Origin of the sequence: Pararhodobacter sp. SW119 (assembly GCF_017811755.1) — a bacterium.
In the GTDB taxonomy this organism is placed as follows: domain Bacteria; phylum Pseudomonadota; class Alphaproteobacteria; order Rhodobacterales; family Rhodobacteraceae; genus Pararhodobacter.
In genome coordinates this window covers 1-52,557 of record NZ_JADDJF010000024.1, presented here as the reverse complement: position 1 = coordinate 52,557, position 52,557 = coordinate 1, and the positions used below count along the sequence as shown (strand labels likewise).

The following is a 52,557-nucleotide window of genomic DNA, read 5'->3' as shown; positions in this document are numbered from 1 at the left end:
AAGGGGTTTTCGCCGAAATCGCGCCAGGCGCTGCCAGACCCCGCAAGACTTTTTTAACCCGCCCTTGCAAGACTCCGTTAACCCGCCTCAGCGCGCCAGCAAACGCATCCCCCGGCCCAGCCCGTCCAGCGTCATCGGGACCATCCGATCCTCAAGAATCTCGCGAATCATGGCGATCGACTGGGTGTGCGGCCAGTACCCCTCGGGCGTCGGATTGATCCACAGATGGTCCGGCCACTGCGCCCGCGCCCGCGCCAGCCAGGTCGCGCCGGACTCTTCGTTCCAGTGCTCGTTGGCGCCGCCCACATAGGCGATCTCGTAGGGCGACATCGACGCATCGCCCACGAAAATGCACTTGTAATCAGACCCATAGGTGCGCAGCACCTCCCAAGTCGGGGTCCGCTCGGACCAGCGCCGCGCGTTGTTCTTCCACACGAATTCATAAAGGCAGTTGTGGAAGTAATAGTGCTCCAGATGCTTGAACTCGATCCGCGCGGCGCTGAACAATTCCTCCACCACCCGCACATGCGCATCCATCGACCCGCCGATGTCCAGCAGCAGCAGCACCTTCACCGCGTTGCGCCGCTCCGGCCGCGTCTTGACGTCCAGATACCCATGCTCCGCCGTTGCCCGGATCGTCCCGTCCAGGTCCAGCTCCTCCGCCGCCCCCTCCCGCGCCCACCGCCGCAGCCGCTTCAACGCCACCTTGATGTTGCGCGTCCCCAGCTCCACGCTGTCGTCAAGGTCACGAAACTCCCTTTTGTCCCAGACCTTTACCGCGCGCCCGTGCCGCCCCTCCTTCTGCCCGATGCGCACACCCTCGGGGTTGTAGCCATAGGCGCCGAAGGGCGAGGTGCCCCCCGTCCCGATCCATTTGCTGCCGCCCTGATGCCGGCCCTTCTGTTCCTCCAGCCGCTTCTTCAGCGTCTCCATCAGCTTCTCGAACCCACCCAGCGCCTCGATCTTCGCGCGCTCCTCCGGGCTCAGGTTCTTTTCCATCATCTTTTCCAGCCACTCTGCCGGCAGGTCCAGCACCTCGACGACCGCGGCCGGATCGATGGCATCCAACCCCTTGAAACTGGCCGCGAACGCCCGGTCGAAGCGGTCGATGTGGCGCTCGTCCTTCACCATCGTCGTCCGCGCGAGATAGTAGAATCCCTCGGCATCGAACTGCGCCAACCCCGCCTGCAGCGCCTCCAGAAAGCCCAGGTATTCGCGCAGGCTGACCGGCACGGCGTGCTTGCGAAGGTTGTCGTAGAAGGGCAGGAACATCAGATCATCCGTTCGATCGCGATCGTGGCGACAACCCCGGCCAACGCCCCGACGATACCGCCGACCGCGGCGTATTGCAGCATGTCCAGCCGATTGCCCTTGCGTCGCCGCGCGCTCAACGCGCCCCAGATCGCGCCCCCGACAAGGCCAGCGATGATGATCATGCCTGACTACCCTTTGCGTTCTGCCCGGATCACTCGACCGCCGCCAACCTGCGCGAGAAGGCGCCCAGCCGCACCACCTCGTCCAGCCGCGCCTGCACCGCGGCCGGCGAGCCGAACCCATACCGCGCCGCGGGCAGGGAGTCGATGCGCAGGCGGGCCGCGCGCGTCGCCTCGCCGCGCTGCTCCAGCGCCTCGGCCTGAAGAAACGCAAGCGACGCCTGAAAGGCGGCGTTCTCGGTCCGGTTCGCGTAGGGCCGGGCCCGTTCGGTCAGCGTGACGACAAGGTCGTACTGACCCGCCGCCAGCGCCTGCACGGCCATGTGCATGTCGACATGGGCGGCATGAACCTCGCCGCCCGGCAATCTACGATAGATTTCCCCGGCCGCCAGAAGCGCCGAGAACGCGGCGTTGCCCTCATCGCGCGTGGCTAGACGCGCCGCCAGAAACAGGCTGAGCGCCAGGCGAGGTCCGCGCCAGCCCTCGCCTCCGGCAATCTGCACCGCCCGCTGTGACGCGGCGCGGCGCTGCGCCGTGCTGGCGCCCGCGCCCAGCGTTGTCTCGATCGCCTCGATCCAGTCGCGGGGGGTGGGTCCGGGGTCGGGTGCTCCGGGCCGTCGTCCCGCCGGGTTCAATCGGTCAAGGATCGCCGGCAGGCGCGCGGCAACTGCTTCGGGCGCCATGCCGGGGGCCAGTTCCGGCGCGTGCCACGCCCTCAGGATCAGCATGTCGAACCCGGTCAGGGTGGTCTGGAAATTGTCGTCGTTGAAGACGCTGTCGGGCAGACGATAAAGGTCATTGAGCGGCCCCAGCGCCTGTGCGACCTCCTCGTGCAGGCAGTCGCGGATCTCCTGCGGCGTCGTGTCGATCGGAATGAAGACAGCCGTCTGACGGCGTTGCGCGACGCGCGTCCAGTCGATGCTCGGGCTGCGCCGGTTGGCGGTGAACTCGGACCATGACGTGACGTTGGGGACCACGAAACAGGCCGCGTTCGGCACGGCCCGGCGCATCTCGTTCTGGGTCAGAAATTCGATCGCGAGGGTGTTCTGCCCCGGCTCGGTTCGATTGCCCGGTGCGCGCGCGATGTCGATGCCCGCTTCGTTGCGCAGACGGGCGATCAGGCGGTCGAGGTCGATCTGCGCGCGCGCCGGTACGCTTCCGTTCAGAACAACCAGAACCGGCCCCTCATAGCGCGAGAATTGCGGGATCGGGCGCCCGCTTTCCATCCGGAACCCGAGTTCCATGAAATCACGCACCATGTCCCTGTTCGCTCGCGCCGCCGGCAGTGCGCGCGGTGCGCCCGGATCGAAGATCTGCGCCACTGGCAGCGGCGAGACGGCGTCGTTGAGCCGGGCAGCGTCCTGCGGAACGGCACAGGCGCTCATCAGAAGCGCGGCAAGGGCCAGCGCGCGCGCTCTCATGCGGCCGCTCGATGAACAAGCGATTGGAGCGCGTTGTCGTACTCGGCCAACCCGCCGTTCGGGGCTTCCGACAGCGCCCGTCGCCAGGCGCGCGCGCCCGGACGGCCGGAAAAAAGCCCCAGCATATGGCGTGTGACAGCACCCAGCCGCCCCCCCTGGGAAAGGTGACGGGCGATATAGGGCCGCATTGCCAGCGCCGCGTCGGTGGGCGTGATATCCCTGTCCGCCAAGCCATGGATGCGCCGGTCCGCGCCTAGCAGGATCGCGGCCGGATGATGGTACGCGGCGCGCCCGACCATCACGCCGTCCAATCCCTCACGCAGGAAATCCATTGCCTGATCAAGCGTCTCGATGCCGCCGTTGATGCAGATCGAAAGGTCGGGGAAAGCACGCTTCATTGCCAGAACCAGCCCATGGTCCAGCGGCGGAACCTCGCGGTTTTCCTTCGGCGAAAGGCCCTGCAGCCAGGCCTTGCGGGCATGGATGATCACGCGCCTGACCCCGGCGGATCGCAGCATGTCTAGGAATCGCGGCAGCACTTCCTCGGGGATCTGGTCATCGACGCCGATGCGGCATTTGACCGTGATTTCGGCGTGGCTGGCGGCGGACATCTCGCTTACGCAGTCCACGACGCGCTCAGGCTCGCGCATCAGCATCGCCCCGAAACAGCCCGATTGCACCCGGTCGGACGGGCAGCCGACATTCAGGTTCACCTCGGCATACCCTTCTTCGGCACCGATCCGGGCCGCCTGCGCCAGTTCCGCCGCGTCGGATCCGCCGAGTTGCAGCGCCAGCGGCTGCTCGGCCGGATCGTACGCCAGAAGATGCCGGGCCCCGCCGCGGATCAGTGCCGCCGATGTGACCATTTCGGTATAGAGCAGCGTCCGCCCGCTCAGTTGCCGGTGAAAATAGCGGCAATGCCGGTCGGTCCAGTCCATCATCGGGGCCACGGAAAGCCGTGATGCGAGTTCTACATTTGATTTCATAAACTTAGATAGCCATTCAAGTTGTAAGCCACTGAGCGGATTTCCTGTGATTCTCCCCGATTTCCGGCGATTTCCGGTGGTTTTCAGAGTTCACTTGCTACCGAGTAGCAGACCCCGCCGCGTCTTCCACCCACCAGCACGAGCCCTGCCAGCGTCACGCTCAGACACCGAATCCGAACCCCTCGACCCTAATCGATCGAGCGATTTCCTGCCAGATCGGAACGACACAAGCTTCTGGGTGATGATCACGTCTGGAAATACCGTGACTAGGGTCAGGACCTGTTGTTTCGCTTGAGGCCGCTGGGCGTGCGTGATTCAATCTCCCCGAGCGGACGGAGGTGATGATGAGCAATCTTTTCTGGCTGACCGAGGAGCAGATGGCGCGGCTGAAACCGTCTACCTGAAAGTGCATCGCACGGCCTCGAGCCTGCGGGCGAAATAGCGGGGCCTGACGGTCAACGCGGGCGTCTGATCGGGTGGACGAAGGGCGGGCTGAACACGAAGCCACACGCCGTCACGGATGCGAAAGGTCGGCCGTTGCGGTTCTTCATGACGTCGGGCCAGGTCAGCGACGACACCGGCGCGGCAGCCCTGTTGAGCAGCCTGCCTGCCACTGAATGGCTGCTCGCGGACCGTGGATCTGATGCCGACTGGTTCCGAGACGCGTTGAAGGTCAAGCGGATACGATCCCTGCCAATTCCCTACCGCACCGTTCGGAACTGCCATACGTTTGCCATATGCTTGCCAGCCCCTTGCCATACGCCCGCCAGCACCCTGCCGGTGGGTAATTTGGGCCCTACTGCACGTCCGAAAACGCCGCCTGCAGCCGCTCCACCGCTTCCTTCACCCGCGCCCGCGGCGTCGCGATGTTGAAGCGCTGGAACCCAGCGCCGCCCTTTCCGAAGGTCTCGCCGTGGTTCGCCGCGATCCGCGCCGCGCCCTCGATCCGGCGGCGGATTTCGGCCTCCTCCATGCCCAGGGCGCGGAAATCCACCCATTCCAGATAGGTCGCCTGCAGGGGCGTGACCTTCACGCCGGGGATCGCGCGCAACCCCTCCTCGAAGATCCGCCGGTTGCCGTCCAGATAGGCACAAAGCGCGTCGACCCAGGCGGCGCCTTCGAGGCTGTAGGCGGCGCGCGCCATCTCGATGCCGAAGGAGTTCGCCGAAATACCCAGCGCGGCCAATGTGTTGGCGAACCGCTTGCGCAGCACCTCGTCGGCGATGATGACATTGCCGGTATGCCCGCCGGCCAGATTGAAGGTTTTCGTCGTGGCCGACATCATCACCAGCCGGTCCATGATCTCGGGCGCCGCATTGGCCATGACGGTGTGCCGGTGGCCCGGCATCACCAGGTCGTGGTGGATCTCGTCCGAGACCAGGATCAGGTCGTGCCGGCGCGCGAAATCGGCCAGGCCGCGCAACTCCTTCGCCGCCCACACCTGCCCGCCGGGGTTGTGCGGCGAGCAGAGGATCACCATCTTCTCGCGCCCGGTCATCTGCGCGTCATAGGCGTCGAAATCCATGGTCATCCGCCCGTCGCGTTCGACCAGCGGGCATTCCACCACCTCCCGCCCCGCCGCCCGGATCACCCGGAAGAAGGCGTGATAGACCGGCGTGAACATCACGATCCCGTCGCCGGGCTCTGTAAATGCCTGCAATGTCAGGCCGGTACCGTTGACCAGCCCGTGCGTGGTAAAGACCCAATCGGGCTGGATCTGCCAGTCGTGGCGGGTCTGCATCCACCAGCCGATCGCGTCGAGATAGGCGCGGTCGTCGCCGTAGTAGCCGAAGATCCCGTTCCCGATCATCCGCTCCAGCGCGTGGCGCACGGCCTGGGGCGGGCGGAAATCCATGTCGGCCACCCACATCGGGATGCCGTCGCGCGCGCTCACGCCATAGCGGGCCTCCATCTGGTCCCACTTGCCCGAATGGGTGCCCCTGCGCTCGATCACCTCGTCGAAACTCGTGCTCATGTCGTCGAAACTCATCGGTGCCCCCGTTCGCATCATGGCTGCACATTTGCCGCTCCGCGCCGCCGGCGCAACCCCCGCCACCCGTTGCGCAACCCCGGGCCATCGCCTAAATGCCTGCCATGACCCTTCGCCCGATCCTGATCCATCCCGACCCGCGCCTGAAGACCGTCACCAAGCCGGTCGAGCGCATCACGCCCGAAATCGGCCGCCTGGCCGATGACATGCTGGCGACGATGTACGACGCGCCGGGCATCGGGCTGGCCGCGCCGCAGGTCGGTGTGCTGACCCGCCTTTTCGTGATGGATTGCGTGAAGGAAGAGGACGCGAAGCCACGCCCGATGGTCCTGATCAACCCCGAGATCACCTGGAAATCGGAGGACACCGCGACCTACGAGGAAGGCTGCCTCTCCATCCCCGAACACTACGCCGAGGTGACCCGACCGGAAAAGGTGCGGATGCGCTGGACCGCGCTGGACGGTACAGTGCAGGAGGAGGAGTTCGAGGGGCTGTGGGCCACCTGCGCGCAACATGAACTGGATCATCTGAACGGCCGGCTCTTCATCGACTACCTCGGCCCGATCAAGCGCCAGATCATCACCCGCCGGATGCAAAAGCTCAAGCGCGAAAAGGCGCGAGCCTGAGGCATGGCGATCCTGCCCATCCTGCGTTTTCCCGACCCACGCCTGCGCCGCGTTGCGATTCCAATTGCGGCGATCACGGACGAAACGCGCACCCTTGCCAACGACATGCTGGAGACGATGTACGCCGCGCCGGGCCGCGGCTTGGCCGGGCCGCAGGTGGGCGTGATGCTGCGGCTGTTCGTCATCGACGTGACCTGGAAGGAAGGCACGCGCAGCCCCCGCGTCTTCCTCAACCCCGAGATCATCGAGGCCTCCGAAGTCGAGTGGACCGGGATCGAAGGCTGCCTTTCCATCCCCGGCGTGCCGGCCAGCGTCGCCCGGCCGGCCGAGGTCACGCTGCGCTGGAGCGATCTGGACGGGCTGCACCGCACCGAACGCCTGTCCGGCGCCGAGGCGATCTGCGCGCAGCATGAACTGGACCATCTGAACGGCCGGCTGATCATCGACCTGATGGATGAGGACGCACGCGCCGCCGCCGCCACGACGCTGCGCGAGATGGCGCTGGCATGAAGGTCGTCTTCATGGGCACGCCCGATTTCGCCGTCCCGGCGCTGGAGGCGCTCGCCGCCGCGCATGAGGTTCTGGCCGTCTATTGCCAGCCGCCGCGCCCCGCAGGACGGGGCAAGAAGGCCCGCCCCACCCCCGTGCAGGCGCGGGCCGAGGTGCTGGGGCTGGCGGTGCGCCACCCGGCGCGCCTGAAGGGCGCCGACGAACAGGCCGCCTTCGCCGCGCTCGGCGCCGATGTCGCGGTGGTCGCGGCCTATGGACTGATCCTGCCGCAGCCCGTGCTGGACGCGCCAAGCTATGGCTGCCTCAACATTCACGCCTCGCTTCTGCCGCGCTGGCGGGGTGCTGCGCCGATTCATCGCGCGATCATGGCGGGCGATGCCGAGACGGGCATCTCGATCATGCAGATGGAGGCCGGGCTCGACACGGGCCCGGTCCTGCTGTCCGAGGCAACGCCAATCGGGCCCGATGACACCACCGGCACCCTCCACGACCGTCTGGCGGTGATCGGCGCGACGCTGATCCTCGCGGCGCTCGCCCGGCTGCCCGACCTGACCCCGCAACCCCAGCCCGAGGCAGGCGTGACCTACGCCGCCAAGATCGACAAGTCCGAGGCGCACATCGACTGGACCCGGCCCGCCGAGGCTGTCGCCCGCCAGATCCGCGGCCTATCGCCCTATCCGGGCGCATGGTGCGACACGCCCGCTGGCCGGCTGAAGCTTCTGAACGCCCGCGCCGTCGCCGGGCAGGGGCGTCCGGGCGAGGTCCTTTCCGGCCTCACCATCGCCTGCGGGACCGGTGCCGTCGCCATCACCGAGGCGCAGCGCGCCGGCGGTCGTCCGATGCAGGCGGCCGAGTTGTTGCGCGGCCTCGACCTGCCGCCCGGAACACGCCTCGCCTGAGCCCGCCGCCGACCGGCAACCGGGGCCCGGTACGCTTCGGCGCGGTGCGTCTGGCCCGTTTACACAGGTTGAAATCCGGTTAAGATTTTTTCTCTTTTCTAGGTGTTTCAATGACTTGCTGCCTCTGCGCAATTTGCGCAGCGGCGCGATTCAACCCCTTGCTCACCCTTCCGGTGCATCCAGAAAGACCCGCACCGCCTCGGCAAATTCCTTCGACTTCTCGGCATGCAGCCAGTGTCCCGCGCCGGGGATGCGCGCGAAACGGGCGCTCGGAAACAGCGCCCGGATGACGCCGCGATGCTCGGCCCGCACGTAGTCCGACTCGGCCCCCGCCAGAAACAGGGTCGGGCCGTCGAACGGGGGCAGGTCACCGGCTTCCGGCCAGCCGATGATCCGGTCCATCTCGGCCGCCAGCACGTCAAGGTTCAGGCGCCAGCGCGGCGGGTCGGCCTTCAGGTCGAGCGATTGCAGGAAGAAGGCGCGCAGGCCCGGGTCATCGACCGTCTCGGCCAGCCGCCTGTCGGCCTCGGCGCGGCTTGTCAGGCCTTCCAGCCGCAGGCCCCGCATCGCCGCGATATGCTGGCTCTGGCTGTGCCCGTAGCCCACCGGCGCGATATCCGCGATGACCAGCCTCCGCACCAGCTCCGGCCGCTCCAACGCCAGCCGCATCGCCGCCTTGCCGCCCATCGAATGGCCCAGCACATCCACCGGCCCGCCTTCGGCCTCGATCACCTCGGCCAGATCGCCCGCCATGTAGGGATAGTCATGGCTGTCGGCGTGCGGGCTCTCGCCATGATTTCGCATGTCGACCGCCAGAACCGGACCACGCGCCGACAGCCGCTTCGCCACCGCCCCCCAGTTCCGGGCGGAGCCGAACAGCCCGTGGACGATAAGCAACGCGGGCGCGCCCCCATCGCTTTCCTGTCGCAGGATATTCAACATGGGTTCTCCGGCTCAGCTCTGGGCGACGATGCCATGAACCGCAAACGGCCCCGGGCGACGCAATGGACGAGGACCCGCAGGCCTAAAGCGCCGCACTCAAAGCCTAGGGTACACCGGAAACCGGTCGCAGAGCGCCTGCACTTTCGTGCGTACACCCGCTTCGACCTCCGCATTGCCGTCCTCGCCATTGGCCGCCAACCCATCGACAACCTCGACGATCCAGTCGGCGATCTGCCGAAACTCAGCTTCGCCAAAACCGCGAGTTGTGCCCGCCGGGGTGCCCAATCGCACGCCCGAGGTCACCATGGGCTTCTCCGGGTCGAAGGGAATGCCGTTCTTGTTGCAGGTGATATGCGCGCGCCCCAGCGCCTTCTCGGTGGCATTGCCCTTCACGCCTTTGGGACGCAGGTCGACCAGCATCACATGCGTGTCAGTGCCGCCGGTGACGATGTCGAGCCCCCCACGCGCCAACTGTTCGGCCAGCGCCTGCGCGTTCTTCACCACCTGCGCCTGGTAGGTCTTGAACTCCGGGCGCAGCGCCTCGCCGAATGCGACGGCCTTGGCGGCGATGACATGCATCAGCGGTCCGCCCTGGATGCCCGGAAAGATCGCCGAGTTGAATTTCTTCGCCAGCGCCTCGTCATCGGTCAGGATCATCCCGCCACGTGGCCCGCGCAGGGTCTTGTGGGTCGTCGTCGTCGCCACATGCGCGTGCGGAAAGGGCGAGGGATGCACGCCCGCCGCCACCAGCCCGGCGAAATGCGCCATGTCGACCATCAGCCACGCGCCCACCGAATCGGCGATCTCGCGGAAACGCGCGAAGTCGATCACCCGCGGGATGGCCGATCCCCCGGCAATGATCAGCTTGGGCTTATGCTCTTCCGCCAACGCCGCAACCTGATCGTAGTCTATCCTGCAATCCTGTTGCCGGACGCCGTAGTGAACCGCGTGGAACCATTTTCCCGACTGGTTTGGCGCCGCCCCGTGCGTCAGGTGGCCGCCCGAAGCCAGGTCCATGGCCAGAAACGTATCGCCCGGTTTCAGAAGCGCTGTGAACACCCCCTGGTTCGCCTGACTGCCCGAGTTTGGCTGCACGTTGGCGAAACCGACGCCGAAAAGCTGGCAGGCCCTTTCGATCGCCAGGTTCTCGGCGATATCCACATACTGGCAGCCGCCGTAATAGCGACGGCCCGGGTAGCCCTCGGCATACTTGTTGGTCATCACCGAGCCTTGCGCTTCCAGCACGGCGCGGCTGACCATATTTTCGGAGGCGATCAGTTCGATTTCGTCCCGCTGGCGGCCCAATTCCTTGCGGATCGCGTCGAATAGTTCTGCATCGCGCGTCTCCAGAGGCTCCGAGAAGAAGCCGGAATCGCGTGCGGTATCCTGGATGTTCATGTCGCTCTCCCGCGCCGGGTTGGGGTTGGCAGATATCTAGCGCAACCGGCAGGTGTCTGAAAGCGCCGAAAGCGCCGCATTCTTGGCCGCAAGCGAAGTCAGGTCCAATACGGTCCTTGCCAATAGCCCCTCCACCACCATGATGTCACCCCCAAGGCAGGAGGCAGAGTTGGCATCGACGGACGCGGACAAACCGAAGGCGATCGCATTTCTGGCAGGCAGCAGCGACGAAGCGCAGGAGGCACGAACGACGCTGGCCGCCCGGTATGGCGAGGTGCCCCTCGAGAAGGCGCAGGTAATCGTGGCGCTCGGCGGGGACGGCTTCATGCTGGAAGCGTTGCACAAGACCCAGGCGCTGGGGGTCCCGGTTTACGGAATGAATCGCGGGACCGTCGGGTTTCTGATGAACGCGTATGCCACCGACAACCTGCCCGAGCGACTGGAAAACGCCGAGGAAGCGGTGCTCAACCCGCTCTTCATGCGCGCGACCACGGTTGAAGGTGCCGTGCATGAGGCGCTTGCAATCAACGAGGTTTCCCTGCTGCGCCAAGGTCCACAGGCGGCGCGCCTCAGGATCAGTGTCGACGGACGGGTGCGACTGGACGAACTGGTCTGCGACGGGGCCTTGCTGGCAACACCAGCCGGTTCGACAGCCTACAACTACTCTGCCCACGGGCCGATCCTGCCAATAGGGTCCGACGTGCTGGCGTTGACAGCGATGGCAGCCTTCCGCCCGAGGCGCTGGCGGGGGGCCTTGTTGCCCAAGACAGCCCGGGTTCGGATCGAGGTGATCAATCCCGCGAAACGGCCCGTGATGGCCGATGCCGATGCGCAATCGGTGCGCGATGTTGCGGTCGTCGATATCCGATCGGAACCAGAGGTTCGGCACCGTCTGCTTTTCGACCCTGGCCACGGGCTGGAAGAACGATTGATCCGAGAACAGTTTGTATGAGGTGCGTTAGTGACCTTGCGTCCACGGACGCCGTCCAGCTATCGCTTTTGCTTCCATCCAGACAAGACCTGCGGGGCTGTGATACGCGGCCAGTGCGCCTGTCCGGGAGAGCCTGCCGGGGTCGAGCAACCGACAGTCGCCGGGGGCATGCTTGGGCAATTCGACGTTCGCCACCACGTTGATCCCGTCAGCGCAGATCGCGTTCAGCGCGTCCGGAGAACGGGTTCCGGTCAGACTCACCCAGGTTTCCCCTCCGATCACGATGCGCCTGCCGCCCTCGACATCGTCGAAAGCGGGCCGGGCAGCCGCCTCGGACTGCTCGGCCGCGTCGCCGTCGGCTTCGAGCCAGTTTCGGGCGATGAAGCCGTCGCCACGCGGCCGGCTGAGTGCGCGCCCCGAGGGGGTCATCACGCCGATCAGCCCGCCGGATTCCGCGATCAGGACCGCGGGGCGCTCGGCCTGGGTCCAACCGCCCATCGCCGTCAACGCGACAAGCGCCCCCACCAGACGTGTTCGTCCGGGCCACAGGATAAGCCACAGCATCCCCAGCGCGACCGTGGGCAACACCCATCCCGGCGGCGCCTGTAGCGGACGCACCGCGCCCTCAAGCCCCCCGACCCAGTGCGCGACGGCCAGGATCCAGCGCGTGCCCATTTCCATCATCCACAAGCCCGGACCTTCAAGGCCTAAAGGCCAGAGCGCGGCGGCCAACACCGCGCCGGGCATGACCACAGTCCCCATCAGCGGCATCGACAGCAGGTTTGCGAGGAGTCCGTATTCCGCCATCCGGTGGAAATGCGCTGCCGCCACCGGCGCGGTCGCCATCCCCGCCACAAGGGAACAGAGCGCGATGGAACCGAGACCGAGCAGCCAGCGCGGTAATCGCCGCCGCTCTGCGCCTCGGGCCTGGGCAGCCAGCATCCGGGCGCGTTGCCTGCGGATTGTCTGAAAAACCGCGACCAGCGCGACCGTAGCCGCAAATGACATCTGGAAGCCCGGCGAGAGCAATGCTTCTGGTCGCCAGAGAAGGATCAGGATAGCGGCCAGAGCGACAGATCTGAGCGACAGCGCACGGCGATCCAGCAGCACCGCACCAAGCATGACCGCGGCCATCACGAAGGCGCGCTGCGTCGCCACGTTTCCCCCCGAGAGGACAAGATAGAAACTTGCCGCCGCCAGAGCGCCGACGGCGGCAATCTTGCGGATGGGGAGGCGGAGCGCGATGATCGGAAAAAGTGCCATCGCTCCGCGTAGCGCGCCGTAGACGACGCCGGTCAGTAGCCCCATGTGAAGCCCCGAAATTGCCAGCACATGAGCGAGGTTTGATCGGCGAAGCGCTTCGGTTGTCTCCAGCCCCACACCCGAACGGTCGCCGGTGAGAATGGCTGCAACGAAACCGCCCGACTCGCCGGCAATCCGGTCGCGCAGCCCCGCGCTCATGTGCATGCGCAGCCTGGTGATGGCGAGCGCCCAGTCGTCCGCGGGCGCCTCCAGCGCCAGGACAGGTGTGCGGGTGTATCCCACGCCGCCGAGACGATCGAACCAGGCCAGCCGCCGGAAATCGAAGCCGCCAGGTTCGACCGGGCCACCGGGCGGTGAAAGGTGCGCGGTCATGATGACGCGCATCCCCGGCATTGGGTCGATATCGAGCGGACCTTCAGCCGCGCGACCATGCAGGGACACGCGCACCCTTTCTGGGCTGCGATCCGGCTCCAGATTATCCAGGACAACCTGGTCCAGCGCCAAGCGCATCGCATCCGAACCTGAGCGGTCGATGGTCACAATGCGTCCCTCTACGGGGCCGTAGTAGCGCCACTCCAGAACAGGCGCGGTAACTGCATGCGACCGCCATCCCGCAACACAGGTACCGGCGCCAACCAAGGCCAGCGCCAAGGCGACCGGGCGCAGGGCCTCGGGGCCGCGCCAAGCGGAAAGGGACAGTCCGCCACACGTCGTTGCAAGCGCAAGCCATTGGTTGAACGAAGGTTCTGCCCTTAGCGCAAAATAGAGCCCGATTCCAAGTCCCAGGAAAACCGGTACGAAGGGGAAAAGTTGTCCGCGCGCGGCGGCCAACGCGATCAGGGGCGTCGCCGCAATGGCAGTAGCGGCCCGCGCGAGCCAGATGCCCGCCGCGGGCCACGAGGGAGGTGCCTTGCTCAGCACACTTGTTCTCGCCTGCGTGATTGCCTAGTGCTGAGGCAGCCTAGCCGCGTAATGGTTTCCAGAAAGTTAACGGTAACCGAAAGGTAAAGAAAATATGTCGGGGCCTGTCGTCACCCGTTTCGCGCCGTCACCCACTGGGTTCCTTCATATCGGCGGGGCCCGGACCGCGCTTTTCAACTGGCTTTACGCGCGCGGCAGGGGCGGCAAGTTTCTGCTGCGGATCGAGGATACCGACCGTGCGCGCTCCACCCCGGAGGCGACTGCGGCTATCCTGTCGGGATTGAAATGGCTGGGGCTTGACTGGGATGGCGAGGCGATCAGTCAGTTCGCCCGCGCCGACCGGCATGCCGAGGTCGCGCGCGCGATGCTGGCGGCGGGACATGCCTATCGCTGCTACGCCACGCAGGAGGAGATCGAGGCGTTCCGCGAGGCCGCGCGCGTCGAGGGCCGTTCGTCCCTTTATGTCAGTCCCTGGCGCGACGCCGACCCGTCGACAGCGCCCGACAGGCCCCATGTGATCCGGCTTAAGGCGCCGCGCGAGGGTGAGACGGTGATCGAGGATTCGGTGCAGGGGCGGGTGGTCTTTCGCAACGAGCAACTGGACGACATGGTGCTGTTACGCGCCGATGGGACACCGACCTACATGTTGGCCGTCGTCGTGGACGATCGCGACATGGGAATCACGCATGTCATCCGGGGAGACGATCACCTGAACAACGCCGCGCGACAGGCCCAGATCTACCGTGCGATGGGCTGGAAGGAGCCGCAGTGGGCGCATATCCCGCTGATCCACGGTCCCGATGGCAAGAAGCTGTCGAAGCGCCATGGCGCTTTGGGCATCGAGGAGTATCAGCGCATGGGCTACCCCGCCGCCGCGCTGCGCAACTATCTGGCGCGATTGGGCTGGAGCCATGGTGATGCCGAGTTCTTCACCGACGTCGAGGCGAGGGAATGGTTCGATCTGGGCGGCATCAACCGGGCACCGTCGCGGCTGGATCTGAAGAAGCTGGATCACCTGACGGGGCTGCATTTTTCCGCGATGGAGAATGCTGCGGTGCTGCAAGAACTGGAAGCGTACCTGGCTGCGACGGGGGCGCCGGCGCTGACCGAGGTCCAGCGTCCGGCGTTGTTGAAGGCCATCCCGGTGCTGAAAGACGGTGCGAAGAGTTACGGACAAATACTTGAAAGGGCGCACTTTATCCTGACGCAGCGCCCGCTTTCTCCGGATGCGAAAGCGGCTGCATCGCTGGATTCAGTATCCCATAGTATACTGTCAGAATTGACGCCGCATCTGCAAAATGCTAGCTGGGAACGCGACAGGCTCGAAGCACTCGTAACCGAATGCGCTGCTGCGCGCGGGATGGGCCTCGGCAAACTGGCCCAGCCATTGCGGGCTGCCCTTGCCGGGCGCATGGTTTCGCCAAGCGTTTTCGACATGATGCTGATTCTGGGACGCGACGAGACACTGGCGCGACTGGCCGATGCAAGGGCCGGAGGCGACAAGACGGAAGGGTCCGGCGCGCCGGACAGCTGAACAACACCGCAAGGCGAGGGAAAGCGATGGCGAAAACCACTGGAACTGCGAAGCTCTCTTTCGGCGACAAGACGCTGGAAATGCCAATGTATTCGCCTTCGGCAGGGCCGGACGTCATCGACATCCGCAAGCTCTATGCAGAAGGCGATGTCTTCACGTTCGATCCCGGCTTCACCTCAACCGCCGCCTGCGAAAGCTCGATCACCTACATAGACGGCGACAAGGGCGAATTGCTTTATCGCGGCTACCCGATCGAGCAACTGGCTGAGAAGTCGCATTTCCTGGAAGTCTGCTATCTGCTTCTCTACGGCGAATTGCCCGATGCTCAGCAGATTCATGACTTCGAGACTCGTGTGACCCGTCACACGATGGTGCATGAACAGATGCACAACTTCTTCCGCGGGTTTCGGCGTGACGCGCACCCGATGGCGACGATGGTCGGCGTGGTCGGCGCGATGTCGGCCTTCTATCACGACTCGACCGACATCAATGATCCCTGGCAGCGCGAGGTCGCCGCGATACGGCTTCTGGCGAAGGTGCCGACGATCGCGGCGATGGCCTACAAGTATTCCATCGGCCAGCCCTTCGTCTACCCGCGCAACTCGCTCGATTATGCCGGGAATTTTCTGAACATGTGCTTTTCGGTTCCGGCGGAAGACTATGTGGTCGATCCGATCCTGGCCAAGGCCATGGACCGGATCATGATGCTGCACGCCGATCACGAGCAGAACGCCTCGACATCCACCGTAAGGCTGGCGGGTTCATCCGGGGCCAATCCCTTCGCCTGCATAGCGGCCGGCATTGCCTGCCTCTGGGGGCCGGCGCATGGCGGGGCGAACCAGGCCTGCCTGGAAATGCTGCGCGAGATCGGCTCGGTCGACCGGATCCCAGAGTATATTAAACGCGCCAAGGACAAGGATGACTCCTTCCGCCTGATGGGTTTCGGCCACCGGGTTTACAAGAACTTCGACCCGCGCGCGAAGGTGATGAAGGAAAGCGCCGATGAGGTGCTGGGCCTGCTGGGAATCGAGAACAACGAGACGCTGGCCGTCGCCAAGGAACTGGAGCGGATCGCGCTGGAGGATGAGTATTTCGTTTCCAAGAAGCTTTATCCCAACGTCGACTTCTATTCGGGCATCATACTCGAGGCGATGGGATTCCCGACCTCGATGTTCACGCCGATCTTCGCGCTGAGCCGGACCGTTGGCTGGATTTCGCAGTGGAAGGAAATGATCGGCGATCCGCAGCAGAAGATCGGCCGGCCACGCCAGTTGTACGTCGGCGAGGCGCGGCGTGACTACGCTGAGGTCGAGGATCGCTGAACGCAGCACTCTGGGTTCCAAGAATTGAGGGGCGTGGCTGGGAAAGAGTACCCGCCGCGCCCCTTTCTGCTTTGCCTGACTGTAGGCTTGGATGCCGGCATGCTGTCCAGCGGTGGACTCGCGGCTGGCCATCGGCGATACCGGCGACGAGGGAAGCGCAGGGCGGGCCATGGCTGAGGATTCATCGATGCGTGATGCGGGGCAGGGGATGCGCCGGCTGGCCGAGATCATGCGCCGCCTGCGCGCGCCCGAGGGGGGGTGCCCCTGGGATCTGGAGCAGGATTTCCACACCATTGCGCCCTACACGATCGAGGAGGCCTACGAGGTCGCAGACGCGATTGCGCGGCGGGACTGGGCGGCGCTGAAGGGCGAGTTGGGCGATCTGCTGTTTCAGTCGGTCTATCACGCGCAAATGGCTGAGGAGGCGGGGCATTTCGATCTGGCAGAGGTTATTGAGGCGATTTCGGAGAAGATGATTGCGCGGCATCCGCATGTGTTTGGGGATGGGGAGATGCGCAGTGCGGCGGGGCAGACCGAGGCTTGGGAGGCGCAGAAGGCGGCGGAGCGGGCGGCGCGGGCGCAGGGGGGCGTGCTGGACGATGTGCCGCTGGCGCTGCCGGGTCTGACGCGCGCGGTCAAGCTGCAGAAACGCGCGGCGCGGGTGGGGTTCGACTGGCCTGACGCGGCGCAGGTGGTCGACAAGATTGCCGAGGAGGCGGGCGAACTGGTGGCTGCGCGCGATCAGCTTGGACCCGCGGAAGTCGCTGAAGAATATGGAGATTTGCTGTTCGTCATGGCCAATCTCGCGCGCCATCTCGGCGTCGATCCGGAGGCGGCGCTGCGGGGCGCGAACGAGAAGTTTGCGCGCCGGTTCCGGGCCATCGAGGCGGCGCTGGGGGCGCAGGGTCGGCGGCCGGAGGACAGCTCGCTGGAGGAGATGGACGGGCTTTGGGATGCCGCCAAGCGGGCCGAAAAGGGGGGGTGAAACCAACCGGATTTCGCCCCATGGGGCCCGCCAGCAGGGTGCTGGCAGGCGTATGGCAAGGGGCTGGCAAGCGTATGGCAAGCGTATGGCAGTAACGAACGGTCCGCTTATCATATGGAAAGGGGCTTCGGGCAGTCTGTCCCGATCCGTCGTGCGACGTGACCTGAAGCCCAGCTCTCAGCCGCCCGCCGCTGGCGCAAGGGTGCCGGTCAGGGCGGCGGGACGGGCGGCGGTCGCCGCATCCCCGCCGGTCCCGGCCAGCACCGGCCAGAGGGAGGCGACGAGAACCAGCGCCATCGCACGGTTGAAGACCCGCAGCCGCGCGGGCTGCGCCAGCAGGCGGCGGGCGCTGAGCCCGAGCACCGTCCAGACCGAGACGCAGGGCAGGTTGACCAGCCCGAACACCCCCGCCACCCAGAGGACGGCGACCACTTCCTGCCCCGGCGCATAGAGCGCGACCGCGCCCAGGGCCATCGTCCAGGCCTTGGGGTTGACCCATTGAAAGGCCGCGGCCTGCAGGAAAGTCAGCGGCGTGCCCCGCGCCTGGGGATCGGAGGCGGGCGGCGCGGCATGGGCGATCTTCCACGCCAGCCACAGCAGGTAGACCACCGACACCGTCTGCAATATCCAGCGCGCCGGCGGCCAGGCCACGAAGACCCCGGCGAGCCCGATGCCCACCAGCGCGACCATCACCGTGAAGCCGATCCCGATGCCCAGCATGTGCGGGAGGGTCCGGCGAAAGCCGAAGTTCACCCCCGAGGCGAGCAGCATCAGGTTGTTCGGCCCCGGCGTGATGGACGAGACGAAGGCAAACGCAACGAGCGCGAGAAAGAGGTCGGCGGACATGCGGCGGACTCCGGTTGGCGCGCAAAGATTAGGGCGAAGCGGGCGCAATCGGGTTGCAAAGGTTGTGGCTATAGATGATGAAATGCAATTCATGAGCGACATGGACCAGATAAGCGAGCGGATATTGCGCATCCTCGCGCGCGAGGGGCGGATCCCGAACCTGGAGCTGGCAGAGCGCGTAGGCCTGTCGCCCTCGGCCTGCCTACGGCGCGTGCAGGACCTGGAGCGTCGCGGCGTGATCGCCGGCTACCGCGCGGTGATCGACCGTGAGAAGCTGGGGATCGGGTTTGTCGCCTATGTCACCGTGGGCCTCTCGATCCATACCAAGACCGCGCAGGAGGATTTCGAACGCGCCATGCGCCTGGCGCCGCAGGTGCGCGAATGCCACAACATCACCGGCGCGGTCGAATACCTGCTGAGGGTCGAGGTCGCGGACCTTGTCGCCTACAAGCATTTCCACACCGAGGTGCTGGGCACGCTGGCGCAGGTTTCTGCGCTGACCAGCTACGTGGTGATGGGGTCGCCCAAGGACGAGCGCGCCTGAACGGGGTTCCGTTCGCCCCGCATTCCTGCGCATATGCTGCAACTGCAAAGAGGGCGTCATGGGCGGGTTTGAGCGGTATCTCTCGGTCTGGGTGGCGATCTGCATCGTTGCGGGCGTGGTGCTGGGCAACCTGATGCCCGGCGTCTTCGGGGTTCTGGCGGGGCTGGAATATGCCTCGGTCAACCTGATCGTCGCGGTGCTGATCTGGGCGATGGTCTATCCGATGATGGTGGCGGTGGATTTCACCGCGCTGCGCCGCGTGGGCGAGCGCCCGAAGGGGCTGGTGATCACCGTCGTCGTGAACTGGCTGATCAAGCCCTTCACCATGGCCGCGCTTGGGGTGCTTTTCTTTCACTACGTCTTTGCCGGCTGGATCGACCCGACCGATGCGGGCCAGTACATCGCCGGGCTGATCCTGCTGGGCGCGGCCCCCTGCACGGCGATGGTCTTCGTGTGGTCGAACCTGACGCGGGGCGATCCGAACTACACGCTCGTGCAGGTCTCGCTCAACGACGTGATCATGATCTTTGCCTTCGCGCCGATCGTTGCGCTGCTGCTGGGGCTGACCGATCTGTCGGTGCCGTGGGAGACGCTGGTGCTGTCGGTCGTCCTCTATGTCGTCATTCCGCTGATCGCCGGCGCGCTGACGCGCGCGGCGCTGACCCGGCGGGGCGGTGAGGCCGCGGTGTCGGCCTTTACCGCGCGGATCAAGCCCGTCTCGATCGCCGGGCTTCTGCTGACGGTGGTGCTGCTTTTCGGGTTTCAGGGGCATGTGATCCTGGAAAGCCCGCTTCTGATCCTGCTGCTGGCGACGCCGATCCTGATCCAGTCCTATGGGATCTTCGCGCTGGCCTATGGGTGGGCCTGGGCCTGGCGCGTGCCGCACAACGTCGCCGCCCCCTGCGCGCTGATCGGCACGTCGAACTTCTTCGAACTGGCGGTCGCGGTCGCCATCGGGCTTTTCGGCCTGAATTCGGGCGCGGCGCTGGTGACGGTGGTGGGTGTGCTGGTCGAGGTGCCGGTGATGCTGTCGCTGGTGGCCTTTGCCAACCGCACGCGCGGGCGCTTTCCGGCCAGCTGACGGCATGGACGCGCCGGGGGCGCTGCGCTATCAGGCGGACAAAGCAGCACCGAGGCGCGCATGTCCGCATCCGAGACCCCGATTCCAATGATTTCCGAAGCCTCGGGCCCGCTGTCGGGCGTGGCCGAGGTGCCGGGCGACAAGTCGATCAGCCACCGGGCGCTGATCCTGGGCGCACTGGCGGTGGGCGAGACGCGGATCACCGGGTTGCTGGAGGGACAGGACGTGCTGGACACGGCCGCGGCGATGCGGGCGTTCGGGGCCACCGTCACCCGCCATGGCCCCGGCGACTGGACGGTGGCCGGCGTCGGCGTCGGCGGCTTTGCCGAGCCGGACCGGGTGATCGACTGCGGCAATTCCGGCACCGGTGTGCGCCTGATCATGGGGGCGATGGCGACGACCCCGATCGCCGCGACCTTCACCGGCGACGCGAGCCTGAACCGCCGGCCGATGGGACGCGTGACCGATCCGCTGGCGCTGTTCGGCGCGCGGGCCTGGGGGCGGGCTGGGGGGCGGTTGCCGATGACCGTGGTCGGCGCGGCCGATCCGGTGCCGGTGCGTTATGCGCTACCGGTGCCCTCGGCGCAGGTGAAATCGGCGGTGCTGCTGGCGGGGCTGAACGCGCCGGGCCAGACCGTGGTGATCGAGCCCGAAGCGACGCGCGATCATACCGAGCGGATGCTGCGCGGCTTCGGCGCCGAGGTCACGGTCGCCGACGGGCCCGAGGGGCGGGTGATCACCCTGACCGGCCAGCCCGAGTTGCGCCCGCAGGCGGTGGCGGTGCCGCGCGATCCGTCCTCGGCCGCGTTTCCGGTCTGCGCGGCGCTGCTGGTCCCGGGGTCCGAGATCACCGTGCCCGGCGTCAGCCAGAACCCGACGCGCAACGGGTTGTTCACCACGCTGGTCGAGATGGGCGCCGACCTGGTCTTCGAGAACCCGCGCGAGGAAGGCGGCGAACCCGTGGCCGACCTGCGCGTGCGCCATAGCGGGGCGCTGCGCGGGATCGAGACGCCGGCGGCGCGCGCGGCGAGCATGATCGACGAGTTTCCGGTGCTGGCGGTGGTGGCCGCTTGTGCCGAAGGGTCGACGGTCATGCGCGGCGTCAAGGAATTGCGCGTCAAGGAAAGCGACCGGATCGACGCGATGGCGCGCGGGCTGGAAGCCTGCGGCGTGACGGTCGAGGAGGATGCCGACACGCTGATCGTCCACGGCAGGGGCGCGGGCGGCGTGCCGGGCGGCGCGACGGTCGAAAGCCGGCTCGACCACCGGATCGCCATGGCGTTTCTGGTCCTCGGGCTGGCGGCGAAGGCGGCGATCCGCGTCGATGACGGCGGCCCCATCGCCACCTCGTTTCCCGTCTTCGAGCCGCTGATGCAGGGGCTCGGCGCCGCGATCCGGCGCGAGGGATAGGGCGGTGCGGGGCGGCGTTCGGTCGGGCGTGGCGCAGGCACCGGGGCGCGGGGCGCACCGGTCCGCGGCAGTGTGGCGTCGATGAGGTTCACAGTCGCCATCGACGGGCCGGCGGCGGCGGGCAAGGGTACCATCGCCCGTGCGGTCGCCGCGCATTTCGGCTTCGCGCATCTCGATACCGGGCTGCTTTACCGGGCGGTCGGCATCAAGGGCGGCGATCCGGTTGCCGCCGCCCGCGCCCTGACGCTGAACGATCTGCAGCGGGACGACCTGCGCAGCCTTGCCGCGGGCGAGGCGGCGAGCCGCGTCGCGGCCCTGCCCGAGGTGCGGCGGGCGCTGGTCGCGTTCCAGCGCGAATTCGCGCGGCGGGAAGGCGGCGCGGTGCTGGATGGGCGGGATATCGGCACCGTCATCTGCCCGGCTGCCGAGGTGAAGCTGTTCGTCACCGCCAGTTCGGAAATCCGTGCCCGCCGGCGCTGGCTGGAGGCGGGTGGCGCCGCTGCGCCGGAGAGCCTGGAGGAGGTTCTGGAGCAGGTCAGGTCCCGCGATGCCCGCGACATGGGGCGTGCCGACGCCCCGTTGCGGCCGGCGACGGACGCGATCATCCTGGACACGTCAGAGCTGAGCATCGAGGCCGCGGTCAGGCGCGCCATCGAGCGGGTCGCCGCGCGCCTGTCCCGGCGCTGAAGCCTTCGCGCCGGGCCCTGCGCCATGTCTGGCCCTGCCGGGTGGTCCTGTCCGTCGCGGCAGGGCACAATCGGCGGCCGCGGGCCGCCGGCGGGCGAGGGTCCCTTGATGGGGCCCGAGCCCGCGCCGCCCGAACCGAGAACGGCGCGCGACGCCATGAGGCGCGGGTTTCAATCCGGTTAATAGAAAAACTCTTTGCCTTACTTATCAGGGTCTTGCACCGATGTGCACGCGTGCACACGCCCCTGGAATCGTAGGCCTGCGCGCCCTGGCGCCGATCAGCGGGCGGTGTCGGTCGGCCCTGGCGGGCGGTCGCGGCGATGCGCGTCAAGGTCGCGTGCGGCCTTGTCGGTGCGGGCCTGGCTCAGCGCTTTCTCGGCCTTGCTGCGGCCGTGCAGGGCGGCGTTCGCGTCGCCCGCGGCGCGGGCCTCGGCGCGCGCGGCCTGCTTGCGGCGCTGGCGCAGGTTGACGACCCGACCCGTCATCCGCCCCGGCGCATCCCTATCGCGCCCAGCCCGGCCAGCCCGGCCAGCAGGAGCCATGCCGCCGCCGGGAGCGGGATCGGCGCGACCAGCGTTCGCACTTCGTCGGCGAGCGCGGCGTGAACGCGGCCGGCGGGATGAATAAGGTCGAAGAAGGCGCGTTGCCCAGGGTCATCGCAGAGCATTGGGGTTGGGGTTGTGACGAAGCAGGGTTCGAGCGAGGTGATGCCGAACTCATCGGGTGATTCGAGCAGGGCGTCGAAGAGCCCGGCCAGGTCGAATCTGCGCAGGTTCAGCCCGTCGACACTGCCCGCCGCAAGCCGCGCGTTGAACGTGTCCGTGACGAGCGTCGCGAGGGGCGCGCCTGCGGTCCCGAGGTAGTTCGGCGTCCGGCCGAGATCGGGCAGGTTGAAAAGCACCAGATCGCGAATTCCCGCCGGGACAAGGAGCGAAAGCCGGGACAGAAGCTGTTCGGCGACGGCGTTGGCAGAGAGAACTGCGTTCGCAACCGCGATGGGGATCTCGGTCCCGTCCCCGATTTGCCTGCCCGCCTCCGATATGATGCGGAAAGCATCGTTCGATCCGAGCCAGGCCAGAGCCACCGAGCGCTCGGGGATGCCGCCCAGGGCCTCCAACTCGAAAAGGGCGAGCTGGTCATCGAGGTGGATGGGCAGCTGCGTGGTCAGATCGGTCGGGTCCACGGGCGGTCTGACCACCTGGGCGGTGGCAAAGGCGTAGTTTCGGAAGGGCAGGCCCCTCGCTGCGAAGTCGCTGGCCAGATATTCCGCCCAGACCGGACCGTCCGAGACACGCCCCTGAAAATAGGGAAAACCTGGCTGACCGGTGCCGGTCAGCGCTTCGGTCAGAGCGAAGAGGTTGCCTGGATCGCTCAGGCTGTCGCCGAAGACGAAGGCCGCCTCGTAACGAACCGGCTCGGCCGTGACCGGTTGTGCCTGGATTGACAGGACACCGAAACCCACGGCGGCGCTGACGACCATTCCAAGAAATTGAGACTTCATCTCACCCCCCCTTGGCTAACCGGCCTTTATCATACCTCTGGAAGGCGATCGGACCAAAGAAATTCTGGCCGACCGGCAGTTTTCCAGTCGCTCGGGTAGGGCGGTGAGGACAGGGGGCTCAGTCCCTGGGGCCGATCATGTCCTCGGGCCGAACGATGCGGTCGAAAGTCTCGCCGTCGACGAAGCCCAGGGCGATGGCTTCCTCGCGCAGCGTGGTGCCGTTCTTGTGCGCGGTCTTGGCGACCTTGGTGGCGTTGTCGTAGCCGATGGTGGGGGCCAGCGCCGTGACCAGCATCAGCGATTCCTTCATCAGCTTCTCGATCCGCGCGGTGTTTGCTTGCGTGCCGACGACCATGTTGTCGGTGAAGCTGGCGGCCGCATCGCCCAGAAGCTGCATGGATTGCAGGACGTTATAGCTCATCATCGGGTTGTAGACGTTGAGTTCGAAATGGCCCTGGCTGCCGGCAAAGCCGACGGCGGCGTCATTGCCCATGACATGCGCGCAGGCCATGGTCAGCGCCTCGGCCTGGGTCGGGTTGACCTTGCCGGGCATGATCGACGACCCGGGCTCGTTTTCCGGCAGGATCAGCTCGCCCAGGCCCGAGCGCGGGCCGGAGCCGAGAAGCCGCATGTCGTTGGCGATCTTGAAGAGGCTTGCGGCCACGGTCTTCAGCGCGCCCGAGAACATGACCATCGCGTCATGCGCGGCGAGTGCTTCGAACTTGTTGGGCGCGGTGACGAAGGGCAGGTCGGTGATGGCGGCGATCTCGGCCGCGACCTTCTCGGCGAAGCCCTTGCGGGTATTTAGGCCGGTGCCGACCGCGGTGCCGCCCTGGGCCAGTTCATGGATGTCGGGCAGGCAGGCCTTCACCCGCTCGATCCCCTTGGCGACCTGATGCGCGTAGCCGCCGAATTCCTGGCCCAGTGTCAGGGGTGTGGCGTCCTGCGTGTGGGTGCGGCCGATCTTGATGATGTCCTTGAATTCCTCGGACTTGGCGGCCAGCGCGGCGTGCAGCTTTTCCAGCCCCGGCAGCAGCACGTCGCGGGCCTGCATGGCGATGGCGACATGCATCGCGGTGGGGAAGGTGTCGTTCGACGACTGACCCATGTTGCAGTGGTCGTTCGGGTGCACGGGTTTCTTCGATCCCATCTGCCCGCCCATGATCTCGATCGCGCGGTTGGCGATGACCTCGTTGGCGTTCATGTTCGACTGCGTGCCCGAGCCGGTCTGCCAGACGACCAGCGGGAAGTTGTCGTCGAACTTGCCGTCGATCACCTCTTGTGCGGCGGCGGTGATCGCCTGTGCCAGGTCGCCGTCCAGGTCGCCGAAGGACTTGTTGACCTCGGCGCAGGCCTTCTTGATGACGCCGAGCGCGCGGATGATCGGCACCGGCTGACGCTCCCAGCCGATGGGGAAGTTCTGGATGGATCGCTGCGTTTGCGCGCCCCAGTACTTGTCGGCGGGAACCTCGAGCGGGCCGAAGCTGTCGGTCTCGGTGCGGGTGGCGGTCATCTGCGTCTCCTCGATGGTTCGGCTTCTCCTAGGGGGCTGGCGGGGGAAAATCAATCGCGCGCGGGGAGGAAGGGGCGTTCGGGGGCGGACGAAGCGGTTAGCGGAATATCAACCTTGCCGGGGTGGCATGGAAGGGGGCGCGGCGGCTCGGTCAGGGCGGGTGTTCACATTCTCGACGGTTGCCTGAATCGGTGGATTTCGGCAGGCTGGGGACAGTTTCAGGAGACGTTCAGACAATGCGCATTTCACGACCCGACCTGCGGCCCCTTCTGACGGCGGCGATGGTCGCCCTTCTTCCCGGCGTGTTGGCGGCCGGCGACTGGTACATGCCCGCCGGCGACCGCGCCGCGCAATTCGCCGCCTTCAACGAGCCCGTGCGCCGGTCGGTGGTGGATTTCCTGCCGTTCCGCGCCAGCCGCAGCGCGGTGCTGGAGGACGGCACGCCGGTTCGCCTGACGGTGCTGAACGCGCGCGTCCAGGACTGGTTCGTGCTGGAGACCGGGCGCGAGGCGCGGGTCTGGCATCTGGAAAACGCGGCACCCGAGATCTTCTCGGTCACGCTGGACACCGGCGCGCTGCCGGCGCTGATCGTCGCGTCGGAGGCCGGCGACGTGACCTGCCGGCCGTGGGAAGGCGCGCTGGACGAGGCCGCCGCCACCGGGCTGCCCTATGCGCCGATCTGCGACGGGCGGCTCTATCTGCGCAGTCCGGGGTCCGGTTCGCGCACCGGGCGCGAGGCGGTGGCGGAGTTCCTGCGCGGTTATGTCCCCTTCGGCGAGAACATCGTGACGCTGGTCAAGGATACGTTCTACCGCGACGCCTGGATGCAGACGAGCGCGACGCTCGACGGCACCGACGCGGGCGATGTGGTCGAGGCGCTGGGGCGCGCGCGGCTGGCATCGCATCCGGTGATGCGGGCCAATCTGGATGTGGAACTGGTCGGCGCCTCGGGCCGGCAGATGGAGGCAGGGGCGTGGTACGCCGTCGCCGATGCGCCGGGGGTCTACGCCAGCGTCGTGCAGCCGGGCATGATCGACCGCGAGATCCTGTCGCGCCGGGGCGAGGCGGCGGGTCTGGACGGGGTCGAGAACCGCGCCGATGTCTGGCTCTTCGGTTTCGACCTGGCGCATTTCGAACTGGGCTACGAGGTCGGCACCGACCATCCGGCGGTGAACTGGTCGCCCCGGCCTTCCGGCGCCGGGCGCAACGCCTCGCTGCCGGGTCCGGACGGGTTTTCCACCACCGCGCCGCTGGCACGGACCGGGATGCTGAGCCCGGCGCTGACCGACCGGGTCGCGGCGATCTTCGCCGGGGGCTTCAAGCGCGAGCATGCGGCCTGGCGGCGCGGGCCGATGGCGACCAGCAACCACGGGCATCACTACGGTTTCGTGGTCCATGGCACGGTGCTGAGCCGCCTGCAGCCGGGACTGGCCACGATCTATGCGCTGAACGACGGCACCATCGGCATGCGCGCTTGGCGCGAAACGGACGCACAACTGTTGCCGCGCGTGCGTTTCGCGCGCCAGAACGGCGTGCCGTTGATCGAGCCGCACCCCGAGACCGGCGAGCCGGTGCCCGGCCGTCTGGTGCGCGACTGGATGGGCGGCAACTGGTCGGGCTCGGCCGAGGCGCAGCTGCGCACGCTGCGCGCCGGCGCCTGCCTGCGCGAGGCCGAGGGGCGGTCCTTCCTGATCTACGCGGTGTTTTCGTCCGTCACGCCCTCGGGGATGGCGCGCACGTTTCAGGCCTATGGGTGCCAGCACGCGATGCTTCTGGACATGAACTCGCTCGATCTGACCTATGCCGCGATCTACACGCGAACGGATGCGACGGGCGCGTTGCAGATCCACCACCTGGACCGGCGCATGGCCGGATCGGACACGCGGGGGCGCGACGGGCGGCTGATGGCGCGCTTCGTCGAATACGCCGACAACCGCGATTTCATCTATCTGCTGCGGCGCTGAGGGGGTCACGATGAAGTATCCCGGACATGGAGTGATCGCGCAGGTTGCTGCGGTGGCCGTCGCGGCGGCACTGGCGCTGACGGCCCCGTTGGCGCCCCAGGCGGCGGCGCAGACCCTCGCCGAGAACAACGAGCGCATGCTGCGCGAGATGCAGGCCGAGCGCGGGCTGTCGAACGCGACGATGGCGCGGGTGCGCGAGATCTTCGCCGGGTCGCAATTCATCGGGCAGGGCAACCCGACGATCACCCGTCATCCGATGACGCCCGAACAGGCCGCCGCGCGCCTGGGCGGCACGGTCGAGAGCGTGCGCCGCAGCTACCGCGACCGCCAGTACGAGCGGATCTGCGGACGCCCCTGGGAAGTGCCGCTTTACGATCCGGCGACCCAGCGACCCGAGGACGCGACGGTCTGCGCGCAGATGTTCGAATATCCCAACGTGCCCTTGGCCTATCCGGTCGTCTGGGTCACCGCGCGCGAGGCGGCCCTGCTATGTGCCGCCGAGGGCGCGCGAATGGGCGACGCGCATGAATGGGAGGGCGCGGCGGCGGGTAGGCTGCTGGCGCCCGACTACCCGTTCGACCGGGTACGTGGAATGGGGGCAAGCCCGGCGGTGAACACCATGCGCCGCTGGCACAACGAGCGCCATGCCGGCACGCGCGGGCAGTATTCGATCGGTGACTGGCGCGCGGGCGTCTGCGCCACGGGCAGTTCCAAATCCTCGGGCTGCGACGGGGGCAACTGGCGCACCTGTGGGTCGAACACCTATCCGACCGGGGCTTTTCCGCAGTGTCGCAGCCCGCTGGGGGTCTACGACATCGACGGAAATGCCGCCGAGCACATGAACCTGCCGCTAGCCGAGGACCAGATGGCCAGTCGCGGGTCCCAGACCCTGGGCGTGACCGAGATGAAGGGATCGTGGTTCATCTGGGACCAGATCCGCGCGCATGAACACTGGGCGCGTTGGCGCGCACCGTTCTGGCATGGCAGTCGCGTGCTGGATTCGCGCAGTCACCGTAACTACCATCTGGGCTTCCGCTGTTTCCGCGACATCGGGTGACGTCTTTACAAAACCAGAAATATAGTTATATTGGCAGCATGAATCAGGATGCCGCTTTTTCCCCGACCGTCCGCGCGCTGGCCGCGCTGGGGCATGATGCCCGTCTCGCCATCTTCCGCTTGCTGGTTCAGGCGGGCGAGGATGGGATGCTGGTGGGCGAGATCGGCGCGCATCTGGGGCTCGCCCCTTCGACGCTGGCGCATCATTTGAACGCCTTGGTGGCGGCGGATCTCGTGATTCAGGAACGCCGGGGGCGCGAGGTCGTGAATCGCGCCAACTACGATGCCATGCGCCGGACACTGACCTACCTGACCGAAAACTGCTGCACCGGGGTAACCACGCGCACCGACGCGGCCTGAGTTTTTTTGACCTGAAAAAACTACATGACTGGAGATGTCGATATGACTGATGTCACTCCGATCCCCGCCGCGCCGGCCTGGCGGTGCGGTGCGTTCTGGCGCAAACAGCGCGTCTGGCTTGCCGCGGCCGCAATCCTGGCGGCGGTGACCGTTTTCGACCTTGGGCAGGCCGACGCGTCGGTTCGCTTCATTCTGGCGTCGCTGGTCAAGATCGCGCCGTTCCTGTTGCTGTCGGTCGTGATGGCCGGCTGGGCGGGGGCGACCGGCGCCGACGAGTTGATCGCGCGCGCCTTTACCGGGGCGCCGGCGACGATGATCGCGCTGGGGGCGCTGGCGGGGGCGCTGTCGCCCTTCTGCTCGTGCGGGGTAATCCCGCTGATTGCGGCGCTGCTGGCGATGGGGGTGCCGCTGGCGCCGGTCATGGCGTTCTGGCTGGCCTCGCCGCTGATGGACCCGTCGATGTTCGTGCTGACCGCGGGGGTGCTGGGGGTGGAGTTTGCGCTGGCCAAGACGCTTGCCGCCATTGCCCTCGGCGCGGCCGGCGGCGTGGTGGTACATGTGATGCTGGGCACCGGGGCGCTGACGACGCCGCTGCGCCCGGGGATCGGCGACGGCGGCTGTGGCGGCAACCGCGTCCGCGCGCCGCGACCGGTCCTGTGGCGTTTCTGGATCGAGCCGGCGCGTGTGCAGAAGTTTCGTAACGAGGCGCTGTCGATCACGCTTTTCCTGGCGAAATGGCTGACCCTGGCCTTCCTGCTGGAAAGCCTGATGCTGGCCTGGATCCCGGCAGAACTGGTCACCACGACGCTGGGCGGGCAGGGGCTTTCGCCGATCGTCACCGCGACGCTGGTCGGAGTGCCGGCCTATCTGAACGGCTACGCCGCGCTGCCGCTGATCGGCGGGCTGATCGGGCAGGGCATGACGCCGGGGGCGGGCATGGCCTTCCTGATCGCAGGTGGCGTGACCTCGATCCCCGCGGCCATCGCGGTCTGGGCGCTGGTCCGCCCGCCGGTCTTCGCGCTCTACTTGGCGCTGTCGCTGTCCGGCGCGTTTGCGGCGGGTCTGGCGTTCCAGTTCTGGGTGGCTTTGTAGGGAATAGGGGTGCGCAGCCTATGGTTGCGCGCCCCCCAAGTCTTGCGCCAAGGGCGGGTCGGTGGTCTACTGATGGGCCAATCAGAACAAACGACTCGAGCAGCCCATGTCCGACCTTCTTGCCGGCGCGACCGACAGCTACGATGCCCATTCCATCGAGGTCCTGGAAGGCCTGGAGCCGGTGCGCAAGCGGCCGGGGATGTATATCGGCGGCACGGATGAACGCGCGCTGCACCATCTGGTGGCCGAGATCCTGGACAACGCGATGGACGAGGCAGTGGCGGGACATGCTAGCCGCATCGAGATCGAATTGCACGCCGATCATGCGCTGACCATCCGCGACAACGGCCGGGGCATCCCCATCGACCCGCATCCGAAATTTCCCGACAAGTCGGCGCTGGAGGTGATCCTGTGCACACTGCATTCGGGGGGCAAGTTTTCGGGTAAGGCCTACCAAACCTCGGGCGGGTTGCACGGCGTGGGGGTGTCGGTCGTCAACGCGCTGAGCGATCACCTGCGCGTCGAGGTGGCGCGCAACCGGCAGCTCTATGTGCAGGAGTTTTCGCGCGGCAAGCCGCAGGGGCCGGTGCAGCAGGTCGGCCCGGCGCCGAACCGGCGCGGCACGACCGTGACCTTCCATGCCGACGAGGAGATCTTCGGCCATCACCGGTTCAAGCCGGCGCGGCTGTTTCGCATGGCGCGGTCGAAGGCCTATCTTTTTTCCGGGGTCGAGATCCGCTGGAAATCGGCGCTGCCGGACGGCGACACACCGATGGAGGCCACCTTTCGCTTTCCCGGAGGGCTGGCGGATTACCTGCAGGAGCAGTTGGGCGGCGATCAGACCTATGCCGACAAGCCCTTTGCCGGCCGCGTGAGTTTTGAGGAGAAGTTCGGCGTACCCGGCCAGGTCGAATGGGCGATCAACTGGACGCCGGCGCGCGACGGGTTCGTGCAGTCCTACTGCAACACCGTCCCCACGCCCGAAGGCGGCACGCACGAGGCAGGCTTCTGGGCGGCGGTGTTGAAGGGCATCCGCGCGCATGGCGAACGCGCCGGCAACCGCAAGGCCGCGCAGATCACTCGCGAGGACATGGCGGCGGGCGGCTGCGCGCTGGTGTCGTGCTTCATCCGCGAGCCAGAATTCGTGGGCCAGACCAAGGACCGGCTGGCCACGGCCGAGGCCGCGCGTCTGGTCGAGGGGGCGGTGCGCGATCACTTCGACAATTGGCTCGCGTCGGATCCGAAATCGGCGGGCGCGATCCTCGACTATCTGGTGCTCCGGTCCGAGGAACGCCTGCGCCGCCGCGCCGAGAAGGAGACCCAGCGCAAGACCGCGACGAAGAAGCTGCGCCTGCCCGGCAAGCTGGTCGATTGCTCGGCCGCTGGGCGCGAGGGGACGGAGCTGTTCATCGTCGAGGGGGACTCGGCGGGCGGGTCGGCGAAGATGGCGCGCGAAAGAAAGACGCAGGCGCTGTTGCCGCTGAGGGGCAAGATCCTGAACGTGCTCGGCGCGGCCTCGGGCAAGATGGGGCAAAACGCCGAGATCAGCGATCTGTGCCAGGCGCTGGGGGTGGGGCTGGGCACGAAGTTCCGGCTGGATGATCTGCGCTACGAGAAGATCATCATCATGACCGATGCCGATGTCGACGGGGCGCATATCGCGGCGCTGTTGATGACGTTCTTCTTCACGCAGATGCGGCCGCTGATCGATCACGGGCACCTCTACCTGGCTTGCCCGCCACTGTTCCGGCTGACGCAAGGGGCGAAGCGGATCTATGCGCTGGACGAGGCGGAGAAGGCGGCCTGGCTGGAGAAGGGGCTGGGTGGCAAGGGCAAGATCGACGTGAGCCGCTTCAAGGGCCTCGGCGAGATGGATGCCAAGGACCTGAAGGACACGACGATGAACCCGGCGACCCGCAAGCTGATCCGGGTGTCCATCGACGAGGACGAGCCTGGCGAGACCGGTGATCTGGTCGAGCGGCTGATGGGCAAACGGCCGGAACTGCGCTTCCAGTACATCACCGAGAACGCCCGTTTCGTCGAGGAACTGGACGTTTGAACCGGTCCGAAACTGCGGCCCCGTTCCAGCGGAACGAACCGCTGCGCTGACCTTGGAGCGTGCCGAATCCGGGTGAAAACGGGTGTGTTCGCATGCGAACAATCATTCAAGATACTGATAAAAAAAGAAAATAGTTGTTACCGCAACCTTTTGTTTACCTGCTCCTGAGGCTGCGACGATGCTGCGGCCAAAGGCACCTGCCGACCGTCAGGCGCCATTCGAACCGGAGTTAGCGCGGCGTGTCTGCCGCGCGAAAGGCCGGCCCGCGAGGCGACCGAAGCAAGTGCCGAAGCGGCCGGGTCGATCGGGGGCGGGTTCGCAAGGAACGGCTGGCGGAAGGTCGAGCGCCGGGAGTGTGAAGGCTCTCAGGGCTTGGCCGCTACGTTCAATCCGTCGGGACCTCGGCGCCATCGAATTCGAAGACCGCGATGGAGATGTCGTCGGGAAAATCCTCGGTGCCCGACCAGCGCGAGAGATGGTCGAGTAGACCTTCGAGCAGGTCTTCGCCGCGCAGATCGGCCAGATGCGTCAGGATACGCGTCAGGCCCTCATGGCCCAGTTCTTCACCCCCGGGATCGGGGCATTCGGTGATCCCGTCCGACAGCAGGATCAGCCGTTCGCCCGCGCGCAGGCGCGTCTCAAATCCCGTGTAGCTTGCCCCGTCGATCAGGCCGATCGGTAACCCGCCGTCGCCCAGGAAGCTGAGCCCGCCGTCGAGGTGCTGGACCACAGGATGCGGATGACCCGCCTGCACCATGCGCACGCGACCGGTGCGCTGGTCGATCTCGGCATAGGCGAGGGTCAGGTAGCGTTCGGTCTCGATCTCGGACAGCACAAGGGTGTTCATGTCGGTGGCGATCCCTGCCGGACTGCGCCCCACCGGGCCATCGGGACCGGGTCCGATGGCGATGTTGTGCTCGGCCGACGCCCCGGACAGAAGCCCCGCGACGCGCGCGGTCATCAGCGCCGAGGCGACCCCGTGGCCGGAGACATCGAAGGAATAGAGGCCGATCAGGTCCGCGTTGATGCCGAAACAGCCCACCATGTCGCCGCCGACATGGCCGCTGGGGCGCAGCAACATGCTTGCCAGACCGCGATCGAAGCGCTGCTGGCGATCGCGCAGAAGCGAGAGTTGCAGCGCGCGCGCTTCGGTCAGGTCGCGGTCGAGCGAGTCGTAGAGGGTGCGAAGCTGCATCAGCGCGTCGGTCAGCAACTGGTTGCTGGCGCGCAGTTCGCGCTCCATCGCCAGCACGCGCTCGCCGGCGCTGATCCGGGCGCGCAACTCGCCTGCGTCGACCGGTTTCGAAAGGAAATCGTCAGAGCCGACTTCCAGCCCCTCGGCCACCGCCGCCTTGTCCGATTTCGAGGTGAGCAGGATGAAATAGATGTAGCGGTCCGAATCGAGGTTGCGCAGCGCGCGGCAGAAATCGATCCCGTTCATGCCCGGCATCATCCAGTCGGACAGGACCAGATCGATCTCCATCCGCTGGCAGAGCGCCAGGGCCTCCAGCCCCGAGGCGGCCTGCAGCACGTTGAAACCCCAGCAGCGGATGCTGGTCGCCAGCAGATGCCGCTGGGCACGCGAGTCGTCGACGACCAACACGTTGCGGATCGCGCGGGTCGAGGTGTCGAACTCGGGCAGTTCGATCTTGGGGAGCGGTGCAGTCACCGATATCACCTGGCGCATGAGTTCGGATTTTTCTGCTGGCTCGATGTTAACAACCGCTAAACCAGCCAATTGTATTTGTTTTCATTGTTCTGGTTTTTCTCGCTCGGGAGTTGTATCGTTCCGCGCGGGAGCGTTCGGAGAGCCGCGATGATCAACTGGCCGCATGTGGAAGAGCTCAAGGCGGAAATGGACGAGGCGTTCGACGAGGTCGTCGCGATGTTCCTCGAGGAAGCCGGCGAGGTCATCGCCCGCTTGCGGAAGTCGCCCGAGCCCGCGCGATATCAGGCCGATCTGCACTTTCTGAAGGGCGCCGCGCTCAACCTCGGGTTCGACCGTTTCGCGGAGCATTGCGCCGAAGGCGAGGCCCAGGCCGCCGCCGGCGCTCCCGAGGATGTCGAATTGTCAAAGATCATATCAAGCTATGATGATTCGGTCGCCGAACTGAAGAAGGGCCTGGCCACCCGCGCCGCGTGATCAAAGCAGGCGTCAGACCAGAAATCCAGCGAGGGTCTCGTCCAGGGTGATGTCGCGCCAGGTGAAGCCCGCCTCATCCATGCGGGCGAAGAGGCGGGCGAAATTCGCGGCATCCGACGTTTCGATCCCGATCAGCACGGTGCCGAAGTTGCGCGCCGATTTCTTCAGGTATTCGAAGCGGGCGATGTCGTCGTCCGGGCCCAGAATCTCGAGGAAATCGCGCAGGGCGCCGGGGCGCTGCGGCAACCGGAGGATGAAATACTTCTTCACGCCGGAAAAGCGCATCGCGCGTTCCTTGACCTCGGGCAGCCGCTCGAAGTCGAAGTTGCCGCCGGAGGTGACGCAGACCACGGACTTGCCGCGAATCAGATCGGCCAGGTCGGGCAGCGCGTCGACGGCAAGGGCGCCAGCCGGTTCCAGCACGATCCCCTCGACATTCAGCATGTCCAGCATGGTGACGCAGATCCGGTCCTCGGGCGCCTGAAGGACGTCAACGGGGTCGATATCGGCAAGCTGCGCGTAGGTCTGCGTCCCGATCCGGGCGACCGCGGCGCCGTCGACGAAGCTGTCGACGCGGGGCAGGGTGACCGGCCCGCCGGCCTGCAGCGCGGCGACAAGGCTCGCCCCGCCTTCGGGCTCGATGTAGCGCATGGCGCAGGGGTTTGGCTGCGTGTGCAGGTAGCGCCGGACGCCCGACGCCAGCCCGCCGCCGCCCACCGGCAGGACCAGCAGATCGGGCATGCCGCCGAGCTGTTCGAGGATCTCGACCCCGACACTGGCCTGACCCTCGATCACGTCGGCATCGTCGAAGGGCGACAGGAAATGGCCCCCCGTCTCGGCGCAATAGGCCTGCGCGGCGGCGAGCGCGCGGTCGAAATAGTCGCCGGTCAGCCGGATCTCGACCGCGTCGCCGCCGAAGGTGCGGGTCTTGGCGATCTTCTGCTGCGGGGTGGTGACGGGCATGAAGATCACGCCCTGCACGCCGAAATGCCGACAGGCGAAGGCGACGCCCTGCGCGTGGTTGCCGGCGCTGGCGCAGACGAATATGCGCTGGTCGGGATGGGCGGCCATCACCTTGCGCATGGCGTTGAAGGCGCCGCGCAGCTTGTAGGACCGCACCGGCGTCAGGTCCTCGCGCTTGAGCCAGATATCGGCCTCGAAGCGCTGGCTCAGATGGTCGTTGCGTTGCAGCGGCGTCGGCGGGAAAAGCTGGCGCAGGGCATCGCTGGCGTGGCGGGCGGCGGTGGCGAAATCGGTCATGCGCCCATCTAGGCGCGAAACGCGGGCGGGGAAACCGCTATTTCCGTTTCAGGCCGGTTTGCGCAGGTAGACGTAGTAGGCGCCGGTGCCGCCGTGGCGGTGATGCGCCTCGCGCACCTCCAGGACGGCGGGGGCGAGCGGCGGGCTGCGCAGCCAGCGCGGCACCTCGATCTTCAGGGCGCCGGGGCGGCGGGGGATGGGGCCCAGGTCATCGGCCGGCCGCGTGCGCCCCTTGCCGGTGATCACCAGCACCAGCCGCAGTCCCCGGGCGCGTGCCGACAGGACGAAGCCCGAAAGCGCCGGCTGCGCCTGGCCAAGGGTCATGCCGTGCAGATCGATCCGCGCCTCGGGGTCGAGCTTGCCGCGCTTCATGCGGTCGTGCGTGCGCCGGTCCATGCGCACCGGCGCGCGCGCCAGTTCCGCCGAGACAGAAGGGGCGAGATCCAGTTGCGGGCGAAGGGATGGTGGGGAGGGAGGCAGGAGCGAAGTCATAAGCCGCGCACGCGGGGGTTCAGCCCCCGGGTCGGGCACGGGCGACTGTCGCGCGCTGACCGCCGGGTCGGGCGAGGCTTGCAGGCGGCGGGTGGTGCGGGCGACGCGCTGCCAGATCTCGCGGTCTTCGTCGCTCAACCGGCGCGGCATCGAAGCCCCCTCTGCCGTCGTCTCCGTCCCCTGGTCGGGTGCGGATCAGCCGCCGGTGGCGACCAGCTTCCAGTTCGGGTTGTCCGACCCCATCACCCGCGCGAAGGTCCAGATGTCGCGTTGCTGCTTGATCGTGTTCGGATCGCCCTCGACGATCTCGCCCTCCTTGTTGCGCACGACCGAGGTCAATTCGCCCACGAAACGGACGGTGACTTCGGCTTCCTTGCGCTCGGTGTCGAAGGCGGCATCGGCGAGTTCGACTTCACGCACGCCGACGAAATTCGCGTCGACCTTGAGGCCCTCGCGCTCGCGCAACTGGACGACCTCGTCGAAGCTTTCGAAGACGTCGCGGGACAGGAACGGCACCAGTTCGTCCATGTTGCCCTTCTCGAAGCCCATGAGGATCATCTCGTAGGCGCCGCGGGCGCCCTGCAGGAATTCGCTCACGTTGAAATCCGGCTCGATCCGCTTCATCTCGGCCAGCGCCTTGGCCTGGGGCGACCCCGCGGAAACGTGATCGGTAATGTCCTCGTCCGCGCCGCCATCGATCACGTCGAAGCCGCGGCGGTTCGGCGCCTTGGTTCCCGGCAGGGCTTCGGGCGGGCGTTCATAGCCTTCGCGGGTGCCGAGCACACTGCGCAGCCTGAGGATCAGAAAAACGGCTATTCCAGCCAATACGAGCAGTTGAATCACGGCAGAATCCATCGAGTCCTCGGGGCGGTCGCATCGGGGGCGCGCAGCATGTTGCGCGCGTTGCTCTGCTATGTAAGGTGCCACACAGTCCGAGTCCACCACAAGCGCCCGGAAGGAGCGCAGAGATGCCTCTTGTGCTTGTCTTTCTTGTCCTGCCGCTGATCGAGATCGCGCTGTTCATCGTCATCGGCGGGCGCATCGGCTTGTGGCCGACGCTGGCACTGATCGTGCTGGGCGGGCTGTCGGGCGTGCTGATCCTGCGCGCCAACAAGGCGCGTGCGTCGCAGGTCATGCATCAGGGTCTGCAGGGGCTGTCGCCGGGTACGTTCCTGGCCCAGGGCGCGTTCCAGATCGTTGCGGGCATCCTGCTGATCCTGCCGGGCTTTCTGACCGATGCCGTGGGTCTGGTCCTGCTGCTGCCGCCGGTACAGCGCGCGATCCTTCGGGCGCTGAAGACGCGGGTGAAGGTCCAGGAGGTGCATCTGCAAGCCCGGCCCCACCCCGAGGGCGATATCATCGAGGGCGAGTTCGAGGCCCGGGAAGAGCCCGAACCGAAGCCGCGGATCGACGATCGCCGCGACCATTGAGGCGTCCGCGGTGACCTGCTAGACAAACGCCGAAACAGGATCCAATCAGGAGTATTCCATGGCCGAGAATGGCAAGGGCGACAATGGCAATGGCGGCAATGGCGCGGCGGCGCCGGCGGCCGGACAGGCGGGCGCGCAGGCCGGTGCACAGGCGGCAGGCCAGCCGCAGGTGAAGGTGCAGGTACTGGCGCAGTTCGTTCGCGACATGTCCTTCGAAAACGCTGTTGCGCAGAACAATATGACCTTGCCGCAGGGCCAGCCCGACATTCAGGTTCAGGTCAGCCTGGATGCGCGCAAGCGCGATACCGAGCATCAGTTCGAGGTGATCAGCAAGTTCCGCATCGAATCGAAGACCAAGGAAGACGGCAAGACCCTGTTCCTGGTGGAGCTTGAATACGGTGGCGTGTTCCATATCGAGGGTGTCCCGCAGGAACAAATGCACCCCTTCCTGCTGATCGAGTGCCCGCGCATCCTGTTCCCCTTCGCGCGGCGCATCATCAGCGATGTCACCCGCGACGGGGGTTTCCCGGCCCTGAACCTCGACCTGATCGATTTCATGGCGCTTTACCGTCAGGAACTGGCGCGCCAGAGCCAGAAAGGCCAGGCCGGCGGCGGCGCCGCACCTGCCGCCTGAGGCAGCCAGAAGGGAAGCAAGGGGCCGCGTCAGCGGCCCTTTTTCATGCCAAAGGCCGGGAGCAAGGTCGCGACTTCTTAACACTCTTGCGCAAGGCTCGGATCGGACAAGCCGTATGCGTGGGATACAGGGTCGTGGCCAATCTATCAGAAGACATCGGTGCAACTGCGCAGATTGCGTTTTCCAGGCAGCAGATGCGACTGGATCGGCAGGCGCGAGTCGGGATCTTGCGCAATCCGAAAGAGCCGCCACGCCTGCCGCCGCGCAAGGCGGTGCTGACCGGGAAATGGCTGGATCTGCGCAGCCGCCGGCGATTGCGCCGTGATGGTCTGGATCTGGCTTCTGCGTCGGACATGACCGAGGGCGCAGGCGGCGCCACCCTTCTGCGCGCGGGGAATGGACGCATCGCCGCGATCGATATCGACCGCCTGATGGCCGAGGCCGAGGCGCATGAAGGCGGGCGGGCCACGCGCCGTCCGTTCGCGCAGGGCTTTCGTGCCGGTGCCGAGGGCAACGCCCCCACCCGCGACGAGGTCGCCGAGCGCTTGCGCCAGAGCCTGCGGACGCTGAGCCGCCCCATTCCGTCCGAGCCATCGCAGAATGTATCCGACGGAGGCGGCGGCGACGACCCTGTCGCGGCCGGGACGACAGTCGCCGTTCAGTCCCCGCGCCATTTGCGGTTTGATCTGCGTCGCTTCCTCGTGGGCGCGCTGGCCGGGTTGGGCGCGGCGCTGGTGGGCGCGATCGCGGCGATCTGGGTGCTGTCGGTATAGTTCCATCACCCGCGGCCCGGGTTTACCGCGCGCGACACGCGCGCTATCGATGCTGCGGACAGGAATTTGGGCCCCGCCGCACCGATGAAACAACCCCGCGCATGGCAGCGCATGCTTTCGGGTCGCAGGCTGGATCTGCTAGACCCGACTCCCGTCGATATCGAACTTGAAGACATCGCGCATGGCCTGGCGTTCGTCGCGCGCTGGAACGGGCAGACGCATGGCGACTTTCCCTATTCCGTGGCGGAGCATTCGCTTCTGGTCGAGCACCTGGTGGGTCGTCTGGAGCCAAAGACGGAGCCGCGATGGCGCCTGGCCGCGCTGCTGCACGATGCGCCGGAGTACGTCATCGGCGACATGATCTCGCCGGTGAAGGCCGCGGTCGGCCCGGGCTACGGGGCATTGGATGCGCGGCTGTCGGTGGCGGTACATCTGCGCTTTGGGCTGCCGGCGGAACTGCCGCCAAAGGTCAAGTCGCTGATCAAGCGGGCCGACCGCATTTCCGCCTGGCTCGAGGCTGTCGAGATCGCGGGGTTCAACGCTGCCGAGGCTGACCGCTTTTTCGGCAAGCCACCGGCTGGCGTGGTCGAAACCCTGTCGATCGTGCCGCGCCCCCCGGTCGAGGTGCGCGCGGCGTTCATGGCGCGCCACGGCGCCCTGATGTCGGAACTCGACCGGCGGCGCGCCTAGCGAGGGCTGCGCTTGGCGAGAATGCGCTGAAGCGTTCGCCGATGCATGCTGAGCCGTCGCGCGGTTTCGGACACGTTCCTGTCGCATTGTTCGAACACGCGCTGGATGTGTTCCCAGCGCACCCGGTCCGCCGACATCGGGTTTTCCGGCGGGGCGGGCAGGGTGCCGTCGGCATGATTGAGCAGCGCGTTGACCACCTCGTCGGCATCGGCGGGCTTCGACAGGTAATCCGTCGCGCCGATCTTCACCGCGGCGACCGCTGTCGCGATGGCGCCATAACCGGTCAGCACGACGATGCGCGCGTCCGGGCGACGCGCTCGCAACGCCTCGACGACATCGAGGCCATTGCCGTCTTCGAGGCGCAGGTCGATGACCGCGTAGGCCGGTGGAGTTGCCTGCGCGGCGGCCTTGCCGGCGGCAACGCTTGTCGCGGTGTGCGGCTCGAAACCGCGCCGCTCCATGGCGCGGGCCAGACGCTTCAGGAACACCTCGTCATCGTCGACCAGCAGCAGGGACCGGTCGGGGCCGATATCGGGTGTTTGCGGATCGGACATCTCGCTACTCCTGTGACGCGGTGTCGAACTGGGTGCAGCGCGGACGTAGGGCAGAATCCGCCGGGTTCAAAGCCTGTCCAGGAAACAGGCGATCCGGTCGGCCATGTCGGGTGCGGTGTCGTCGCGGCGAAAGACCTCGACGAAGCCTTCGCCGGGCAGCATCAGATAGGTGAAGGTCGAATGGTCGACGAGGTAGAAGTCATCCTCGGCCTCGTGGACGTTGTAGAAGGCCCGGTATTCGCGCGCCGCGGCACGAACCTGCGCCTCACTGCCGGTCAGTCCGATCATCCGGGGATGAAAGATGCTCGCGAACTCTGCCAGCACCTCTGGCGTGTCGCGCCGGGGGTCGACCGAGATGAAGACGGGGCGGAGGTTGTGGCCGCGCTCCTCCAACAGCTCCACGGCGAGCGCATTGCGCGCGGTGTCGAGAGGGCAGACATCCGGGCAGAACGTGTAGCCGAAGTAGATCAGCGCCGGTTCTGAAAGCACGTCGGCCTCGGTCACCGTGCGTCCGGTCTGGTCGATCAGTTCGAACGGGCCGCCGATCGATCCGGATCCGCCTGCGATGGACGTTGCGCGGCACTGGGCAAATCGGTCGCCATCGCGATCCGCCAAAACCAGCCAACCCAGGACGCCCAGCAGCACCGCCACGAAAGCGGCCGCGCCGATGCTGTAGTAGCGAATCATCAGACTCTCCGATCCTTGAGCGGTTCTTGATGCCCGATGCGTCGAGCACTAACAATGCGGCCAGGACTTTCCGCGACAACAGGACGCCCCTTGGCACGCTACCCCGTCAGGCTCACGAATTACGATGCCGACATGCACTGGGTGCGCCTGCAAACCCTGACGCGGGTGCGCTGGATTGCGGTGCTGGGCCAGTTCCTGGCGATCACGATCGCGCATTTCGGTCTGGGTCTCAGTTTTTCCATCCCGCTAGCCTACCTTGTTGTCGCAGTTTCGATTGCCTCGAACCTACTGAGCGAGTTCGTCTTTCCGCCGAACCGCCGTCTGTCCGAAGGCGAGGTGCTGCTGACCCTGATCTTCGACACGACGCAGTTGTCGGTCCTGTTGTTTCTGACGGGCGGGTTGTCGAACCCGTTCGCGCTTCTGCTGCTGGCGCCGGTCACGATCGCCGCAACCGCGCTGAGGTTGCGCTCCACGCTGGCCATCGGGGGGATCGCGGCCGCATTGGCATCGCTTCTGGCCGTCAGCCATGAGCCATTGATCCTGCGCGGCGGCCTGCCGGTCGTGATACCGACGCTGCTGCTGGTCGGGCAATGGCTGGCGATTCTGACCGGCATCGCCTTCATCGGGCTTTATTCGCGCAGTGTCGCCATAGAAAAGCACGCGCTGACCGAGGCGCTTCTGGCGACGCAGATGGCGCTTGCTCGCGAACAGAAGCTGACCGATCTGACCGCCGTAGTTGCGGCTGCCGCGCACGAACTGGGTACACCGCTGGCGACGATCAAGCTGGCGAGTTCGGAACTGATCGACACGCTGGAAGACGCCGACCAGCGGGCCGATGCGACGCTGATCCGCGAACAGGCCGACCGCTGCCGAAAGATCCTCCACTCGATGGGACAGGCGGGAAAGGACGATCCGCATCTGCATCAGGCGCCGCTGGAGGCGGTCGTGACCGAGGCTGCCGCGCCGCATGCCGCCCGCGGCAAGGAGTTGCGCTTCGTCCATCGCGCTCTGGGTGACGCCGATCCGCGCATGCCCGAGATCTGGCGCCGACCCGAGATCATCCATGGCCTTCGCAACCTGATCCAGAATGCGGTCGATTTCGCGGAAAACCGGATCCGCATCGACGCCGAGTGGGACGAGTCGACGATCAGACTGCGCGTCATGGACGATGGTCCGGGCTATCCACCCGATCTGCTGGGCCGGATCGGCGATCCCTACCTGCGCGCGCGCCGGCCGGCGGCGCTCCGCAGCCATCGACCGGAATACGAGGGGATGGGACTGGGTCTTTTCATCGCCAAGACCTTGCTGGAACGGTCGGGCGCCAGGCTGCGGTTTCGCAATGGCACGGGCTCCGCTGTCGATGACGGCGATCATGCAGGGGAATGGGCCGGTGCGATTGCCGAGGTGTCGTGGCCGCGAACGGCGATCGTCGCCGCGCCGCGCCCGCGCCTGGGAGCCAATCTCCCGCTCGATCCGAGCATCGGCGGATCGTCGCCTGACTAGAAAATAGTCAATACCGGGCAGATCCCCGTTAATGGCCGCTTAACCAGAATAGAGAACGCTTCGAGCATCGGCCCGCGCCTGCGGGAATTCTCGACTGGATTGATGATGGACAGCAGCCTGACTTCCGCGCTCGTTGTGCTTGCGACCTCTGCCGCGACGGCGCTGGCGGTGGTTCTGATTGCGGCGGGGCTTTTGAAGATGCCCTCGCGCGTGCCGCAGGCGAAACTGGGTGGAAACCGGCTGGATGCTGTTTTCCTTTTCAGCGATCGGGTTCTGGTCGACGCCAACGACCGCGGCGAGGCCCTGCTTTCGTCGTTGGCCGGCACGGCGGGCGATATCCCCGGCGAAGGCGTCGCCTGGGCGCGTCTGTCACGCTATCTCGCAGCCGGCTTTCCCGATCTGGCGGAGCGTCTGGCGACGCTTGCGCAGCGGCGCCGCCTGGAGTTGACGGCGAAGGACGGTTCGGGGCTTTCGCTGCTTGCGGAATGGCTTGACGGGACCGCGCGCCTGACGTTGGCCGATACCGCGGCCGAGGAGGGCGGCGTGATGCTGGATCGTCTGAGCCATCGCGCGCTGGAAGAGGAACTTGCCGTACTGCGCGGCGTGTCGGACCTTTCGCCGATCCCGACCTGGCGCGAGAACGCGCAGGGACAGGTGATCTGGGCAAATGGTGCCTACCTGCATCAGCTGATCGAAGCCGGCTATGGCGGCGCGATCAGCTGGCCCTTGCCGTCGTTGTTCCCCGGAAGCGAGGCCGGGCGGGTCGAGCGGGTGTCGCTGGCGCTGCCGGGGGGGCGCGTTGCCTGGTTCGATCTGCAGCGCGAGGCCGATGAGAAGGGCCAACTGGTTTTCGCCGTCCCGGCCGATGCCGCGCACCTGGCGGAAAGCGCACGGCAATCGTTTATCCAGACGCTCACCAAGACCTTCGCCACGCTGCCGATCGGCCTTGCGGTCTTCGACCGACATCGCCGTCTTCAGCTTTTCAACCCGGCATTGAGCCAGTTGACCGGGCTTGAACCCGAGTTCCTGCTGTCGCGCCCCGGGATGGAAGGTTTCCTGAACCGGATGCGCGGAAAGCGCATCCTGCCCGAGCCGCGGGACTATTCGAGTTGGGCGCGGCGCCTCACCGATTGTGAGAGCAGCGGCGAGCCGCGCGAATTCGAGGAGACCTGGTCGCTGCCGTCGGGGCAGACCTTCCGGGTGTCGGTCAGGCCCCATCCCGATGGCGCCCTGGCCTTCATGCTCGAGGACATCAGCTCCGAAGTCTATCTCTCGCGGAATTTTCGGGCGGAACTTGAAACCGGGCAGGCCGCGTTGAATTTGCTGGAAGCGGCCGTCGCCGTCTTTTCCGCCAACGGGCAGCTGGTCCTGACGAACGCCGCCTTCGGCCGCCTCTGGGGCCAGAAGATCGAGGAGTCGATGGCCGTCGTGACCCTGCGAGAAGCGCTGGGTGCGTGGCGTCTGCAATGCGAGGATAGCGACCTGTGGGCCGGGGTCGCGGCGCTGGCGAGGCCGCAGACGGATCAGGGCGTGGTCGCGGGTGTGGTCCGGCTGAAGGTCGGGCGGCAGATGATGCTGCGGGCACGTCGCGCCACGAACAGTGCCCTGCTTGTCGTGTTCGAGCCGTTGGCAGAATTGGCCGCGTTGGATAGTGCCGAGGCGCGCGCACCTGTCACGCACCAAAACCGTCCCCCTGCCGCTTCCGCGGGCAAGGGCAGGCTCTCGTCAAAGCAGACGTCGCCCGCGCCGTCAGCCCCCCAGCACGCCGGGGTCTGATACCACGGAGCCGCGGATCCAGTGATCAGATCGACGCGTCGATCCAGCTGGCAAGTGCGGCCTTGGGCGCCGCGCCGACCTTGTTCGACACGATCTGGCCATCCTTCACCAGAAACAGCGCCGGTATGCCCCGGATACCCATCGCCGCGGTCACTTGCGGGTTCTCGTCGACGTTGACCTTGGTGATCTTCACCCGGCCTTCGTATTCGGTCGAAAGTTCTTCCAGCGCCGGGCCGATCTGCTTGCAGGGTCCGCACCATTCCGCCCAGAAATCGACGACGACCGGGATCGAGCTGTTACGCACTTCGGCGTCGAAGGTCGCGTCGGTGACGGGAATGGTGGCCATGGGATGTCTCCGCTTTCGGGGTAAATCACGCGCCGAGGCGCCTCTCCTGACAACTATGAAGCCGCGACTTCGGGGTCAAGGGCGGCCCGGTCCAGTGCGGCGGCAAGGGCTGCGTTGTCGAGCCGCATGAGTTTTGCCGTCGCGGTCCAGAGAATCGCGGCCTCGATCCGCCGGTCGGGATAAAGCGGACGCAGCAGGTGGACATAGGCGCCAAGCTGGCGCAGCAAGCCCTCCGGCACCTCGGCTGGCGTCGCGGGCACTACTCGGTTCGTCTTGAAATCGATCGCAAGGACGTGATCGGCGGTGATCTGCAAGCGGTCGATCACGCCCCAGATCAGTCGATCATGCCAGAGGCCGGACAGCGCGACCTCGGCCAGCGTGTCCTGCGCGAACACCGGGCGCAGCGTGTCGTTGTTCATCAGCGCCTCGGCTTCGTCCCGACAGCGCGCGACCTCGACCGGAGGCGCATCGAAGGGCGCAAGCAGGGCCTCGGCGCGCGCAGGACGGTCGCCCGGTGCGGCGGCGGGCAGGTGCTCCAGCAGAAGATGCATCATGCGCCCGCGTTTAAGCGCCTCTTCTTCGGTCGCGCCGGCCTCTCCCGGCAGCGCCTTCGCGCCCCCGAGGGCGCTGGGGCTGATGGCAAGCGTTCGCGTCGCGGGCACGGGCAGCGGGCGCGAAAGATGATCCAGGTCGGTATCGTCTGTCACCTGCGCGACGACCCGCGGCGCGGGAGCGGGCGCGGGCCAAGCGCCGGATTCAAACCGAGACCCGGGACCTGGCGGGAAATCCTGTGCCTCTGCGTTCAGGGCCTCCATGCCGGCTTTTATCCGGGCGTACCAGCCGGCCTGATCCGCGGCCTTGCCGGCGCCGGCAATGATCAGCCAGCGTTCGGCCCGTGTCAGCGCGACATAGAGCAGGCGATCGGATTCTTCGCGCCGGCGCGCGCGGGCCGCTTCATCCGCGACGATCTGCACCTCGGGGGCGTCCTCGGCTGGCAGGCGAAGGATCGGCTGGCCGGCGACGTCGCGCAGCGCAGCACGTTCCGGGTCACGCCGGTCGGCGGTGTCGGGCAGCACGACCACCGGCGCCTCCAGCCCCTTCGCTCCGTGAACGGTCATGACCCGGATGCGCCCGCCGGCCGCTTCCGACTGACGCTTGACCTCGACATCGGCGGCGGTTAGCCAGCCCAGAAATCCGTCCAGCGTCGGGATTTCCTCGATCTCGTAGACCAGCGCCTGCGCGACAAAGGCTTCCAGCGCGTCCTCGACCTCGATCCCGAAGCGGGACAACAGGCGTCGGCGGCCCTCGTGCCGGGTCAGCACGCGCTCGATCAGTTCGTAGGGACGCAGGAAATCGGTCTGATCGCGAAGGTCCTGCAGCACCGCGACGGTTTCTTCGGCACCGGCAGCAGCGCGCAGGCGTTCCCAAAGGAACTGCTTTCCGCGCCCGTGGGCCAGCCGAAACAGCCGGTCCTCGGACCAGCCGAAAAGCGGCGAGCGCAGCGCGCAGGCAAGCGACAGGTCATCTTCGGGCAGCGCCAGGAAGCGAAGAAGCGCAATCAGGTCCTGGGCGGCCAGTTCTTCGGTCAGCACCAACCGGTCGGCGCCCGCCACCGGCAATCCCTCGGCCTTGAGGGCGCGGATGATCTCGTGAAACAGCAGTCGCCGGCGACGCACGAGAACCAGAAAATCGCCCGGGCCGACCGTGCGCCACCCGTCCTTCGTGGCAATCCGTTCGCCGCAGGCGAGGATGGCGGCGATCTCGCGCGCGATCTGCCGGGCGAGCGTGAGTTCGTGATGCTCCTCGCTTGGCCGGTCGAGGGGGACGTCCCAGTCCCCTGGCGCGGGCTTCTCGGCCGGTTCCACCATCGGCCAGAGGTCGACGCGTCCCGGCAACTCGGTCTGAAAGGCAAGGTGCGCAACGCCGCCGCCCAGTCCGTTTTCCTGCGGGTCGGGGGCGAAGCAGGTGTCGACCAGACGCAGAATCGCTTCCGAGGACCTGAACGAATGCGTCAGTTCCAGCCGCTGCATCCCGGGACCGACCGCGGCGAAGCGGGCGTCGAATTCGCCCTGCATCCGGTCGAAGCCGCGCAGATCGGCGCCCTGGAAGGAATAGATCGACTGCTTGCGATCACCGACAACGAAGATCGTGCGCACGGCCTCGCGTGCGCCCTGGCCGGCGGTGAATTCCTGCGCCAGATGCCCGATCACCTGCCACTGCTCGGGGCTGGTATCCTGTGCTTCGTCGATCAGGATATGATCGATCCCCCCGTCCAGCTTGTAGAGCACCCATTGCGCGACCGACGGGTCGCCCAACAAATCGCGCGCGCGCACGATCAGGTCGTCGAACTCCAGCCAGCCGCGCTCCGCTTTCGCCGCTTCCGCCGCGCGCATCCAGTCACGCGCAAACCCGTGAAGCGCCGTCGCGCGCTCGAAGGCCTCCAGCCGCTGTCTCAGCGCACGCGCGGCCTCTATGCGATCTCCAAGCGCATCCAGCGCGGCCAGCGCCACCGGCTCGGCCCGTTCCAGCTTCGCTCTCAAGTCTTTCGTCGGCAATCGAGCGCCCTTCGCGGTGAAGGCTTCCTTCGCGGATTTGCCAAACAGCAGCGCGCCTTCTAGTCGCGGCAGATCGTCTAGCGCGACACGATGGATGAGGGGGGAAAGCGCGTCAGCGAGTTTGAGGTCGGTCGGTTTGCCGGCGCGCAGATGCGGCAACAGCACGCGGGCCATTTCGACTTCGTCGCCGGCGAAGACCTGCGCGGCAAGCGCGGCATCGTCGAAACCCGGCGGCAAATCGAACAGCGCGTTCAGGTCGGCCGCCGGCGCATTGGGGCGAAACGCATCCCGGAAACGGCTCAATTCGGTCAGAAGCGACAGCAGCGTGCCCTCGCCGATCCTGGCGGCCAATGCCTGCAACCGTGGCGCCTCGTCGCCCGCGGCCAGGTCGTCCAGCAGTTCCATGCGCAGCGCCAGCAGGCTGCGCGGATCGGCCTCGGCAAAGTCGGGCGCAACGCCGGCTTCCAGGGGGAAGCGGCGCAGGAGTGCCGCGCAGAAGGCGTGAATCGTCTGTATCTTCAACCCGCCCGGAGTTTCCAGCGCGCGGGCGAAAAGCCGCCGCGCGCGGGCCAGAAGGTCGGGGTCGATGACCGTCTCGCCCAGGTCGTGCAGCGCCGCGGATAGGTCCGCGTCGTCCTTCATCGCCCAGTCGCCCAGCCGTGCGAAAAGGCGATTCTGCATCTCGGCCGCGGCGGCCTTGGTATAGGTCAGGCAGAGGATGCGCTGCGGCGCCACCCCGCGCAGCAACAACCGCGCGACGCGGTCGATCAGCACCCGCGTCTTGCCCGAGCCGGCATTCGCCGACAGCCAGGTCGTGGCGGACGGCTCCGCCGCCCGGATCTGGCGCCGGGTCGCCTCATCCATCGTGATCGCCCACCCGGAAGGTTTCCTCGGTGTCGGTGACCTGCCATTCCCCCCGGCGCGAAAGCTGGTCATAGTCGCTGCGATCGCTGTCCTTCTTCGCGGCGCGACGGGCGATGTATCCCTGCCGCGGGGACATGTAGTCGTGCAAAAGGCGGCGCAGTCCTTCGCGGTGGCGGGCGAGGGCTTCGGGGTCGATCTCGGCCGCGCTCAGCTTGAACCGGGTGCCGACGCCAACGAACTCGGCGCGGTCCACAGGCGCGGGGTCAAGCCCCGGAAAGGCGCCGTCTTCGGCCATCATCGTCAGAAGGATCAATTGCTTGTCGAAGGCTTCCTGCTGCGCCTTCGTGGGCGGGTCACCGGTCTTGTAGTCGAAGATCTGCAGCGCACCATGCGGCAGGCGGTCGATACGGTCGGGCCGTCCGGTCAATGTGAAGGGCGGGTCCGGCAAGGTCAGCGCGCCCTTCTGCTCGATCAGAATGGGCGCGCCGCTCAGGCCGCTGTGCCATCGGATGAAATCCTCCGCCACGCGGGCAAGCCGGGCTCGCCACAGCATTCGCGCTGCCGGCCAGGGCACGTACTCTGACAGGACGGCGTCGGCCATCGCCAGCAAGTTGGCTGGATCGGCGGCTGTACCGGGGGGATGGGCGCGCGTGAAGCGGTCGAAAAGCTCGTGCAGGACAACCCCGCGCAGGCGTGCATCCGGCTCGGCGCTCAGCGCGTCCAGCGGCCGCAGACCAAGGATGTAGCGCGCGTAGATCGTGTAGGGGTCGCGGATCAGGTCCTTGACGGCGGTGACCGGCAGTTCGCGCGGGCGCGCCGCGGCAGGGGGCGCGGGGGCGGGACGGGGATGGCGCCGCGCCACCGCATCGGGCACCGCGCGCAGGTCGCGATCAAAGCGCGCGGCGAGGTCGAGCCAGACCTGCCCGCGCGCGCGCATCGCCTGCAATGCCGCGGGGCCCTGCTGCGCCGGAAGGCCGGCGATCAGGTTCTGCAGCCGGTTGATCCAGCGGGACGGCACGGTTTCGGCCTCGGCGTTGCGGCGGGCGTGCGTGAAGACGACTTCGGCGGCGCCCGCGGCCTGCTGGAAATCGTGCGCCGAAAGCCCGACCTGGCGTTCCGGCAGCAGCAGCCCGGCATCCAGGCGCATGCGTCGATTGAACCAGGGGTCGGGCGCGGGGACCTGCGGCCAGACCCCCTCGTTCAACCCGCCCAACACGACCAGATCGGCCCCGTGAAAGCGCGCTTCCTGCGTGCCCAGAATCTGAATGTCGGGATGCGACTCGGCGCTTTCGCGCACCGACTGGCCGGCCAGCAGGCCATCGAGCAGCGCGACATAGTCGGCGCCCGTGACCTCGCCGCCATGCGCCGCCGCGGCGGACAGGTCCGCCATGAGCGTCTGCGCACGCCGCCCGGGTTCGCGTAGCCACAACTCGCCGCTGCCGGGGTCTGTCGTCCCTTTGCGCACCCCTCCAGCGAGCCGTTCGGCCAGTGTCAGGTGCCGGTCGACCAAGTCGGATAGCGCATGCGCGCAGGGATCGGGGGGCGACAGCAGGGGCAGCAGCCAGTCGAGCCAGATGCGGCGCCCGACGTCCTCGCCGGCCCAGCGGACGAGGTCCGGCGCGGTCGGAAACGGAAGGGCCTTTCGCCGGAGCCAGAGTTCGAGGTCGCGCAAGTGGTTCAGATGCGGCCCGCGCCCGTCGGCGGAGTGGGCGATGGGATTCTTCAGCAGCGCGACCAGCGACCGCGCATCGGGCATGTGACGCAAGCAGGCCGCGACCTGCCGCAGGAAGCGCCCTGGCGCCGACAGTGCCAGTGGCCGGCCCGCGCTATCGTCGGGGCGCAACTGCCATCGGTCAAGCGCGGCGGTCACCTGTCGCGCCAGCAACCGGTCGGGGGTGATCAGCGCTGCACTGCGGCGAGTCTCGGCGGCATTGCGCAGGATCAGCGCGATGGCCAGCGCCTCGGTCCGCGGGTCGGGCGCTTCGATCAGGTCTGTTCTGGCCAGGACGGTTTCAAGATTCCCCAGTCCCGCACCCTCGGCCCGCCAGCGGTCGGTGACCGGGGCCGGGCGCAGCGAGAGCGAGATCACGCGGTTGCGCGCCGGATCGTGCGCGGCGGCTCCGGCCCAGGGCGCGACCTGGCCCGCTTCGATATCGAGCGTACGCAGGAGTGCCGCGTAGCGATACTGCGGGTGATCCTCGGACTGCAGCGGATCGTCGAGTTCGGGCCAGACATCCGCCGGCATGTCGAAGTCGAACCCGGGCAGGATCAAGGCCCCTTGCGGCAGCTGTGCGACCGCCCGCATCAGAAGCGCCGTCATCCCGCGCGACCCGGTCGAGCCCGCCACGATTACCGGATGCGCGGGCGGCGCCTCGGCCCAGCTGGCCACCAGCGCCTCGATCGCGGCGCGTTGCGCCCCCTGACGGTCGCGCAACGCGCCGGGGGCAAGGTAGCGCGCGACCAGCCGGATGAAGCGCAGCGACCGGTCCCAGTGCTGCGAATGCTGGCTGACGTCCAGACGGTCCAGCGCCGAGAGCGCCACGCCCTCGGCCTGCATCTCGTCCAGCAGCGCCGCCAGGCTGTCGGCCAGGGCAAAGGCCGCGTGCCGCGGGCCAAGGGTCGGGTCGGCGGCAAGCAGCCCGCGGATGAGTTGCGCCAGTTCCAGCCGCCGGCGCAGCGCCGCGCGCGGTGTATCAAGGCCGGTGTCGTCCAGCGCGGCGATCAGGCGGATGCGCGGCAGAAAGCCCGGCCCCTGCGCCATCAGCGCCGCCCGCAGGCGCGCCTGCAGTCGACTGGTGTTCACCAACACCTCGATGCGCGCCATCGCCTCGGGCGGCTGGCCGGCCAGTCGGTTGCGCAGGCCACGCGACACCGCAGCGGCGAAATCCGTGCCCGGGGCTTCGGCAAAGACCCGCGCGCCGTCCGAGGGGCCGAAGATCACGCCAACCCCTCCAGCCGCTCCGACCAGCCCGCCCCGTCGGCGATCAGTTCGACCTCTCGGCTGTCCCCGGGCGCATGCGACAGGCGCAGGGTCAGGGCATTGGGCGGCCGGCAGGGGCCCAGCCGCTCGGGCCATTCGACCAGGCAGAGCGCGGTCTCGAACGCCTCGGCCAGGCCCAGCTCCACCGCTTCCTCGGGGTCCGTAAGGCGGTAGAGGTCGGCGTGCCAGATCGGGAAACCCGGCCCGTCATAGACTTGGACCAGCGTGAAGGTGGGCGAGGGCACCTCCTCGGCCACCGGCATCAGCGCCTTGATCAGCGCGCGGGCGAAATGCGTCTTGCCCGCGCCGATCGGCCCCTCCAGCAGCAGCACATCGCCCGCGCGCAGACGCGGCGCCAGACGGCGCGCCAGCCGTTCGGTCGCGTGTCGATCGGGGAGGGGAAGGGACGTCATGCCGGCACCTTAGCGTCCACGCGCCGGGCCTGCCAGAGGGCCGGGTTGTCCTTTGCAGGGCGCGCGGCCATATAGGGCGCAACCTGAAGAGAGGGGCAGCACATGACGAAGGACGACTTTCCCGGCTGGCACGGCACGACGATCCTTGCCGTGCGCCGCGGGGGCGAAGTGGTGGTTGCTGGCGACGGGCAGGTCAGCCTCGGCCAGACGGTGATCAAGGGTTCGGCCCGCAAGGTGCGCCGTCTGGGCAAGGACGGGCGCGAAGTCGTCGCCGGGTTCGCCGGCTCGACCGCGGACGCCTTCACGCTGCTCGAACGGCTGGAAAAGAAACTCGAGGCCTCGCCCGGGCAACTGGCCCGCGCCTGCGTCGAACTGGCCAAGGACTGGCGCACTGACAAGTACCTGCGCAACCTGGAGGCCATGCTGATCGTCACCGACGGCGCCGACCTTTATGTCATCACCGGCGCCGGCGACGTGCTGGAGCCCGAACACGACGTCACCGCCATCGGCTCGGGCGGGAACTTCGCGCTCGCCGCCGCGCGCGGGCTGATGGAAACCGACCATTCCGCCGAAGAGGTCGCGCGCAAGGCCATGGCCATCGCCGCCGAGATCTGCGTCTACACCAACGGCAACCTGACCGTGGAGAGCATCCGCAAATGACCGACCTGACCCCGCGCGAGATCGTCTCCGAACTCGACCGCTTCATCATCGGCCAGGCGCCGGCCAAGCGGGCGGTGGCCGTGGCGCTGCGCAACCGCTGGCGGCGCAAGCAACTGGACCCCGCCCTGCGCGAGGAGGTCTATCCGAAGAACATCCTGATGATCGGTCCCACCGGCGTCGGCAAGACCGAGATCAGCCGCCGGCTTGCGAAACTGGCCAAGGCCCCCTTCCTGAAGGTCGAGGCCACGAAGTTCACCGAAGTCGGCTATGTCGGCCGCGATGTCGAGCAGATCATCCGCGACCTGATGGACGCCGCCATCGCCATGACCCGCGAGCACATGCGCGAGGACGTGCGCACCCGGGCGCAGGCGAACGCCGAGGAACGCGTGCTCGACGCCATCGCCGGGACCGAGGCGCGAGCCGGTACGCGCGACCTCTTTCGCAAGAAGCTGCACGCGGGCGAGTTGGACGACACGATCATCGAGGTCGAGGTCGCTGATCCCGGTCCCGCCCTCCCGATGATGGAGATCCCCGGCATGCCGCAGGGCGGCGGCATGAATCTGGGCGAGATCTTCGGCAAGGCCTTTGGCGGGCGCACCAAGCGCAAGCGGATGACCGTGGCCGAAAGCCACGACATCCTGATCGGAGAGGAAGCCGACAAGCTGCTGGACGACGAGGCGGTGAAGGCCGCGGCGCTGGAGGCGGTGGAGCAGAACGGGATCGTCTTTCTGGACGAGATCGACAAGGTCTGCGCCCGCGCCGAGACCCGTGGCGCCGATGTCAGCCGCGAGGGCGTGCAGCGCGACCTGCTGCCGTTGATCGAGGGCACGACGGTGTCCACCAAGTACGGCGCGGTCAAGACCGACCATATCCTGTTCATCGCCTCGGGCGCGTTCCACGTTGCCAAACCCTCGGACCTTCTGCCAGAGCTTCAGGGCCGGTTGCCGATCCGGGTGGAATTGCGGCCGCTGACCGAGGGCGATTTCGTCCGCATCCTGACTGAGACCGACAACGCGCTGACGCTGCAGTACACCGCCCTGATGGGGACCGAGAAGCTGGAGGTCCGCTTCACCGAGGACGGCATCAAGGCGCTGGCCCGCATCGCCGCCGAGGTCAACGAGGCGGTGGAGAACATCGGCGCGCGCCGGCTCTACACGGTGATGGAGCGGGTGTTCGAGGAACTCAGCTTCACGGCGCCCGACAAGGCCGGGGAGTCGGTCGCGGTGGACGCGGATTTCGTCGAGAAGAATATCGGCGATCTATCGCGGTCGGCGGACCTGAGTCGCTACGTTCTCTGACCGGGATACGAGGTCGGAACGGTCGTGCTGGGGCAAGAATCCGCGCGATGACGAGGCGGTCCGCTAGCGGACCGGAGTTCAGGTCTTTGACAAAAAAAGAAAAAAGCCGTGATTGCAATACTTTCTTCATACTACACGACTCTTGGATTCTTTCGCAGTTTGGAGGTTAAGTTTCGCCAGGGATCGGCGGCCTGATCCGGGTCGGTTCTGAGGAGTCGTCGGATG

47 protein-coding genes and 1 pseudogene are annotated in these 52,557 nt (G+C 67.0%); 26 read left to right on the top strand and 22 right to left on the bottom strand.

The annotated features are described in order from the left end of the window. Positions 1–87: 87 nt before the first annotated feature. The 4 genes from IM708_RS13725 to dusA are packed head-to-tail and all read right to left on the bottom strand — an operon-like array spanning position 88 to position 3,840. Positions 88–1,272, bottom strand: coding sequence for a VWA domain-containing protein (locus IM708_RS13725; RefSeq protein ID WP_209427137.1), 1,185 nt, complete (start codon positions 1,270–1,272; stop codon positions 88–90). After that, positions 1,272–1,436 carry a hypothetical protein gene (locus IM708_RS13720; RefSeq protein WP_209427136.1) on the bottom strand — a complete coding sequence of 55 codons (165 nt, stop codon included), beginning with the start codon at positions 1,434–1,436 and terminating at the stop codon, positions 1,272–1,274. Before IM708_RS13720 ends, IM708_RS13725 begins: the two co-directional genes overlap by 1 nt. A gap of 29 nt (positions 1,437–1,465) precedes the next feature. Continuing rightward, a complete protein-coding gene (locus tag IM708_RS13715; protein ID WP_209427135.1) occupies positions 1,466–2,854 on the bottom strand; it encodes a DUF2927 domain-containing protein in 1,389 nt (462 codons plus the stop codon). Next, entirely contained in the window at positions 2,851–3,840 is a 990-nt protein-coding gene (dusA, locus tag IM708_RS13710) for a tRNA dihydrouridine(20/20a) synthase DusA (RefSeq protein ID WP_209427134.1), read from the bottom strand. Before dusA ends, IM708_RS13715 begins: the two co-directional genes overlap by 4 nt. Positions 3,841–4,237: 397 nt before the next feature. Between dusA and IM708_RS13705 the strand changes: the two are divergent. After that, a pseudogene (locus IM708_RS13705) lies at positions 4,238–4,527 on the top strand (transposase); the annotation flags it as partial. Between the two features lie 109 nt (positions 4,528–4,636). Here the strand turns inward: IM708_RS13705 and IM708_RS13700 are convergent. Continuing rightward, complete coding sequence (locus IM708_RS13700) at positions 4,637–5,830, bottom strand: MalY/PatB family protein (protein WP_245243188.1); 1,194 nt, start codon at positions 5,828–5,830, stop codon at positions 4,637–4,639. Between the two features lie 104 nt (positions 5,831–5,934). Between IM708_RS13700 and def (IM708_RS13695) the strand changes: the two genes are divergently transcribed. From def (IM708_RS13695) to fmt, 3 genes are read left to right on the top strand one after another with little or no spacing between them, the layout of a single operon-like run. Then, positions 5,935–6,456 (top strand): peptide deformylase, encoded by a 522-nt coding sequence (gene def, locus IM708_RS13695; RefSeq protein ID WP_209427133.1) that lies wholly within the window; start codon positions 5,935–5,937, stop codon positions 6,454–6,456. Between the two features lie 3 nt (positions 6,457–6,459). After that, positions 6,460–6,966 (top strand): peptide deformylase, encoded by a 507-nt coding sequence (def, locus tag IM708_RS13690; protein WP_209427132.1) that lies wholly within the window; start codon positions 6,460–6,462, stop codon positions 6,964–6,966. Continuing rightward, entirely contained in the window at positions 6,963–7,865 is a 903-nt protein-coding gene (fmt, locus tag IM708_RS13685; protein WP_209427131.1) for a methionyl-tRNA formyltransferase, read from the top strand. The genes def (IM708_RS13690) and fmt overlap by 4 nt, the downstream gene beginning before the upstream one ends. Before the next feature lie 162 nt (positions 7,866–8,027). Here the strand turns inward: fmt and IM708_RS13680 are convergent, their stop codons facing one another. Further along, positions 8,028–8,807 carry an alpha/beta fold hydrolase gene (locus IM708_RS13680; RefSeq protein WP_209427130.1) on the bottom strand — a complete coding sequence of 260 codons (780 nt, stop codon included), beginning with the start codon at positions 8,805–8,807 and terminating at the stop codon, positions 8,028–8,030. Positions 8,808–8,903: 96 nt separating this feature from the next. Then, positions 8,904–10,205: a serine hydroxymethyltransferase gene (glyA, locus tag IM708_RS13675; RefSeq protein ID WP_209427129.1), complete on the bottom strand. Its 1,302-nt coding sequence runs from the start codon at positions 10,203–10,205 to the stop codon at positions 8,904–8,906. Positions 10,206–10,347: 142 nt separating this feature from the next. Between glyA and IM708_RS13670 the strand changes: the two genes are divergently transcribed. Continuing rightward, on the top strand, positions 10,348–11,157 hold the full coding sequence (locus IM708_RS13670) for an NAD kinase (protein WP_209427143.1): 810 nt from the start codon (positions 10,348–10,350) through the stop codon (positions 11,155–11,157). Between the two features lie 6 nt (positions 11,158–11,163). Here IM708_RS13670 and IM708_RS13665 read toward each other — a convergent pair whose 3' ends face one another. After that, positions 11,164–13,230 carry a ComEC/Rec2 family competence protein gene (locus IM708_RS13665; RefSeq protein WP_245243192.1) on the bottom strand — a complete coding sequence of 689 codons (2,067 nt, stop codon included), beginning with the start codon at positions 13,228–13,230 and terminating at the stop codon, positions 11,164–11,166. A 184-nt stretch (positions 13,231–13,414) separates the two neighbouring features. Here IM708_RS13665 and gltX point away from each other — a divergent pair, with 184 nt between their 5' ends. From gltX to mazG, 3 genes are all read left to right on the top strand, one after another. Continuing rightward, positions 13,415–14,854: a glutamate--tRNA ligase gene (gltX, locus tag IM708_RS13660; protein ID WP_209427128.1), complete on the top strand. Its 1,440-nt coding sequence runs from the start codon at positions 13,415–13,417 to the stop codon at positions 14,852–14,854. A 26-nt stretch (positions 14,855–14,880) separates the two neighbouring features. Continuing rightward, the gene (locus IM708_RS13655; protein ID WP_209427127.1) at positions 14,881–16,176 is read left to right on the top strand and encodes a citrate synthase; all 1,296 of its coding nucleotides are present in this window, start codon (positions 14,881–14,883) and stop codon (positions 16,174–16,176) included. 169 nt (positions 16,177–16,345) lie between these two features. Next, positions 16,346–17,161 carry a nucleoside triphosphate pyrophosphohydrolase gene (mazG, locus tag IM708_RS13650; protein ID WP_209427126.1) on the top strand — a complete coding sequence of 272 codons (816 nt, stop codon included), beginning with the start codon at positions 16,346–16,348 and terminating at the stop codon, positions 17,159–17,161. Positions 17,162–17,338: 177 nt separating this feature from the next. Here mazG and IM708_RS13645 read toward each other — a convergent pair whose 3' ends face one another. Continuing rightward, positions 17,339–18,007 carry a LysE family translocator gene (locus IM708_RS13645; protein WP_209427125.1) on the bottom strand — a complete coding sequence of 223 codons (669 nt, stop codon included), beginning with the start codon at positions 18,005–18,007 and terminating at the stop codon, positions 17,339–17,341. Between the two features lie 91 nt (positions 18,008–18,098). Between IM708_RS13645 and IM708_RS13640 the strand changes: the two genes are divergently transcribed. From IM708_RS13640 to IM708_RS13625, 4 genes are all read left to right on the top strand, one after another. Beyond that, entirely contained in the window at positions 18,099–18,551 is a 453-nt protein-coding gene (locus tag IM708_RS13640) for an Lrp/AsnC family transcriptional regulator (protein WP_209427124.1), read from the top strand. 58 nt (positions 18,552–18,609) lie between these two features. Beyond that, complete coding sequence (gene arsB / locus IM708_RS13635; RefSeq protein ID WP_209427123.1) at positions 18,610–19,632, top strand: ACR3 family arsenite efflux transporter; 1,023 nt, start codon at positions 18,610–18,612, stop codon at positions 19,630–19,632. A 60-nt stretch (positions 19,633–19,692) separates the two neighbouring features. Next, positions 19,693–21,042, top strand: a complete 1,350-nt coding sequence (gene aroA, locus IM708_RS13630; protein ID WP_209427122.1) for a 3-phosphoshikimate 1-carboxyvinyltransferase — start codon at positions 19,693–19,695, stop codon at positions 21,040–21,042. 81 nt (positions 21,043–21,123) lie between these two features. Beyond that, positions 21,124–21,729: a d(CMP) kinase gene (locus IM708_RS13625; protein ID WP_209427121.1), complete on the top strand. Its 606-nt coding sequence runs from the start codon at positions 21,124–21,126 to the stop codon at positions 21,727–21,729. A 278-nt stretch (positions 21,730–22,007) separates the two neighbouring features. Here IM708_RS13625 and IM708_RS13620 read toward each other — a convergent pair whose 3' ends face one another. The 3 genes from IM708_RS13620 to fumC form a co-directional block, all read right to left on the bottom strand. Then, positions 22,008–22,214, bottom strand: coding sequence for a DUF4169 family protein (locus IM708_RS13620; RefSeq protein WP_209427120.1), 207 nt, complete (start codon positions 22,212–22,214; stop codon positions 22,008–22,010). Beyond that, positions 22,211–23,230, bottom strand: coding sequence for an SGNH/GDSL hydrolase family protein (locus IM708_RS21310; protein WP_245243187.1), 1,020 nt, complete (start codon positions 23,228–23,230; stop codon positions 22,211–22,213). The genes IM708_RS13620 and IM708_RS21310 overlap by 4 nt, the downstream gene beginning before the upstream one ends. Before the next feature lie 118 nt (positions 23,231–23,348). Then, positions 23,349–24,743 carry a class II fumarate hydratase gene (gene fumC, locus IM708_RS13610; protein ID WP_209427119.1) on the bottom strand — a complete coding sequence of 465 codons (1,395 nt, stop codon included), beginning with the start codon at positions 24,741–24,743 and terminating at the stop codon, positions 23,349–23,351. 236 nt (positions 24,744–24,979) lie between these two features. Between fumC and IM708_RS13605 the strand changes: the two genes are divergently transcribed. The 5 genes from IM708_RS13605 to parE all read left to right on the top strand — a co-directional run bounded on the left by IM708_RS13605 (position 24,980) and on the right by parE (position 31,274). Next, complete coding sequence (locus IM708_RS13605) at positions 24,980–26,707, top strand: hypothetical protein (protein WP_209427118.1); 1,728 nt, start codon at positions 24,980–24,982, stop codon at positions 26,705–26,707. A gap of 10 nt (positions 26,708–26,717) precedes the next feature. Then, positions 26,718–27,764 (top strand): hypothetical protein, encoded by a 1,047-nt coding sequence (locus IM708_RS13600; RefSeq protein WP_245243186.1) that lies wholly within the window; start codon positions 26,718–26,720, stop codon positions 27,762–27,764. A 38-nt stretch (positions 27,765–27,802) separates the two neighbouring features. Next, positions 27,803–28,123, top strand: coding sequence for a metalloregulator ArsR/SmtB family transcription factor (locus tag IM708_RS13595; RefSeq protein ID WP_209427117.1), 321 nt, complete (start codon positions 27,803–27,805; stop codon positions 28,121–28,123). 42 nt (positions 28,124–28,165) lie between these two features. Then, positions 28,166–29,215 carry a permease gene (locus IM708_RS13590; RefSeq protein WP_209427116.1) on the top strand — a complete coding sequence of 350 codons (1,050 nt, stop codon included), beginning with the start codon at positions 28,166–28,168 and terminating at the stop codon, positions 29,213–29,215. A 106-nt stretch (positions 29,216–29,321) separates the two neighbouring features. Next, positions 29,322–31,274 (top strand): DNA topoisomerase IV subunit B, encoded by a 1,953-nt coding sequence (parE, locus tag IM708_RS13585; protein ID WP_209427115.1) that lies wholly within the window; start codon positions 29,322–29,324, stop codon positions 31,272–31,274. 385 nt (positions 31,275–31,659) lie between these two features. On the opposite strand, the gene IM708_RS13580 is transcribed toward parE, so the two are convergent. Further along, complete coding sequence (locus tag IM708_RS13580; protein ID WP_348524975.1) at positions 31,660–32,943, bottom strand: SpoIIE family protein phosphatase; 1,284 nt, start codon at positions 32,941–32,943, stop codon at positions 31,660–31,662. A 147-nt stretch (positions 32,944–33,090) separates the two neighbouring features. Here IM708_RS13580 and IM708_RS13575 point away from each other — a divergent pair, with 147 nt between their 5' ends. Beyond that, on the top strand, positions 33,091–33,417 hold the full coding sequence (locus IM708_RS13575; RefSeq protein WP_209427113.1) for an Hpt domain-containing protein: 327 nt from the start codon (positions 33,091–33,093) through the stop codon (positions 33,415–33,417). A gap of 12 nt (positions 33,418–33,429) precedes the next feature. Here IM708_RS13575 and ilvA read toward each other — a convergent pair whose 3' ends face one another. Genes ilvA through IM708_RS13560 form a run of 3 tightly spaced genes read right to left on the bottom strand, consistent with a single transcriptional unit; the run spans position 33,430 to position 36,024 of the window. Continuing rightward, positions 33,430–34,677, bottom strand: a complete 1,248-nt coding sequence (gene ilvA, locus IM708_RS13570; protein ID WP_209427112.1) for a threonine ammonia-lyase IlvA — start codon at positions 34,675–34,677, stop codon at positions 33,430–33,432. Between the two features lie 48 nt (positions 34,678–34,725). Beyond that, complete coding sequence (locus IM708_RS13565; protein WP_209427111.1) at positions 34,726–35,319, bottom strand: Smr/MutS family protein; 594 nt, start codon at positions 35,317–35,319, stop codon at positions 34,726–34,728. Between the two features lie 45 nt (positions 35,320–35,364). Next, on the bottom strand, positions 35,365–36,024 hold the full coding sequence (locus tag IM708_RS13560; RefSeq protein ID WP_209427110.1) for a Tim44/TimA family putative adaptor protein: 660 nt from the start codon (positions 36,022–36,024) through the stop codon (positions 35,365–35,367). Positions 36,025–36,137: 113 nt separating this feature from the next. On the opposite strand from IM708_RS13560, the gene IM708_RS13555 reads away from it, so the two are divergent. The 4 genes from IM708_RS13555 (at position 36,138) to IM708_RS13540 (ending at position 38,696) form a co-directional block, all read left to right on the top strand. Beyond that, on the top strand, positions 36,138–36,599 hold the full coding sequence (locus IM708_RS13555; protein ID WP_209427109.1) for an FxsA family protein: 462 nt from the start codon (positions 36,138–36,140) through the stop codon (positions 36,597–36,599). A 58-nt stretch (positions 36,600–36,657) separates the two neighbouring features. Continuing rightward, complete coding sequence (secB, locus tag IM708_RS13550; protein ID WP_209427108.1) at positions 36,658–37,233, top strand: protein-export chaperone SecB; 576 nt, start codon at positions 36,658–36,660, stop codon at positions 37,231–37,233. Between the two features lie 227 nt (positions 37,234–37,460). Continuing rightward, entirely contained in the window at positions 37,461–38,006 is a 546-nt protein-coding gene (locus IM708_RS13545) for a hypothetical protein (protein ID WP_209427107.1), read from the top strand. Between the two features lie 111 nt (positions 38,007–38,117). After that, positions 38,118–38,696 (top strand): HD family hydrolase, encoded by a 579-nt coding sequence (locus tag IM708_RS13540; protein WP_348524974.1) that lies wholly within the window; start codon positions 38,118–38,120, stop codon positions 38,694–38,696. On the opposite strand, the gene IM708_RS13535 is transcribed toward IM708_RS13540, so the two are convergent. Both IM708_RS13535 and IM708_RS13530 read right to left on the bottom strand, forming a co-directional pair. After that, the gene (locus IM708_RS13535; protein WP_209427105.1) at positions 38,693–39,250 is read right to left on the bottom strand and encodes an ActR/PrrA/RegA family redox response regulator transcription factor; all 558 of its coding nucleotides are present in this window, start codon (positions 39,248–39,250) and stop codon (positions 38,693–38,695) included. The genes IM708_RS13540 and IM708_RS13535 overlap by 4 nt on opposite strands. A gap of 66 nt (positions 39,251–39,316) precedes the next feature. Next, complete coding sequence (locus IM708_RS13530) at positions 39,317–39,937, bottom strand: SCO family protein (protein ID WP_209427104.1); 621 nt, start codon at positions 39,935–39,937, stop codon at positions 39,317–39,319. Positions 39,938–40,027: 90 nt separating this feature from the next. Here IM708_RS13530 and IM708_RS13525 point away from each other — a divergent pair, with 90 nt between their 5' ends. Then, positions 40,028–41,440 (top strand): sensor histidine kinase RegB, encoded by a 1,413-nt coding sequence (locus IM708_RS13525; protein ID WP_245243185.1) that lies wholly within the window; start codon positions 40,028–40,030, stop codon positions 41,438–41,440. 105 nt (positions 41,441–41,545) lie between these two features. After that, positions 41,546–43,216 carry a PAS domain-containing protein gene (locus IM708_RS13520; RefSeq protein WP_209427103.1) on the top strand — a complete coding sequence of 557 codons (1,671 nt, stop codon included), beginning with the start codon at positions 41,546–41,548 and terminating at the stop codon, positions 43,214–43,216. A gap of 25 nt (positions 43,217–43,241) precedes the next feature. On the opposite strand, the gene trxA is transcribed toward IM708_RS13520, so the two are convergent. The 4 genes from trxA to tsaE are packed head-to-tail and all read right to left on the bottom strand — an operon-like array spanning position 43,242 to position 50,374. Beyond that, the gene (gene trxA, locus IM708_RS13515) at positions 43,242–43,562 is read right to left on the bottom strand and encodes a thioredoxin (RefSeq protein ID WP_209427102.1); all 321 of its coding nucleotides are present in this window, start codon (positions 43,560–43,562) and stop codon (positions 43,242–43,244) included. 53 nt (positions 43,563–43,615) lie between these two features. Continuing rightward, entirely contained in the window at positions 43,616–46,981 is a 3,366-nt protein-coding gene (addA, locus tag IM708_RS13510) for a double-strand break repair helicase AddA (RefSeq protein ID WP_209427101.1), read from the bottom strand. Continuing rightward, positions 46,974–49,922, bottom strand: coding sequence for a PD-(D/E)XK nuclease family protein (locus tag IM708_RS21690; RefSeq protein WP_348524973.1), 2,949 nt, complete (start codon positions 49,920–49,922; stop codon positions 46,974–46,976). Before IM708_RS21690 ends, addA begins: the two co-directional genes overlap by 8 nt. Further along, on the bottom strand, positions 49,919–50,374 hold the full coding sequence (gene tsaE, locus IM708_RS13500; protein ID WP_209427100.1) for a tRNA (adenosine(37)-N6)-threonylcarbamoyltransferase complex ATPase subunit type 1 TsaE: 456 nt from the start codon (positions 50,372–50,374) through the stop codon (positions 49,919–49,921). Before tsaE ends, IM708_RS21690 begins: the two co-directional genes overlap by 4 nt. Before the next feature lie 102 nt (positions 50,375–50,476). Here tsaE and hslV point away from each other — a divergent pair, with 102 nt between their 5' ends. Both hslV and hslU read left to right on the top strand, forming a co-directional pair. Beyond that, a complete protein-coding gene (hslV, locus tag IM708_RS13495) occupies positions 50,477–51,034 on the top strand; it encodes an ATP-dependent protease subunit HslV (RefSeq protein ID WP_209427099.1) in 558 nt (185 codons plus the stop codon). Beyond that, positions 51,031–52,332, top strand: coding sequence for an ATP-dependent protease ATPase subunit HslU (gene hslU / locus IM708_RS13490; RefSeq protein WP_209427098.1), 1,302 nt, complete (start codon positions 51,031–51,033; stop codon positions 52,330–52,332). The genes hslV and hslU overlap by 4 nt, the downstream gene beginning before the upstream one ends. Positions 52,333–52,557: the final 225 nt, after the last annotated feature.

What these genes read in the sequence shown, in the direction of transcription:
- IM708_RS13725 (WP_209427137.1), bottom strand. Translation starts at nt 1,272, where the DNA reads ATGTTCCTGCCCTTCTACGACAACCTTCGCAAGCACGCCGTGCCGGTC.
- IM708_RS13720 (WP_209427136.1), bottom strand. Translation starts at nt 1,436, where the DNA reads ATGATCATCATCGCTGGCCTTGTCGGGGGCGCGATCTGGGGCGCGTTG.
- IM708_RS13715 (WP_209427135.1), bottom strand. Translation starts at nt 2,854, where the DNA reads ATGAGAGCGCGCGCGCTGGCCCTTGCCGCGCTTCTGATGAGCGCCTGT.
- dusA (WP_209427134.1), bottom strand. Translation starts at nt 3,840, where the DNA reads ATGAAATCAAATGTAGAACTCGCATCACGGCTTTCCGTGGCCCCGATG.
- IM708_RS13700 (WP_245243188.1), bottom strand. Translation starts at nt 5,830, where the DNA reads ATGAGTTTCGACGACATGAGCACGAGTTTCGACGAGGTGATCGAGCGC.
- def (WP_209427133.1), top strand. Translation starts at nt 5,935, where the DNA reads ATGACCCTTCGCCCGATCCTGATCCATCCCGACCCGCGCCTGAAGACC.
- def (WP_209427132.1), top strand. Translation starts at nt 6,460, where the DNA reads ATGGCGATCCTGCCCATCCTGCGTTTTCCCGACCCACGCCTGCGCCGC.
- fmt (WP_209427131.1), top strand. Translation starts at nt 6,963, where the DNA reads ATGAAGGTCGTCTTCATGGGCACGCCCGATTTCGCCGTCCCGGCGCTG.
- IM708_RS13680 (WP_209427130.1), bottom strand. Translation starts at nt 8,807, where the DNA reads ATGTTGAATATCCTGCGACAGGAAAGCGATGGGGGCGCGCCCGCGTTG.
- glyA (WP_209427129.1), bottom strand. Translation starts at nt 10,205, where the DNA reads ATGAACATCCAGGATACCGCACGCGATTCCGGCTTCTTCTCGGAGCCT.
- IM708_RS13670 (WP_209427143.1), top strand. Translation starts at nt 10,348, where the DNA reads ATGTCACCCCCAAGGCAGGAGGCAGAGTTGGCATCGACGGACGCGGAC.
- gltX (WP_209427128.1), top strand. Translation starts at nt 13,415, where the DNA reads ATGTCGGGGCCTGTCGTCACCCGTTTCGCGCCGTCACCCACTGGGTTC.
- IM708_RS13655 (WP_209427127.1), top strand. Translation starts at nt 14,881, where the DNA reads ATGGCGAAAACCACTGGAACTGCGAAGCTCTCTTTCGGCGACAAGACG.
- mazG (WP_209427126.1), top strand. Translation starts at nt 16,346, where the DNA reads ATGGCTGAGGATTCATCGATGCGTGATGCGGGGCAGGGGATGCGCCGG.
- IM708_RS13645 (WP_209427125.1), bottom strand. Translation starts at nt 18,007, where the DNA reads ATGTCCGCCGACCTCTTTCTCGCGCTCGTTGCGTTTGCCTTCGTCTCG.
- IM708_RS13640 (WP_209427124.1), top strand. Translation starts at nt 18,099, where the DNA reads ATGAGCGACATGGACCAGATAAGCGAGCGGATATTGCGCATCCTCGCG.
- arsB (WP_209427123.1), top strand. Translation starts at nt 18,610, where the DNA reads ATGGGCGGGTTTGAGCGGTATCTCTCGGTCTGGGTGGCGATCTGCATC.
- aroA (WP_209427122.1), top strand. Translation starts at nt 19,693, where the DNA reads ATGTCCGCATCCGAGACCCCGATTCCAATGATTTCCGAAGCCTCGGGC.
- IM708_RS13625 (WP_209427121.1), top strand. Translation starts at nt 21,124, where the DNA reads ATGAGGTTCACAGTCGCCATCGACGGGCCGGCGGCGGCGGGCAAGGGT.
- IM708_RS13620 (WP_209427120.1), bottom strand. Translation starts at nt 22,214, where the DNA reads ATGACGGGTCGGGTCGTCAACCTGCGCCAGCGCCGCAAGCAGGCCGCG.
- IM708_RS21310 (WP_245243187.1), bottom strand. Translation starts at nt 23,230, where the DNA reads ATGAAGTCTCAATTTCTTGGAATGGTCGTCAGCGCCGCCGTGGGTTTC.
- fumC (WP_209427119.1), bottom strand. Translation starts at nt 24,743, where the DNA reads ATGACCGCCACCCGCACCGAGACCGACAGCTTCGGCCCGCTCGAGGTT.
- IM708_RS13605 (WP_209427118.1), top strand. Translation starts at nt 24,980, where the DNA reads ATGCGCATTTCACGACCCGACCTGCGGCCCCTTCTGACGGCGGCGATG.
- IM708_RS13600 (WP_245243186.1), top strand. Translation starts at nt 26,718, where the DNA reads ATGAAGTATCCCGGACATGGAGTGATCGCGCAGGTTGCTGCGGTGGCC.
- IM708_RS13595 (WP_209427117.1), top strand. Translation starts at nt 27,803, where the DNA reads ATGAATCAGGATGCCGCTTTTTCCCCGACCGTCCGCGCGCTGGCCGCG.
- IM708_RS13590 (WP_209427116.1), top strand. Translation starts at nt 28,166, where the DNA reads ATGACTGATGTCACTCCGATCCCCGCCGCGCCGGCCTGGCGGTGCGGT.
- parE (WP_209427115.1), top strand. Translation starts at nt 29,322, where the DNA reads ATGTCCGACCTTCTTGCCGGCGCGACCGACAGCTACGATGCCCATTCC.
- IM708_RS13575 (WP_209427113.1), top strand. Translation starts at nt 33,091, where the DNA reads ATGATCAACTGGCCGCATGTGGAAGAGCTCAAGGCGGAAATGGACGAG.
- ilvA (WP_209427112.1), bottom strand. Translation starts at nt 34,677, where the DNA reads ATGACCGATTTCGCCACCGCCGCCCGCCACGCCAGCGATGCCCTGCGC.
- IM708_RS13565 (WP_209427111.1), bottom strand. Translation starts at nt 35,319, where the DNA reads ATGCCGCGCCGGTTGAGCGACGAAGACCGCGAGATCTGGCAGCGCGTC.
- IM708_RS13560 (WP_209427110.1), bottom strand. Translation starts at nt 36,024, where the DNA reads ATGGATTCTGCCGTGATTCAACTGCTCGTATTGGCTGGAATAGCCGTT.
- IM708_RS13555 (WP_209427109.1), top strand. Translation starts at nt 36,138, where the DNA reads ATGCCTCTTGTGCTTGTCTTTCTTGTCCTGCCGCTGATCGAGATCGCG.
- secB (WP_209427108.1), top strand. Translation starts at nt 36,658, where the DNA reads ATGGCCGAGAATGGCAAGGGCGACAATGGCAATGGCGGCAATGGCGCG.
- IM708_RS13540 (WP_348524974.1), top strand. Translation starts at nt 38,118, where the DNA reads ATGCTTTCGGGTCGCAGGCTGGATCTGCTAGACCCGACTCCCGTCGAT.
- IM708_RS13535 (WP_209427105.1), bottom strand. Translation starts at nt 39,250, where the DNA reads ATGTCCGATCCGCAAACACCCGATATCGGCCCCGACCGGTCCCTGCTG.
- IM708_RS13530 (WP_209427104.1), bottom strand. Translation starts at nt 39,937, where the DNA reads ATGATTCGCTACTACAGCATCGGCGCGGCCGCTTTCGTGGCGGTGCTG.
- IM708_RS13520 (WP_209427103.1), top strand. Translation starts at nt 41,546, where the DNA reads ATGGACAGCAGCCTGACTTCCGCGCTCGTTGTGCTTGCGACCTCTGCC.
- trxA (WP_209427102.1), bottom strand. Translation starts at nt 43,562, where the DNA reads ATGGCCACCATTCCCGTCACCGACGCGACCTTCGACGCCGAAGTGCGT.
- addA (WP_209427101.1), bottom strand. Translation starts at nt 46,981, where the DNA reads ATGGATGAGGCGACCCGGCGCCAGATCCGGGCGGCGGAGCCGTCCGCC.
- tsaE (WP_209427100.1), bottom strand. Translation starts at nt 50,374, where the DNA reads ATGACGTCCCTTCCCCTCCCCGATCGACACGCGACCGAACGGCTGGCG.
- hslV (WP_209427099.1), top strand. Translation starts at nt 50,477, where the DNA reads ATGACGAAGGACGACTTTCCCGGCTGGCACGGCACGACGATCCTTGCC.
- hslU (WP_209427098.1), top strand. Translation starts at nt 51,031, where the DNA reads ATGACCGACCTGACCCCGCGCGAGATCGTCTCCGAACTCGACCGCTTC.